This is a genomic window from Streptomyces glomeratus (assembly GCF_021462825.1).
Taxonomy (GTDB): domain Bacteria; phylum Actinomycetota; class Actinomycetes; order Streptomycetales; family Streptomycetaceae; genus Streptomyces; species Streptomyces glomeratus.
Window position 1 is genome coordinate 1 of the sequence record NZ_JAKEEB010000014.1, and the last position, 55138, is coordinate 55138.

A 55138-nucleotide genomic window follows, 5' to 3' on the forward strand; every position below is an offset into this window, starting at 1 on the left:
CTCGGCCGCCGATCACCGATCCGCTGCCGCGCCCCGCGGCGCGCGATGCCGCAGCGACCGCCTTGCCCGCGGTCACGGCCAGCTTGGCCCGCGGCGTCAGCGGGTCCGAGTTGCCTGCCATCAGTTCTCGATCCTCCTTGCATACGGCGCCGCGCCCTGTCCCGGCAACGTGTGGCCCTCAGCCTATCCAGATCCCCTCACGCCCCCGAACCGCGGCACCACCCCGGCGCCCGCGCGAACCTGACGACCGTACCCTTGCCGCCATGCGACACCGTTCCATCCCCGGCGTCAAAGGGCGCGTCCGGCCCTCGGCCGCCGATCACCGATCCGCTGCCGCGCCCCGCGGCGCGCGATGCCGCAGCGACCGCCTTGCCCGCGGTCACGGCCAGCTTGGCCCGCGGCGTCAGCGGGTCCGAGTTGCCTGCCATCAGTTCTCGATCCTCCTTGCATACGGCGCCGCGCCCTGTCCCGGCAACGTGTGGCCCTCAGCCTATCCAGATCCCCTCACGCCCCCGAACCGCGGCACCACCCCGGCGCCCGCGCGAACCTGACGACCGTACCCTTGCCGCCATGCGACACCGTTCCATCCCCGGCGTCAAAGGGCGCGTCCGGCCCATCACCGTGCTCGGCGACCGCGTGCTGCGCACCCCCGGCGCCGAGGTCACCGACTTCGGCCCCGAACTCGCCCGGCTCGTCGAGGACATGTTCGCCACCATGTACGCCGCGCAGGGCGTGGGACTGGCGGCGCACCAGATCGGTGAGGCGCTGCGGGTGTTTGTGTACGACTGCCCGGACGACGAGGAGGTGCGCCATCTGGGGCATGTGGTGAACCCACGGCTCGTCGAGGCGGACGGTGTGGTGCTGCGCGGACCGGAGGGGTGCCTGTCCCTGCCGGGTCTGGAGGCGGGCACGGAGCGGTACGACCGCGCGGTCGTCGAGGGCTTCACGGTGGACGGCGAGCCGGTGCGGGTGGAGGGCACCGGGTGGTTCGCCCGGTGCCTTCAGCACGAGTGCGACCACCTGGACGGTGGCCTGTATGTCGACCGGCTCGGCGGCCGGCGGCGGCGCCGGGTGATGCGGCAGGCCGCGCGGGCGCCGTGGAGCAGATGAGTTCGGTCGTCCGGCACCGGAACGGTCGCGGCCGGTCGCGCCCGCGCGGCGAAGCCGCGGAGCGACGGCACGGCCCCGCACCCCGGGCGGGGGTCTCAGAACCCGGGGCCTCCGATGCGATCCCCCGCCGCGGCCAGCCGGCCCCACAGCAGGTCCGCCAGACTGCGCACCAACTCGGCCCGGGAGCAAGGCCGTTCGCCCAGCCACCAGTCACCTGCCGCGTGCATCATGCCGACGATGCCGTGTCCCCATACCCGGGCGAGCTGGTGGCTGCCCGGGCCGAGGTCCAGGCGATCCTCGATGACCTGGGCCAGTTCCTCGCCCATGCGGCGCAGCACCGGGACGGAGTGCCGGCCGGTGTCGAAGCCCTGGTCGTTCTGCGAGCCGCCCTCCGCCGGATGCATCAGGAATCGGTAGACCTGCGGCCGGGCCTCGATGGCCGCGAGATAGGTGTCCAGGGTGGACTCCACGCGCTCCCGCCGGTCGGCCGGGGCGTCCAGAGCCGCCCGCAGCGAGTCGAGCAGCGCGTCCGTGTGGCGTTTGGCGAGCGCGGCGTACAGCCCGCCCTTGTCGCCGAAGTGGCGGTAGAGGATCGGCTTGGTGATGCCGGCCTCGGCGGCGATGGCGTTCATCGAGGCCCCGGGGCCGTCGCGCAGCACCACCCGGTCGGCGGCCTCCAGCAATTCGCGCCGTCGGCGGTCGGCGGACCGTTGCTGCTCGGCCCGCTGCGTGGTGTCCATGATCTCTCCCCACCCGTGCTGTTTCGGTGACGCCTGCGCAAACTAACACTGAAAGGCCGGCCGGTATCGAACGAGCTGCCGACCGACCAGGCGGACGACCATGTCGGCCCGGGAGTTGACTTCTCCTACCGGTGAGTAACACACTGCCGTTACCGCAAGTAACACGCTAGCGCAGTGCTGGAGGGGACATGGCCGAGTTCACCATGGAGCTCAACGACGAACAGAAGGAGGTGCGGGACTGGCTGCACGGCTTCGCCGCCGATGTGATCCGCCCCGCGGCCGCCGAATGGGACGAGCGTGAGGAGACTCCCTGGCCGGTCATCCAGGAGGCCGCCAAGGTCGGCATCTACTCCCTCGACTTCTACGCCCAGCAGTACTTCGACTCCACGGGCCTCGGCATCCCCATGGCGATGGAGGAGTTGTTCTGGGGCGACGCGGGCATCGCGCTGTCGATCGTCGGCACCGGACTCGCGGCCGTGGGCGTCCTCTCCAACGGCACCGAGGAGCAGATCGGCACCTGGATCCCCCAGATGTACGGCGACGCCAACGATGTCAAGGTGGCCGCCTTCTGCTCCTCGGAACCCGACGCCGGCTCCGATGTCGCCTCCATGCGTACACGTGCCGTGTACGACGAGGCCAAGGACGAGTGGGTCATCAACGGCACCAAGACCTGGGCCACCAACGGCGGTATCGCCAACGTCCATGTCGTGGTCGCGGTCGTCGACCCGGAGCTGGGCTCCAAGGGCCATGCCTCCTTCATCGTCCCGCCGGACACCCCGGGCCTGTCCCAGGGCCAGAAGTTCAAGAAGCACGGCATCCGGGCCTCGCACACCGCAGAGGTGATCTTCGACAACGTCCGCGTCCCCGGCTCCTGCCTGCTCGGCGGCAAGGAGAAGCTGGACGAGCGGCTGGCCCGGGCCCGGGAGAAGGCGACGGCGGGCGGGATGGAGAGGGTGCGGAACGCGGCCATGGCCACGTTCGAGGCGTCCCGCCCGGCCGTGGGGGCGATGGCCGTGGGCACGGCCCGTGCCGCGTACGAGGTCGCCCTCGACTACGCGCAGACGCGTGAGCAGTTCGGCCGGCCGATCATCGACAACCAGGGTGTCGCCTTCCAGCTCGCGGACATGCGGACGCAGATCGACGCCGCCCGTCTGCTGGTGTGGCGGGCCTCGTGGATGGCGGTCAACGGCAAGCCGTTCACGGCGGCCGAGGGCTCCATGTCGAAGCTGTTCGCCAGCGAGACGGCCAAGACGGTCACCGCGCAGGCGATCCAGATCCTCGGAGGCAACGGCTACACCCGGGAGTACCCGGTGGAGCGGATGCACCGGGACGCCGGCATCTACACCATCTTCGAAGGGACGAGCGAGATCCAGCGGCTGGTGATCGCACGGACCCTGTCGGGAATGCCGATCCGCTAGGGCCTGTCCTCGGGGGGCGCTCACCGGTGCTTCAGCGGCGTGAGCTGCTCGATGTCGTACCGCCTGCGCAACGCCTCGATCGCCGCCTGGTCCGGTGGGCCCCCGTCCGCGAGGATCTCCAGCAGCTCCTCGAAGTAGCGTTCGTGATCCGGCGGCGGAGATGCCTGGAAGAACATCTTCGCCGGGGTCTCCGCCGGGTTCGCGAACGCGTGGGGGCAGCCCGGCGGTACGACGACGACCGTGCCCGGCGTCGCCCGCACCACCCTGCGGCCCGACCGCGACTCCCACTTCTGCCAGTGGTCGCGGGTCCGTATCCGGGGCTCGAAGGCCAGCACGTCCAGCTCGCCCTCGAGGACGTAGAACAGCTCCTCGCTGCGGGTGTGGACATGGGCGCCGACGTCGAAGCCCGGTGGCACGATCACCTCGAACGTGGACGCCGTGCGCGAGTGCGAGCCGGTGACCTTGAACGTCACATGCTGCGCCGGCGTCCGCACGACGCGTCCATGGCCGGGCGGCACGAACAGTCCCTCGGCCGCCGCCACCCTGTCGGTCATCCTCACGTCCGGTTCCCGTCCGCGGTGACATGCCAGCGGCCCAGGGTCATTTCCGCCGTGATGCCCGGGCCGAAACCGGCCAGCAGCCCCCGTGCCGTGGGATCGGCGCCGCCCTCGTCGAAGAGCCGGCGCAGCGCGTCCAGGACGACGGCGCTCGCGATGTTGCCGTACTCGGTCAGCGTGGCCCGGCTGAACCGGAAGGCCTCCGGCGGCACCCGCAGAAACCTGCTCAGGTCGTCCAGGATTCGCGGACCGCCCGCGTGGATGACGTAGAAATCCAGATCGGAAGCGTTCCACCCGTGCTGCAGAGCCAGCTCCTGCAGGGCCGGGGCGAGCGGTTCCATGGTGGTCGGCACCCGTTTGTCCAGCAGGAAGTGGAATCCTGTGGACCGGATGTCGTAGGCGATCCACTCCTCGGTCTTGGGAATCAGATACGAGCCGTTGCGCTCCAGCTTGACGCCCGTGCCGCCCTTGCCGCGCACGACGGCCGCCGCGATGCCGTCGCCGAACAGGCCGTTGGACAGCAGCGAGCCGACCCCCAGATCGGTGGGCTGGTAGCACAGCGAGCAGAACTCGCAGGCCACGATGAGCGCGTTGCCGTCCGGGTAGGCCCGGCAGAAGTCGTGCGCCCGGTTGATGGCGGCGCCGCCCGCGGCGCAGCCCAGCTGGGCGATGGGCAGCTGCCGGGTGTCGGTGTCGAAGCCCATCGTGTTGATCAGCCACGCGGTCAGCGAGGGCATCATGAACCCCGTGCAGGACACGTAGATGATCACGTCGATGTCTGTGGCGAGCAGTTCCGCGTCGTCCAGCGCGCGCTGGACGACCGCAGGGACCCGGGCCTTCGCCTCGGCCTCGTAGAGATCGTTGCGCTCCTCGAAGCCGGGGTGCTTGAGGGTCTCCTCGATCGGCTGCACGATGTGACGGGTGCGCACCCCGGTGTTCTCGATCAGTCGCAGCGCCAGCGGGAGTTGGGGGTGATCCGCGTGCCGGGAGCGCGCCAGTTCCAGCGTCTCCTCCATCGTGAGCACGTACTCCGGAACGGAAACCGCGGGTCTGCACAGGATGGCCATGGAGGCGCCTTCTTTCGCCTTGGCGGGGGACTCCGGCCCCCCGGCAAAAGGGTTCACCCGTATGAGGGCTTCACCCACGATCGCCCGGCGGGGCTGCGATATCTCGTCGGGTTACTCCGCTTCAGTGATGCACGCACAGTGACATTCCGGGCATGCTCGGTGAGCGACACGAGTCGGAGGAGGAGCGTCGATGACGCGCACGGCCAGGCGACTGCTGGAGGAGGCCACCCGGAAGCTGGCCCCGGACCCGCACGCCAACCGGCTGCTTCCGTTGATCGCCCGGGGCGCGGCCAGGCCCGCCACCCTCGCGGCTCTCGCCCTCCAGCAGCGGGAGGTGATCGCCTCCGACCGCCGGGCGTTCGAATACCTGTCCGAGCGGTCGCGGGACGAGCCCGCGTCCGCGGCCTTCTTCGCCGCTCTCGCGCACGGTGAGGCCGTGGCCCAGGACCGTCTGCGGGCCTTCGCCTCGGTCTGCCGGGCCGACGAGGCCGCGGACACCTACGAGCCCCCTGCGGACTGCCAGGGCTATCCGGCCTACGTGGCCTGGCTCGCCCTGAACGGGGAGCCGGCCGAGGTCGCCCTGGCCCTGAGTGCAAACTTCGCGGCCTGGGGCCGTTACTGCGCCTCGATCGCGCAGGCGCTGCGCCACCACTACGGCTACGACGACGCGGCCTGCGGGTTCTTCGACTTCTTCGCCGGCCCGTCACCGGACCTGGACACCAAAGCCGAGGAGGCGGTGCAGGAGGGCCTGGACGCCGGCCGCCTGGACGAGGACCGCGCACACCGCTACGGCCGGCTGCTCCAGGGCTACGAGACGCAGTTCTGGCATGCCCTGTGGGAACTGGACGCGCGGGCCGGCCGGCTTCCCTAGCGGAGCGAACCGCTGCTGTGCGCGATGCACGCGACATCGATGCGGTCCGCCAGCTTGGCCAGCTCGATGGTCAGCGCGGCCACGGTGTCCTCGTCCAGCCCGTCCTCGCCGGCCTCGACCAGCCGCAGCCACCGGCCGCCCACCGTGCGCAGCAACTTGCTGACGTCCGCGGCCGCCACCTGCAACGTGCCGCGGTCGTCGACGATCAGAGGCAGGGTCACTTCGCGGTTCACAGCAGGGATCGTAGCCGCGGAACGCTCACGCCCCGTGCCATACGGTGGTGATGTTGCAGAACTCGCGGATTCCGTGCCCGGACAGCTCGCGGCCGTAGCCGGAGCGCTTGACCCCGCCGAACGGGAAGGCGGGGTGGGACGCCGTCATGCCGTTGATGTACACACCGCCGGCCTCCAGATCCACGACGAAACGGTCGACCTCGGTACCGTTGTGCGTCCACACGTTCGAACTCAGTGCGAACGGCGAGTCGTTCGCGATCGCCACCACCTCGTCGATGTCGGCGGCCCGGTAGAGCGTGGCGACCGGGCCGAAGGCCTCCTCGTGGTGGATGCGCATCTCGGGGGTGACCTCGGCGAGCACGGTCGGCGGGTAGTACCAGCCGGGGCGGTCCGGACGTTCGCCGCCGCACAGCACCCTCGCGCCCTTGCCGACCGCGTCCTGGACCAGTTCCTCCAGGTCGGCGCGGCCCTGTTCGCTGGAGAGCGGCCCGACCTCCGTCTCCTCGTCCATCGGGTCGCCGAGCCTGAGCTCGCTCATCCGGGCGGTGAACCGTTCGGTGAACGCGTCGAACACATCGGCGTGCACGACGAACCGCTTGGCGGCGATGCAGGACTGCCCGTTGTTCTGCACCCGGGCCGTCACCGCCACCTCGGCGGCCCGCTCCACATCCGCGGAGGGCATCACGATGAACGGGTCGCTGCCCCCGAGTTCCAGGACCGTCTTCTTGATCTCGTCCCCGGCGACCGAGGCCACGGACCGGCCCGCCGGTTCGCTGCCGGTGAGCGTCGCGGCCTTGACCCTCGGGTCGCGCAGGATCTTCTCCACCGCCCCGGAACCGATGAGCAGGGTCTGGAAACATCCCTCGGCGAAGCCCGCCCGGCGGAACAGGTCCTCCAGGTAGAGCGCGGTCTGCGGGACGTTGGAGGCGTGCTTGAGCAGGCCCACGTTGCCGGCCATCAGCGCGGGCGCGGCGAAGCGGACCACCTGCCACAGCGGGAAGTTCCACGGCATCACGGCGAGGACCGGTCCGAGCGGCCGGTAGCGCACGATCACCCAGGAGGCGCCCGAATCCTTCACGTCGTACGCGGCGGGCTCCTCGTCGGCGAGCAACTCCTCGGCGTGCTCCGCGTACCAGCGCATCGCCTTGGCGCACTTCGCGGCCTCCGCACGGGCCTGCCTGATCGGCTTGCCCATCTCGGTGGTCATCACCCGCGCGATGCGCTCCTGATCCTCCTCGAGCAGGTCGGCCGCCTTGCGCATGCGCAGGGCCCGTTCGGCGAACGTGGTCGTGCGATGGGTGCGGAACGCGGTCTCGGCGGCGGCGAGCCGGCGCTCGATCTCGTCCTCGCCCAGGGCGTCGTACGTCTCGAGCGTCTCGCCGGTCGCCGGATTGACGGTGGCGATGGGCATGGCTGACCTCCTGAGAACAGGCTCTGCTTCGACCTTCCCGCGCGGCGGCGGCCACCGCAACGCGGCTCATCCGTCAGCCGAGTGCTCCGCGAGCCGGTCGAGAAACGCCGTCTGTGCCTTCACGATCAGCTCGCGGGCCCGATCGAGGCCCAGCCACTCGACACGGTCCAGCTCGGGGAACTCCGCAAGGCGTCCCGAGCGCGGCGGCCACTCCATCGTGAAGGTGCCCGGCACGACCGTCGCCGGGTCGAGGTCCGCCTCGACCGCCCAGGCCGTGACCACCTTGCCGCCCGTCTGCCGCACCTCGCCGAGCGGTACGGCCTCCCCGTCGGGCGGCGGAACCCCCAGCTCCTCCAGGAACTCGCGACGGGCGGCCGCCCAGGAGGGCTCGTCCGGCTCGTACTCGCCCTTGGGCACGGTCCACGCCCCGGCCTCGCGGCGGACGAAGAACGGGCCGCCCATATGGCCCAGCAGGACTTCCAGACCGTGATCGGTGTGCCGGAACAACAGCAGACCGGCGCTGCGCCTCGGCCGCCCGTTCATGGCGCCACATGGGGGTGCGCGGCCAGCAGCGTCTCCACCGTGTCGGCCTCCTCGGGCCGCTTGTCCTCGCGGTAGCGCACGACCCGGGCGAAGCGCAGGGTGATCCCGGCCGGGTAGCGGCTGGACCGCTGGATTCCGTCGTAGGCGATCTCGACGACCAGTTCGGGGCGCACCTTCACCACCCAGCCGTCGTCCTCCACCGCCAGTTCCCTCAGCCGCTCGGTCTGCCAGGTGAGCATCGCGTCCGTCATGCCCTTGAACGTCTTGCCGAGCATCACGAAGGAGCCGTCCGGGGCGCGGGCGCCCAGGTGCAGGTTGGAGAGCTTGCCGGTGCGGCGGCCGTGGCCCCGCTCGGCGGCCAGCACCACGAGGTCGAGGGTGTGCACGGGCTTGACCTTGAGCCACGAGGCGCCGCGCCGGCCGGCGCTGTAGGGGGCGTCGAGGGCCTTGACCACCACGCCCTCGTGCCCTCGTGCCAGGGTCTCGGCGAGGAAGTCCTCCGCGGCGGCCACGTCCTCGGGCCCCTTCACCACCGTGCGCCGCACCCGCATCGGCTCCGGTACGAGCCGGGCCAGCTCCGCGTGGCGTTCGGTGAAGGGCAGGTCCAGCAGGTCCCGGCCGTCCACCGACAGCGCGTCGAAGAAGACGGGGGAGACGGGGACGGCCGCGGCGGCGGTCGCCACATCCAGCCGGGAGCCGACCCGCCCGGCGGTCTCCTGAAAGGACCGCGGCCGTCCGTTCTCGTCCAGCGCGATGACCTCGCCGTCCAGGATGAACCGCTCGCCCCTCAGCTCCAGCGCGGCGGCGGTGATCTCCGGCAGCCGGTCGGTGATGTCGTCGAGGGTGCGGGTGTGGATCCGTACCGCGTCGCCGTCCCGGTGGACCTGCACGCGGATGCCGTCGAGCTTCTCCTCGACGGCGCACGCGCCGAGTTTCCCGACGGCCTCGGCGACGGACGACGCGGTGTGCGCGAGCATCGGCAGGACGGGCCGGCCGACCGTGAGCCGGAAGGCGGCGAGAGCGTCCGGGCCGTCGGCGAGCAGGGCCCGCGCCACGGTCTGGAGTGATCCGGCCAGCATGACGGCCCGCCGTACGTCGGTCGGAGCTGCCCCCGTCGCCTCGGCCAGTCCCTCCACGGCCAGGGCGTCCAGTGCCCCCTGACGCACCTCACCCGTCAGCAGCCCGGTCAGGAACCGCTGTTCGTCCGCGGTGGCCGCCGCCAGCAACTCGCCCACCAGCCGCTTGCGCTCGGCCTGGGAGCCGGTGCCGGTGACGGCGCCGATCCGGCTCAGCCGGGTGTCCACGTCCCGCACGGTGAGCGTGGGCTCGGCGGCGGGCTCGATCCGCTGCCCCAGGAGCTTCCAGCCCACGCCGAGCCGTCCTTGCGGCAGCCGCCCGGCCAGATACGGGATGACGATCGGCACGTCGTCCGCGTCGGCGTCCCGGAACAGCCCGCCGAGCAGCGCGATCTTCCGGGACCGCGCCGATGTGGCGGCGACCTCCAGGGACACGCGGGCCAGCCGGGCGAGGAGCATGCAGTCATGGTGCACCGCCGGCGGCCGGTCCACACCCCTGCGGCCGCGTCCAGGCCCGCCATGAGCAGCCTCCGCGTTGATCGCGGAGGGCGGTGCGCGGGACGGGGCGGGGCGTGACGAACGGCACGGAGCGGTCGTGGAGCGTTCCGTCGGCGAGCCGGACCCCGGTGAGCCGGTCCCTCTCGGTCACCAGCCCCGCGACCTCGCCGGGCACCACTCCCGCCCCGGCCGCCGCGAGCCTGCGCAGGCCCTGCTCGGACCGCTCCTCCGCGGCGACGGTGTGCGGGAACAGGGGCACGTCCTTCGACCACTGGGAGACCATCAGCGCCCGGTGTACGCCCGGCGGGCTCGTCGCCAGCACACCGATGGGCGGTCGCGCACCTCCCACCCCTGGCCGTGGGGCGGTGCGGCACATCGCGCCCGTACCGCTCGGCGACCGCGGACACCGGGGCGGCTCGTCCCGCGGCCGGTGGCGATCACCGGGTGCCGGGCGTGCACGGGCCGCCCTTGCGCGAGCGTCACGCCCATGGCGCCGCCCGCGACGCGGACGGCGTCACGACCCGGTCACGGACCATCTCCACGCCGTAGCGCGCGATCTCCTCCCCGGCCGACCGCGAGGAACTCCGCCGGGGGCATCCCGTCCCCCGACAGCCGGCCCTGCAGGTGCGCGGCGGGCGCGTTGCGTGGCTCGCCCGCGTCGGCGACGAGCGTGCGACGCCGGGTCCGGTTGCCGGCGCATACAGCGGTGTGCCTCTCGGTGAGGGTGACCACCTTCGAGGGATTCGAGGGAACAGTGGCCCCATCACTGCGGCATTGACAAACCGGTTTGCCGAAACTGCAATGAGGCCATGGGTACGGAAGAGGTTCTCGCGGGCGTGGGCCCCCGGCTGAGGCGGCTGCGGAAAGAGCGGGAGGTGACGCTCGCGGGGCTGTCGGAGGCGACCGGCATCTCCGTCAGCACGCTCTCCCGCCTGGAGTCGGGCCTGCGCAAGCCCAGTCTGGAACTGCTGCTGCCGATCGCGCAGGCCCACGAGGTGCCGCTGGACGAACTGGTCGGCGCCCCGCCGGTGCGGGACCCGCGGGTGCGCGCCGAGCCGGTCGTCCGCCATGGCCGCACCCACTGGCCGCTCACCCGCCAGCCCGGCGGACTCCAGGCCTTCAAGGTGCTCGAACCGCGCCGGAGGCTCGAACCGGATCCGCGGACGCACGAGGGCTACGAGTGGCTGTATGTGCTCTCCGGCCGGCTCCGGCTGGTGCTGGGCGAGCACGACGTGGTGCTGGACCCCGGTGAGGCCGCCGAGTTCGACACCCGGGTGCCGCACTGGTTCGGGTCGACCGGGGAAGGGCCGGTGGAGTTCCTCAGCCTGTTCGGCCCGCAGGGTGAACGGATGCATGTACGGGCGCGGCCTCGCCGGTCGTGACGCATCCGGCTGTTCCCTGATGGGCAAGCGACCGCTTAGTATGCGACCGACCCGGTCAGGTGAAGACGACCAGCACAGCCCCCTGGAGGCCGCGTATGCAGGCATGGCAAGTGCACGAGAACGGCGAGCCGAGTGAGGTGATGCGGCTGGCGGAAGTGGAGCCGCCCACGCCCGGCGACGGTCAGGTCCTGCTGAAGGTGCGGGCCGCGAACATCAACTTCCCCGACGCGCTGCTGTGCCGCGGCCAGTACCAGATCAGGCCGCCGCTGCCGTTCACGCCGGGCGTGGAGATCTGCGGCGAGACGGAGGACGGCCGACGGGTGATCGCCAACCCGGCGCTGCCGTACGGGGGCTTCGCCGAGTACGCCGTCGCCGATGCCGCCGCTGTCCTGCCCGCGCCCGAGGCCCTCGACGACGCCGAGGCCGCGGCCCTGCACATCGGCTACCAGACGGGCTGGTTCGGTCTGCACCGCCGGGCCGCCCTCCAGGCCGGGGAGACGCTGCTCGTGCACGCCGCCGCCGGAGGGGTCGGCAGCGCGGCCGTGCAGCTCGGCAAGGCCGCCGGCGCCACCGTCATAGGCGTCGTCGGCGGCGCCGGCAAGGCCGCCGTGGCCCGCGAGCTGGGCTGCGACGTCGTGATCGACCGCCGTACCGAGGACGTCATCGCGGCAGTCAAGGAGGCCACCGGCGGCCGGGGCGCCGATGTGATCTACGACCCGGTGGGCGGGGAGGCCTACGCGCAGTCCGCGAAGACGGTCGCCTTCGAGGGACGTATCGTCGTCGTCGGCTTCGCCAGCGGGTCCATCCCCAGCCCGGCGCTCAACCACGCCCTCGTCAAGAACTACTCCATCCTCGGCCTGCACTGGGGCCTGTACAACACCAAGAACCCCAAGCTGATCCAGCACTGCCACGAGCAGCTCACGGAACTGGCCGCCCAGGGCGCCATCAAGCCCCTCGTGAGCGAGCGGGTGCCGCTGGGCGGGGCCGCGGACGCCGTGCAGCGCGTCGCCGACGGCGTCACCACCGGCCGGATCGCCGTCGTACCGGAGAACGGAGCCGCCGCATGACCGACGCAGCCGAACTGCGCGAGCGCACCCGCGCATTGCTCGCCGAGCACCCTCCGGCCTCGACCGGCCGCCTGGACTTCCTGCGGGCCCGCTTCGACGCCGGACTCGCCTGGGTGCACTACCCGGAGGGCCTCGGCGGCCTCGGCGCCCCTCGCTCGCTCCAGGCGGTCGTCGACGCCGAACTCCAGGCCGCGGGCGCACCCGACAACGACCCGCGGCGCCTCGGCATCGGCCTCGGCATGGCCGCGCCGACCATCCTCCGCTACGGCACCGAGGAACAGAAGCGGCGCTATCTCAGGCCCCTGTGGACGGGCGAGGAGGTGTGGTGCCAGCTGTTCAGCGAGCCGGGCGCGGGCTCCGACCTCGCGGCACTCGGCACCCGTGCCGTCCGGGACGGCGGGGGAGACTGGGTGGTCAACGGGCAGAAGGTGTGGACCTCCAGCGCCCATGTCGCCCGCTGGGCCATCCTCATCGCCCGCACCGACCCGGACGTGCCCAAGCACCAGGGCATCACGTACTTCATCTGCGACATGACGGACCCCGGCGTCGAGGTCCGGCCCCTGCGGCAGATCACCGGCGAGGCCGAGTTCAACGAGGTGTTCCTCACCGACGTCCGCATCCCCGACGACCGTCGCCTGGGCGGGATCGGTGACGGCTGGCGCGTCGCGCAGACCACGCTGATGAACGAGCGTGTGTCCATCGGCGGTATGCGGATACCGCGTGAGGGCGGCATGATCGGTCCGGTCGCGAGGACCTGGCGCGAGCGCCCCGAACTGCGCACCCACGACCTGCATCAGCGCCTGCTGACGCTGTGGGTCGAGGCCGAGGTCGTCCGGCTCACCGGAGAGCGGCTGCGCCAGCAGCTCTCCGCGGGCCAGCCCGGCCCGGAGGGCTCCGGCATGAAGCTCGCCTTCGCCCGCCTCAATCAGGAGATCAGCGGGCTGGAGGTCGAACTCCTCGGCGAGGAGGGCCTCCACTACGACGACTGGACCCTGCGCCGGCCCGAACTCGTCGACTTCACCGGCCGCGATGCCGGCTACCGCTATCTGCGCGCCAAGGGCAACAGCATCGAGGGCGGGACCAGCGAGGTCCTGCTGAACATCGTCTCCGAGCGCGTCCTCGGCCTGCCCGCCGAGCCGCGCACCGACAAGGACGTCGCGTGGAAGGACCTCGCCCGATGACCGACCTGCTCTACTCGGAGGAGGAAGAGGCGCTGCGCGTCGCCGTCCGTGACCTCCTCACGGACCACTGCGACCCCGCCGGCGTGATAGCCCGCACCGAGTCGGACACGCCGCACGACCTCGCCCTGTGGAAGTCGCTCGCCGACGCCATGGGCCTGGCCGGGCTGCTGGTGCCCGAGGAACTCGGCGGTCACGGGGCCTCCCACCGCGAAGCCGCCGTCGTCCTGGAGGAACTGGGCCGGGCGGTCGCGCCCGTGCCCTATCTGAGCAGCGCGGTGGTGGCCACGGAGGCCCTGCTCGCATGCGGGGACGACGAGCTGCTGCTGCGGCTCGCCTCCGGGCGGGCCATCGGCGTCCTCGCGGTCGGACTGCACATCGCCCCGGGCGGCGCGTTCACGGCCGTGCGAAGCGAAGGCGGCGCCCTGCACGGGACGTTGACCGGGATCGCGGATGCCGCTGCCGCGGACGTGCTGCTCGTGCCGGCGGACGACGGCGGTCTCCACGCCGTCGACGCGGGCGCCGTGACCGTCACCCCGCAGGTGTCCCTGGACCAGACCCGGCCGGTCGCCACCGTCACCCTCGACGGGTCTCCGGGACGCCGCATCGGGGAGGCCGAGCCCGCCGTGCGACGGGCCCTGCGGGCCGGCGCCGGGCTGCTCGCCTCCGAGCAACTCGGCCTCGCCGACTGGACGCTGACCGAGACGGTGCGCTACCTCAAGGAACGCAAGCAGTTCAACCGGCCCGTCGGCGGCTTCCAGGCACTCAAGCACCGACTCGCCCAGCTGTGGCTGGAGATCGCCGGCCTGCGCGCCGCCGCCAGGGGCGCGGCCGACGCCCTGGCCACCCTTGAGGACGCCGACGTGACGGTCGCCGTCGCCGCGGCGTACGCGGCCCCCGTCGCCGTCCACGCCGCCGAGGAGGCCCTCCAGCTGCACGGCGGGATCGGTATGACCTGGGAGCACCCGGTCCACCTGTATCTGAAGCGGGCGAAGGCGGATGCGATCGCGTACGGGACCGCAGGCCGCCACCGTGCGGCACTGGCCGAACTGGTCGATCTGCGGCCCCCGTTGTAGACGACCGGGGAAGGGGCCCGTCTGCCCTCGGGGCGGCGGGCCCCTTCCATGCCCGCCGCCCGGAGAAGTGAACCCGGAGCGGCGGTCCGGCCAAGTTCCCGCCCGGTGGGGCGCGTCGGCTCCCGGCGCGCCGCATACTCCCTGAGGTTCCGTACGGCCCTACAAGGGAGGCAGAGCATGGCCCTCACCACCCGTCGCAGAGCCCTTACCGCCCTCGGCGCCGCCCTCGCGGGCTCCCTCGCCCTGCCCGCCACGCACGCGCGGGCCGGCGAAGGCAGGTGTGGGCCGCGCCCGCTGTGGCGCGCGCACGCGCACAACGACTACGAGCATCCGCGTCCCCTCTTCGACGCCCTCGACCACCGTTTCGGCAGCGTCGAAGCCGACATCCACCTCGTCGGCGACCAGCTCCTCGTCGCCCACGACCCCGCCGCACTCGACCCCACGCGCACCCTGGAATCCCTCTACCTCGACCCGCTCGCCGCCCTGGTCAAGGCCAACCACGGCTCCGTCCACCGGGGATGGCGCAGGCCGTTGCAGCTCCTCATCGACATCAAGACCGAGGGCTCGTCGACCTACCTCGAACTCGACCGCCATCTGCGGCACCACCGCAACCTGTTCACCCTGTACGCGCACGGACGCGTCCACGCGGGACCCGTCACCGCCGTCGTCTCCGGCGACCGCGCGGCCCGCGCGCCGATGGAGGCGCAGAGCATGCGGTACGCCTTCTACGACGGCCGTCTCAGCGACCTCGACGGTCCGGCCCCCGCCGCCTTCGTGCCGCTCATCAGCGACAACTGGACGGCCGACTTCGGCTGGCTCGGCGACGGTCCGTTCCCGGACACCGAGCGGCGCAGGCTGCGCGACATCGTCGACCGGGCGCACGCGCACCGGCAGAAGGTGCGCTTCTGGGCCACGCCCGACGCCGTGGGACCGGCCCGGGACGCCGTGTGGAGCGAACTCGCGGACGCCGGCGTCGACTACCTCAACACGGACGACCTCACCGGCCTGGAGAGCTTCCTCGATTCCCACGAGCGGCCGTAGAACCACACGTTCGGGGGACACGTCAGCCGCCCGGACGAACCCTTCGCTACGCCACACTTGCGGCCGAAAGCCGCGAAGCGCGCGTGGCGAAGGAGGCTGACGATGGCCGTGTCCATCTCTGTTGTGCTGCTGCTCCTGATCATTGCGGTGATCTACATCCGCAACGGCGCACTGAAGATCTCCCATGCCCTGATCTGCATACTGCTCGGCTTCTTCCTGGCCGGCTCCAGCATGGCCCCGACGCTCCACCAGGGTCTCGCGGCGACGGCGCAGATCGTCGGTGGCCTGCGTCCCTGACCGTCAGAGGACGAGCATCGGGAGACGGCCGTCGGCAGACGGCGCGTCGACGTGACGGCCGTCGGCAGACAGTGTCGACGTGACGGCCGTCATGAGGCGGAGAAGACACCGATGCCGTTGGGTACCGGGCGTTCGGCGCCTCCGCTGGGATGGTTGCGCACCGTCACCGCGCCCGCTCCCTCCCGCCGGGCGACCAGTGTCGAGGAGCCGCCACCGTCCAGGTTGAAGCCGTCGGAGGCGCCCAGCCTCCTCAGCTCCGAGGCGAGTTCGGCGAGGGTGAGACCGCTGCGGTAGGCGGACGCGCCGTCCAGCGCGAGAAGCAGCAGACGCCGGCCCCCGTGCCCGATGCCCACCGCGGTGCGCACGGCGGACGTCGAATCGTCCAGGCCGGCCGAGGGCACGCCGTGGCGCAGCACCGGGAAGCCGCCGACGGCGAAGCGGTACGGGGTCCTGGAGGAGGCGGCCACCAGACGCCGGATCACCCGCACCCGCTCGCCCCGGTACAGCGTGCGCAGTTTCCGGGCCCCCGCCTCACGGCCGACCAGCACCGTGGTGCCGCGGGCGAGGGGACCGCCGCCGGGCCGGCCGGCGGCGGCGACGACCCGGCCGTTGCGCACCGTCACCTCGTAGGTGTCCACGCTGCACGGCGCGCCCCGGTCGGTGTCGGTCCCGCAGACCGCCCGCATCCGTGAGGTACTGCCCCAGTCCGAGGTGTAGACCCCGATCGAACCCACCGGCAGCGCGTACTGGTTGAGCCCGCCCAGCGTCAGCCGCCCGTGGGGCGTGCGCACGGAGCCGCTCAGGGACAGCCGGTCCAGGCGGGCCCTGCGGTCGGAACCCACCCCGAGCACGTCCTCGCTGTCGGCACCGGGCGGCAGACGGGGCCCGAAGCGCTGCCCGTTCGGCACGGCGGCCTTGAGCACGTGCGCGCCCGCGATCGCCGGGCCGTCGCTGGAGCCGGTCGCCTCCACTCCCGGGTGCTGGGTCTCGGAGATGTCGAAGAAGTCGCCGTTGATCCCCGCGATCGCGCCCCGGGCGCCGGCGAGCCGGGAGACGGTGGCCCGGGCGGCGACGGCGCCCGGGTACATCAGGTCCACCCGCACCCGGGGATCCCGCAGGTCGACGGTGACGAGGTGGGCGTGGGTCACCCCGTGGGCCGCGGGAATGTCGAACTGGCTGTAGAGGACACCGGGAGCGATCGTCCGGGCGTCCGGCACACCGGTGGCCGGCGCCGCCCCCACCAGGGCCGCACCGGCCAGCGCACTCCATGCCACCAGGGCCGTCAGTACCGTTCTGAGCCGTCTGTCGCGAGGCGTCACGCTTCCCCCTGATGTCTCCTCAACTACGCAGGACTCAGAGGAAAGTGCAGCAGATGGCGGTGTCTCGTACGGTGATCAGGCGCCTACGACGCGTGAACGGATGAGAAAACGCACTCCTTCGGGTGCTTCCAGGGAGAAACCGCTGCCACGGCCGGCCACGACGTCGACGATCAGCCGGGTGTGGCTCCACACCTCGTACTGGCTTCTCGACATCCAGAAACCCACCGGCTCGTCGACCCCGTCGACCTCCAGCTCCGCGAGCAGCACATCGGAACCGCCGGTGCGGAACTCGCCCTTCGGGTAGCACATCGGGGCGCTGCCGTCACAGCAGCCGCCGGACTGGTGGAACATCAACGGCCCGTGGACCTCCCGCAGCCGCCGCACCAGCTCGGCGGCCGCGGGGGTCAGCTCCACGCGCGGGACCACGTCCATCGTCACGGGTCCATTCCAGCACGAGGCACGTTGCAACGACGTTGCGCACGCGGTGGGACGCCGGGCCCCGGCCGCCGCGGCCCCGGCGCGCCCCGGCCGCGACGCCTACCGGGACACCAGATCGCCTCGAAGGGCCGCCTCCACCATGGGGCGGGTTGCGGTGATGGTCAATCCCGCCGCTGGGGCGGGCACCGTCGGAAGGAGCCAGAGGGCATGTGCGGAATCGCCGGATGGGCCGACTTCGAGCGCGATATCTCCGCCGAGCGGCCGGTCGTACGAGCCATGACGGACACCCTGGCCTGCCGTGGCCCCGACGGGGACGGCGTCTGGGTGAGCGCCCATGCGGGCTTCGGGCACACCCGCAACGCCGTGATCGACATCCCCGGCGGCGGCCAGCCCATGGTCGTGGAGGAGGACGGGCGGCTGCTCGCCGCCGTCACCTACAACGGGGAGATCTACAACTTCCGTGAGCTGCGCACCGAACTGGAGGCGCGCGGCCACCGGTTCCGCACCCGCTGCGACACCGAGGTGGTGATCCGCGGCTACCTCGAGTGGGGCGAGAAGTGCGGAGAGCACTTCAACGGCATGTTCGCCTTCGGCGTGTGGGACGCCCGGCGCGAGGAACTCGTGCTGATCCGCGACCAGATGGGCATCAAGCCGCTGCTGTACAAGCTGACGCCCACCGGCATCGTCTTCGGCTCCGAGGCCAAGGCGCTGCTCGCCCACCCCGACATCGCCACCGTCGTGGACGGCGACGGGCTGCGCGAGCTGCTCGCCCAGACCAAGTCTCCCGGCACCTCGATCTACGCCGACATCCGCGAGGTGCTCCCCGGCAGCGTGCTGCGCTTCAGCCGCAAGGGGGTGAGCGAGCACCGCTACTGGGAGCTGACCGCGCGCCCGCACACCGACGACCTGCCGACCACGGTCGCGCAGATCCGCGAGCGCCTGGAGGCCGTCGTCGCCCGGCAGCTGGTCGCCGACGTACCCCGCGGCATCCTGCTCTCCGGCGGCCTCGACTCCAGCGTGCTGACCGCGCTCGCCGCACGCTGGGTCGCCGAGCACGACGAGCCGCAGCTGCGCACGTTCTCCCTCACCCTCACCGGCGCGGACGGCTTCCGCGCCGACGAGATGCGCGGCACCTCGGACGCCCCGTACGCGACCGAGATGGCCCGGCACGTCGGCGCCCTGCACGAGGAGATCGCACTGCCCGCCGCGGAACTCGCCGCGCCCGAGGTGAGGCTGGCCACCGTCGTCACCCAGGACATGCCGACGATGTTCGGCGACATGGACGCCTCCGCCTATCTGCTGTCGAAGGCCGTGCGCGAGAAGGCGACCATGGTGCTGTCCGGCGAGACAGCCGACGAGGTCTTCGGCGGCTTCCAGTGGGTGCACAACGAGCAGGTGGTCTCGGCCGAGACCTTCCCCTGGATGGCCATCATGCACGTCTTCGACCCCACCCACCCCGGTCTCGGCCTCGGACTGCTCGACCCGGGCCTGCTGCAGAAGCTCGACCTGCGCGGCTATGTGGCCCAGCGCTACCGGGAGGCCCTCGCGGACGTCCCCGTACTGCCCGGAGAGGACGCCCATGAGCGGCGCATGCGGGAGGTCATCCACCTGCATCTGACGCGCTGGCTGGGCGTGCTCCTGGACCGCAGCGACCGGCTCGGCATGGGACCGGCCCTGGAGATGCGGGTGCCGTACTGCGATCACGAGTTCGTGGACTACGTCTTCAACACCCCCTGGGCGATGAAGAACCACGACGGCCGCGAGAAGAGCCTGCTGCGCTCCATCGCCCGGGACCTCGTCCCGGCCTCCGTCCTCGACCGGCAGAAGAGCCCCTACCCGGTCACCCAGGACCTCGGCTACCTCACCGAACTGTGCCGCCAGCTGCGCGACGTGCTCGCGGACCCGAACGCCCCCGTGCGGCCGTTCGTCAACCTGCCCGCCGCACGCGCCGTCGCCGCCGACCCCCAGCGGGTCGCGGGCCGGCCCGGGGTGTGGGCATGGATCTGCCGGCTGGACATCGAGATGCTCCTCAGCCTCAACATGTGGCTGGAGCACTACCGGGTGCAGGTGAACCTCTGATGTTCGGATACGGACACCCCGTCGTGCCCCGGCTGCCCGAACCGCCCGAAACGGCCGAGGACTTCCTGCACGCCGTCGCCCGCGACGACATCGAGTTCGTCCTCGCCATGTTCGTCAACATCGACGGCAAGCCGTGCTGCAAGCTCGTCCCCGCCGCGGCCGTCCCCGAGCTGCTCGACGAGGGCCTCGGCTTCGCGGGCCACGCCGTCGGCGCCATCGGCCAGTCCCCGGCCGACCCCGACCTGGTGGCCGTCCCGGACGTGTCCACCTACACCGTGCTGCCCTGGCGCACCGGCCTGGCCGCGGTCATGTGCGACCCGCACGTCGGCGGCGCCCCCTGGCCGTACGCCCCACGGGTGATCCTCCGGCGCCGGCTCGCCGCACTCGCGGAACGGGGCATGGACTTCAAGGTCGGTGCCGAACCGGAGTACTTCCTGGTCCGGCGCACCCCGGACGGAGGTGTCGCGGTCGCCGACGACGAGGACACCGCGGATCTGCCGTGCTACGACGCCCGCGGACTCGGCCGCTCCCTCGACCACGTGGCCACCGTCAGCAGGGCCCTGACCACACTCGGCTGGGGCAACTACTCCAACGACCACGAGGACGCGAACGGGCAGTTCGAGCACGACTTCGCGTACGCCGACGCACTCGTCACCGCCGACCGCGTGATCCTCTTCCGCTACCTGGTGCAGATGCTGGCCCGGGAGTCGGGGCTGCTCGCCACCTTCATGCCGAAGCCCTTCGGTCATCTCACCGGCAGCGGACTGCACCTGCACATGAGCCTGTGGGACCGCGCCTCGGGCACCGAACTCTTCCGCGGGGCCAACGACGCCCGCGGGCTCGGGATGTCCGACCTCGGCTACTCGTTCATCGCCGGTGTGCTCGCCCACGCGCCCGCGGTCGTCGCCTTCGGCTGCCCCACCGTCAACTCCTACAAGCGGCTCGCGGCGCGCGACGACACCGCCTCCGGCTCCAGCTGGGCGCCGACCTGGGCGACGTACGGCGGGAACAACCGCACCCAGATGCTGCGGGTGCCCGCCCCGGGCCGGGTGGAGGCGCGTTGCGTCGACTCCTCCGCCAACCCCTATCTGGCCATGACCGCGCTGCTCGCGGCCGGCCTGGACGGCATCGACCACGGGATGGACCCGGGGGCGCCCAACGAGGCCAACCTGGAGCGCGAGGGGGACTGGGACACCGCTCCCGCGCTCCCCGCCACCCTGGCCGAGGCGGCCGCCGCCGTCACCGCCGACCCCGTGCTGAGGGCGGCCTTCGGTAAGGTGTCGAACGGCGAATTCGTCGATTACTACGCCCAGTTGAAGCAGAGCGAGTTCGCCGCGTACCACCGGCGGGTCGGAGACTGGGAGATCGAGCGGTACCTCACCGCGTTCTGACGGCACACCTGCCGTCCGTACGCCCTCCAGGTCACCGGCCTGTCCTGTGCGCCCCGGTCCCGCGCCGCCCGCGCGGAACCGGGGCCACGACGCGTGAAGCCGGCCGCCCGCCCGCGCCGGCCCCTGAACGGCACCGACCACCGCAAGGAGTCACGCATGTCCGAAGGGTTCCAGCTGGACGCCGAGGGGAAGATCACCGCGGCGACGTCCTTCCTCATGATCCACCATGCGTTGCGACGCGACGCCGCCCGCTTCCCACACGCCCTGGCCGCACTGAACCCGCACGACACCGAGCAGGCGCGACGCCTGGCCGGACACTGGAAGCTCTACCACTGGGCGCTCGCCGACCACAGCGAGAACGAGGACGACAGCCTCTTCCCGCTGGTCACCTCGCGCGCCGGGGAACTCGCGCCCGCCATGGCCGAGCTGGAGGAGGACCACGCGGACCTCGACCGCGAACTGGAGGAGATCACCCGGCAGATGGAGCGGCTGCCGGAGGCCGGCGCGATCGAGGCGGCCCGCGCCGCGACCGAGCGTCTTCAGGCGCATCTGGACCGGCACCTCGCGCAGGAGGAGAAGCACATCGTGCCGGTCCTGGTGGACCGGGTCCGGCCGGAGGAGATCGCCGGCGGCCAGGGCGGCGGCGGCCGCGGGCAGGGCGGCGGCCCCGGCGGGGGACCCCAGGGTCCGGGAGGCGCGCAGGACGGTGACGGCGACGCGTACCAGCCGCCGACCTGGCTGATCTCGGCCTGGACGGACGAGGGTCTGGACCCGGCCGTGACCGACGCGGCGCTCGCCGCGCTGCCCCCGAAGTTCCGGGAACAGATGGGCCCCGCCCTGGCCGGCTGGCGCGCCGACTACCACCGGCTGGTCGGCGAGGTCTGGCGGGACGTCCCGGCGGAGCTGGCGCCGAAGGCGCCCTGACCGCAGCGGAAATGCGCGGGCCGGGCTGCCGAGGGCAGTCCGGCCCGCGCCGTGTCCGGCCGGACTCAGTACGCCAGGGAGTGGTGTACCGCGTCCAGGACCCGTTCCAGGTCCGGGAGGTAGGCGTTCTCCAGACGGGACGGCGGGTACGGCGTGTCGTACCCGGTCACCCGGAGCGTCGGTGCCTGGAGGGAGTAGAAGCAGCGCTCGCCGATCGACGCGGCCAGCTCCGCGCCCGGGCCGAGGAAGCCCGGTGCCTCGTGCACCACGACCAGCCGGCCCGTCCTCGCCACGGACCTGGCGACCGTGTCCGTGTCCAGTGGGGAGAGCGAGCGCAGATCGATCACCTCCGCGCTGTGCCCCTCCTGGGCGGCGGCCGCCGCCGCGTCCAAACAGACGCGGACGGTGGGACCGTAGCCGACGAGGGTGACGTCACGGCCCGGCCGGGCCACGCGTGCCGCGTGCAGCGCCAGCGGGGCGCCGGCACCCGGCTCGAACTCCTCGCGGTCCCAGTAGCGGCGCTTGGGCTCCAGGAAGATCACCGGGTCGTCGCAGGCGACGGACTGCTGGATCATCCAGTAGGCGTCCGCCGGGCTTGCCGGTGAGACCACCCTGAGGCCGGCGGTGTGCGCGAAGTACGCCTCGGGGGACTCGCTGTGGTGCTCCACCGCGCCGATGCCGCCGCCGTACGGGATACGGACGACGACCGGCATCGTCACCCGCCCCCGCGTCCGGGTGCGGATCTTGGCGAGCTGGGAGACGATCTGGTCGAACGCGGGGTACGCGAACCCGTCGAACTGGATCTCGCAGACCGGCCGGTAGCCCCGGAAGGCCAGGCCCACCGCGGTGCCGACGATGCCCGACTCGGCGAGCGGGGTGTCGACGACGCGGTCCTCCCCGAAGTCCTTGTGCAGCCCGTCGGTGATGCGGAAGACACCGCCGAGCCGCCCCACGTCCTCACCCATCACGAGGACCTTCCGATCGCCCTCGAGGGCCTTGCGCAGCCCAAGGTTCAGCGCTTGGGCCAGGGTCGTCGCTGCCATGCCGGTCCTCCGGTCGGTCAGGGTGCGTCCTCGAACTGGGCCTGGAAGGCGGTGAACTCCTCGCGCTGGGCGTCGAGCAGGGTATGCGGGCCGGCGTAGACATGGTCGAAGATCGCGGTCGGGGGTGGGTCCGGCATCGCCCGGCAGCCCCCGCGCACCCGTAGCGCCAGTGTCTCGGCCTCCTCGTCGACCTCCTTGAAGAAGCCGGCGTCGGCCCGCCCGGTGCGCTCCAGATACGCCCGCATCCGGGCCACAGGGTCCTTGGCCGCCCACTCCTCCGCCTCGTCGGCCGAGCGATAGCGCGTCGCGTCGTCGGACGTGGTGTGCGGGGCCATCCGGTAGGTGACCGCCTCGATCAGCACCGGTCCCGCCCCCGAGCGGGCGTGCTCCAGCGCGCCCCGGGCCACCGCCAGACACGCAAGGACGTCGTTGCCGTCGACCTGGATCCCGGGAAAGCCGAAGCCCAGCGCCCGCCGGTACAGCGGCACCCGGGTCTGCCGCTCCAGGGGTTCGGAGATCGCCCACTGGTTGTTCTGGCAGTAGAAGACGACGGGGGCGCCGTAGACCGAGGCGAAGGTGAAGGCCTCGTTGACGTCGCCCTGGCTGGTCGCGCCGTCGCCGAAGCACACCAGCACCGCGCCGTCAGCCCCGTCCCGCTGCATGCCCAAGGCGTAGCCGACCCCGTGCAGGGCGTGTCCGCCCACCACCACCTGGTAGTTGGCCATGCCCGCGTGGTACGGGTCCCAGCATCCGTGGGCGGTGCCCCGCCAGAAGCCGAGCATCCCGACCGGGTCCACGCCCCGGCACCAGGCGATGCCGTGCTCGCGGTAGCTGGAGAAGACGAAGTCCCGTAGATCCAGGGCCCGGCCCGCGCCTATCTGGGCGGCCTCCTGGCCCAGCAGGGAGGCCCACAGGCCGAGTTCGCCCTGTCGTTGCAGGGTCGTCGCCTCCGCGTCGAACCGCCGCACGAGCACCATGTCCCGGTACAGCGACCGTTCCTCCTCGGCGGAGAGGTCGAGGGCCCACCGGGGGTCCTCGACCCTGTGACCCTCGGCATCCAGGAGCCGCACCGGTGGCGCCTCCTCGGCCGGCCCGGGCAAGCCTGTCGTGATCACGTTCCGTCCCTTCGGCTGGGGAAGGGCCCCGCCGGGGCCCTCACCGGTGAATGCGGCGGGCCGCGCTGACCATGGCGGCGAGCGAGGCACGCACGAGGTTCGCGTCGATGCCCACGCCCCACACCGTGCGCCCGCCGGCCTCGCACTCCACGTACGCGGCGGCGCGCGCGTCGCCGCCGGCAGCCAGCGCGTGCTCGGCGTAGTCCAGGACCCGTAGCGGCAGCCCGGCCCCGGCCAAAGCACGGGTGAAGGCGTCGACGGGACCGGTGCCCGTGCCCGTCAGCTCCCGTACGGCACCCGCGAGCCGCACCCGGACCGTGAGCGTCACCCGGCCGTCCGGCTCGCTGAGCAGATGGTGGGCGAGCAACTCGAGGCCCGAGGCGCCCGGATCGGCCCCCGGCAGATACTCGGCGGTGAAGGCCGCCCAGATCTCGGCCGGGGTGATCTCGCCGCCCGCCACGTCGGTGTGCGACTGGATCACCCGGGAGAACTCGATCTGCAGCCGCCGCGGCAGCTTCAGCCGGTGCTCGGTGCGCAGTACATGCGCCACACCGCCCTTGCCGGACTGGCTGTTGACCCGGATGACCGCCTCGTAGCTGCGACCCACGTCCCGCGGGTCGATCGGCAGATACGGCACCGCCCACGGCAGCCGGTCCACCGGTGTGCCGGTCCCGGCGGCGGTGCGCTCCATCGCCGCGAACCCCTTGGCGATGGCGTCCTGGTGCGAGCCGGAGAACGACGTGTAGACGAGGTCGCCCGCGTACGGGTGACGCGGCGGCACCGGCAGCTGGGTGCACTCCTCGGCGATGCGGCGGATCTCGTCGATGCGGGAGAAGTCGATGCGCGGATCGATGCCGTGGCTGAAGAGGTTGAGACCGAGCGTCACCAGGTCGACGTTTCCGGTGCGTTCGCCCTGCCCGAACAGACAGCCCTCCACCCGGTCCGCGCCGGCCAGCACCGCGAGCTCCGCCGCGGCGACGGCGGTGCCGCGGTCGTTGTGCGGGTGCACCGACAGGCACACCCACTCGCGCCGGGACAGGCTTCGGCTCATCCACTCGACCTGGTCGGCGTAGACGTTCGGAGTGGCGCGCTCCACGGTCGCGGGCAGGTTGAGGATGATCTCGCGGCCGGGGCCCGGTTGCCAGACGTCCATCACCGCCTCGCACACCGCGAGCGCGAAGTCGGGTTCCGTGTCGGTGAACAGTTCCGGCGAGTACTCGAAGCCCAGCTCGGTCTCCGGGCCCAGGATCTTGTCGGCGTACGCCATCACCTGCCGGGTGCCCTCCACGGCGATCGCGGCGCAGCCTGCCCGGTCGGTGCCGAAGACGACCTGGCGGAACAGCGGGGCGGTCGCGTTGTAGAGGTGCACGGTCGCCCGGTGCGCACCGGCCACCGACTCCAGCGTGCGTGCGATCAGTTCCTCGCGGGACTGGGTGAGGACGGAGACGGTCACGTCCTCGGGTATCGCGTCGTTCTCGACGAGGGACCGGACGAAGTCGAAGTCGGCGCGGCTGGCGGCCGGGAAACCGACCTCGATCTCCTTGTAGCCCATCGCCACGAGCAGGTCGAACATCCGGCGCTTGCGGGTCGGGCCCATCGGGTCGATCAGCGCCTGGTTGCCGTCGCGCAGGTCCGTGGAGAGCCAGCGCGGCGCGGCCAGGGCCGTCCGCGACGGCCAGGTGCGGTCCGGCAGGTCCATCGTGGCGGGCGGCCGGTAGCGGTGGGCCGGCAGGGGACCGGGCCGTTGTCGGTCGGTCATGTCAGTGCTCCTTCGAGGTCACACGGCCACCCAGGCCACCGCGATCGCGTTCAGGGCCAGCCCGAGCAGCGCCAGCACCGTCCGCAGGTGGTGCCAGCCGCGCCACAGCGGCCGGGGGTCCTGCCAGCCGGCCGGGATGGTGCCGGCGTCGACGAGGGCGACCTGGCGGTTGATGGGGACGTTGCACGCGCGGGAGACGACGGAGACCCCGAGCAACAGCACCCCGGACAGCACGAAAAGCACCCGGATCCAGGCCCGGTCCACCAGCGCGGCCAGCACCAGGTCCCCGAGGATCGAGGTGATCACGATGATCGGCATCATCGGGTCGTAGTTGCGGCCGAGCAGTTTGTGCACCTCCACATAGCGGTCGACGGGCAGGTCCATGGCCATCGGGATGACACTGACGGCCACGGCGAAGAAGACCCCCGAGACGATGCCGCTGCCCAACAGCACCAGCACGCTCAGTCCATGGGTGAAGAAGGTGCTCAACGCTTTCGCCTCCTGTGTCTTTCGCCCCCTCGGTGCGGCAAGTGCCAGCCACCCTGGCAACGCCCGCTGGTGGGTCTCTAGGACCCGCCTGAACGCCCGGTGTGCCCCTTCGCCGCGCCACGTCCGCGTTCCCCGGCCGTACCTGCGCTTCCTTCAGTCGTGCTCGATGTCCCGTAGAGCCGCTCCGGAGACCATCGCCGCACCGGCCCGCGTCCGCGGGTGGACCGGACCGCGGCAGCCCCTGACCGGGGCGGCGCCGGGCGCGGCCGATGTTCCCGAGGGAGAGGAAAGAGCGTGTTGCGAGCCAGTTGCCGCCAGGAGCCACGCTTCGGCCGCATCATCGGGGTCGGGGGCTACCGACCGCAGCGGGTCGTGGACAACGGCGAGATCTGCCGGTCCATCGACTCCAGCGAGGAGTGGATCGAGACCAGGTCGGGGATACGGCGCCGCCACTTCGCCACGCGCGAGGAGACGCACGCCGTGATGGGCGCCGCGGCGGCCGAGAAGGCCATCGCCGCGGCCGGCCTCGATCCGCTGGACATCGGCTGCGTCATCGTGGCCACCACGACCAACCTGGTGTCGCTGCCCGCGGTCGCGGTGGACGTCGCCCACCGGGTGGGCGCGCGCCGGGCGGGCGCATTCGACCTGAACGCCGCCTGCGCCGGTTTCTGCTACGGGGTCGGCACCGCCTCGGCGATGATCCGCAGCGGGGAGGCGGACCACGTCCTCGTGGTCGGAGCCGAGCGGCTGACCGATCTGGTGGACCCGACGGACCGGCAGATCGCCTTCCTGCTCGCCGACGGCGCCGGCGCCGTCGTGATCGGACCCTCCGAGGAGCCCGGGATCGGGCCGGTGGTCTGGGGGGCGGACGGCGACCAGATGGAGGCCGTGGTCATGACCCGCTCCTGGGGGGACTACCGGCACGACGCCGCGGGTCCGCCGCCGGTGATGAGGATGGACGGACGGCGGGTCTTCCGCTGGGCGGTGGACGAGATGGCCCAGACCGCCCGCGAGGCGATGAGGGCGGCCGGCGTGACCGTCGACGACCTCGCCGCGTTCATCCCGCACCAGGCCAACATGCGTATCACCGAGGTCCTCGCCAAGGAACTGGGGCTGCCCGCCCATGTCGTGGTGGCCGACGACATCGTCACCACCGGCAACACCAGTTCCGCGTCCATCCCGCTGGCCATGGAGCACATGCTCACCGGCGGCCAGGCCGCGAGCGGGGACCTCGCGCTGCTCATCGGCTTCGGCGCGGGCCTCACCTATGCGGCCCAAGTGGTGCGGCTGCCATGAGCGTACGCCCGCAGGACACCCAGACCGCCGCCACCACCGACGCCGGGATCCCCGTGGACGCCGTCTACACCCCCGAGCGGCATCCGGTGCGCACGCCGGAGCCCCCGGGCGAGCCGCCGTTCACCCGGGGAGTACGCCCGCTGATGTACCGCGAGCGGCCCTGGGCCGTGCGCCAGCTGGCCGGGTTCGGCACGCCGGAGGACACCAACCGGCGGCTGCGGCTGCTCCTGGAGCACGGGGCCACGGCCGTCAACACCGTCTTCGACTTCCCCACCAACCGCGGCTATGACAGCGACGCGCCCCTGGCCCGTGCGGACGCGGGCCAGGGCGGCGTCGCCGTCGACAGCGTGGAGGACATGGTCGCGCTGTACGCCGGGATCCCGCTGGACGAGGTGAGCGTCTCGATCGTGGTCTCCCACCCGGTCGCCGCCGGGGTCGTGCTCGCCATGTACCTGGTGGCCGCCGAACGCCGCGGCTACCGGCCGGAGGACCTCGCCGGCACCCTCCAGAACGACTTCATGATGGAGACGGTGGTCCTGACCGCGCCGAGCGTGCTGGAGCCCGCCTTCGCCTTCCGGCTGTCCACCGATGTCGTCGAGTACTGCCTGCAGCACGTGCCCCGCTGGAACGCGATCAGCTACACCGGCTACAACTACCGCGAAGCCGGCGCCGACGCCGTGCAGGAGGCCGCGCTGGTGGTGGCGCACGCGGTCGCCACCGCGGAGGAGATGGTCCGCCGCGGCCACCCCGTGGACACCTTCGCGAGCCGTCTGACCGCGTTCTTCAGCGCGGACAACGATTTCTTCGAGGAGATCGCCAAGTACCGTGCGGCGCGGCGCGTCTACGCCCGGGTGTTCGCCGAGCGCCTCGGTGCCCGGGAGCCGCGCAGCCGCATGCTGCGCTACCACGTGCAGACCGCCGGATCCGCGCTCACCGCGCAGCAGCCCCTCAACAACGTGACCCGGTCGGCCTACCACGCGCTCGCGGCGGTGCTCGGCGGCGCCCAGTCACTGCACGTCAGCGCGTACGACGAGGCCCTGTCCATTCCCTCCGAGAGCGCGGCGCTGACGGCCCTGCACACCCAGCACATCCTGCGCCATGAGACCGGAGTCGACCGCACGGCCGACCCGCTGGCGGGCAGCCACTACGTGGAGAGCCTGACCGACGCGGTCGAGCAGCGGGTGTACGAACTGCTCGCGCGGATCGACGCCTTGGGCGGCCTGGTGGCCGCCGTGGAGCAGGGCTGGGTGCACAAGCACCTGCTCGCCAACGCCTACGAGCGCCAGCTCGCGATCGACGACGGCACCCGCACGGTGGTCGGGGTCAACCGCTTCCGCTCGGACGAGCCGCTGCACATCGACCCGTTCCGGGTGCCCGCGACCCTCGAGCCGCAGGAGGACAAGCTGCGGCGGCTGCGCGCCGGCCGCGACGGGGCGCGGGTGCGGGCGGCGCTGGACGCCCTGCGGGACACGGCCGCCTCCGGCCGCAACACCATGCCGCCCCTGCTGGAGGCCGTGCGGGCCGGGGCGACGCTCGGGGAGTGCTCGGAGGTCTTCCGCGACCTCCACGGCGGCTGGCGCCAGCCGCTCATCTGACCGTGCCGGGCGGCGGCCGGAGCCGCCGCCCGGAGTCCTCCCACCACCGTCGCGCGGCGACCGAAGGAGAGCAAAGTGAGTCAAGTGGACCGCATTCGCGTCGTGATGGCCAAGCCCGGCCTCGACTCCCACTACCGCGGGACCATGGTCGTGAGCCGGTATCTGGTGCAGCAGGGCATGGAGGTCGTCTACGTCGGCAACCAGACGGCCGAACAGATCGTACGGGCCGTACTGGCCGAGGACGCGGACGTGCTGGGGCTGTCCAGCCTCTCGGGAAACCATCTGGCGACCGTGCCGCCGATCCTGGCCGGACTGCGATCCTCCGGCCTGGACGACGTCCTGGTGCTCCTTGGCGGAATTGTGCCGTCCGCTGATGCGGAGGTGTTGCGCGCGGCCGGTGTGCACGAGATCTTCGGACCGGGAAGTGAGCTGGTCACGATCGCGCGGACGATCAGGGAACGGGTCGCGCGGCGCGCGGCTCCGGTGGCTCCGGCCGTTACCGAAGGTATCGCGATGGCCTGAGATGGCCTTTAGAACGCTTCCAGACAGCGGTGTTTCGATCGAGCTGCGTGGCCGGTCCAGATCGGCCGGGCGCCGGGATCGACGTGTACACCGACAGGAGGCACGGGCCAGATGAAGGACCTCGGGGGACGAGCGAAGCGTGGCACCGGCGCGGTGGAGCCCTCGGGCACCACCGAGCCACGGCTGTTCATCTGGTCGGCGCCTGACGAGACAGGAGAAACGGTCCTCCGGGAGGAGCTCGCGACCTGGCTCCGGAAGACGCCGCCCGAGAAGTTCGGCGACACCGCGGACGCGACGGTCCGCCGCTTCGGAGGGGCCCGGACCTCGCACCACACCGTGCGCGGTGCGGTGGTGGCGCGGGACGCCGAAAGTGCGGTCGCCCTGCTGCGCTCGGGCCGCCCGGCGGTCCGCGCCCGCCGGAGCTCCGCGCCGCGCCCGGTCGCCCTCCTCTTCCCGGGTCACGGATCCCAGCGGCCGCGCATGGGCGCCGGGTTGTACCGCCGGGACCCCGCCTTCACGGCGGCGATGGACGAGTTCTTCGCCGGCTACGAGGCCGCCGGGGGCAAGCCGCTGACCGAGGAGTGGCTCGCCGAGGAACCGAGCGCCTCCATCGACGCCGGGGAACTCGGCCAGCCCCTGCTGTACGCGGTCGGGCTCGCGCTGGCCCGGATGGTGGAGAGCTGGGGGCCGAGGCCGACGGCCGTGCTCGGGCACAGCGTCGGTGAACTGGTGGCGGCGACCGTCTCCGGTGTACTCCGCCCGGCCGACGGGGCGCGGCTGATGGCCGCGCGGTCCCACACCTACGCGCCCGTCCCGGCGGGCGGTCTGCTCGCCGTCGCCGCCTCCGTCGAGGAACTCGCCCCCTACGCGGTCGAGGGGGTGAGCGTGGCCGTGGTCAACGGCCCCCGGCAGACGGTGCTGGGCGCCCCCGAGAGCCAACTGGCCGCGGTGGAGCGGAGGCTGCGCGCGGACGGCTACCTCGCGAGGCGCGCCCGCATTCCCCAGCCCTTCCACACACCGCACGCCCTGGTCGCGGCCGAGCTGTTCGAACCGGCCTTCGCCGAGGTCCGGTTGACGCCGCCCGTCGTTCCGCTGTACTCGTCGGCCACCGGGGCCCGGGTGAGCGAGGAGGAGGCGACCCGGCCGCGGTTCTGGGCGCGCCAGATGTCCGACCCGGTGCTCTTCGGGCCGGCGCTCGACACCCTGCTCGCCGACGAGGAGCTTCTGCTGGTCGAGGCGGGTCCCGGCCGGGCCCTGACAACCCTGGCCCTGCGCCATTCCGCGGTCGCCCAGGGCCGCAGCGACGCGGTGGCCCTGCTGCCGGCGAGAGCGGACGCGACCGGGAGCGCGGACCGCGAGGAGGCGCTCTGGGCCGCGGCGCGGCTGTGGATCGAGGGACACTCCCTCGACTGGAGCGCGGTTAATGCCATGGCAAAATCCCGACGTCCCGTTTGAAAGACTTCCTCCCTTTACTTAGGCCCTCTTGAGCTGTTGTTTTCCGTACGGATAGCCTGCGGAGTCAAATAACCGTAGTTACTCGACGGTAGCGCTCATCTGTGCCGGCCTTTTCGTCAGGAAATATTGTTCAACGTTCATGAATCCCGTTACCGCTGCTGTGAACACGGCACAGTCCACGGATGTCGAGTGCGGCTCAGTGTCGGAAATGGATCATCCAATCCGGATGGGGGAAACATGGAGTTCGCGGTGTTGGGCACGTTGATGGCCAGAGAAGGGAACGTCGATTGTACTCCCAGCGCACCCAAACTGCGCAGAGTGCTGGCGACTCTGCTGCTGCGCGCCAACAAGCTGGTCCTCACGGAGACGCTGGCCGAGGAGCTGTGGCAGCACAACCCCCCGCCCACCGCGATGGCGACCCTCCAGACGTATGTCTATCAGTTGCGCAAATCCCTGGGGGCCGACGGTCGCGATCGGGAAGGAATGATTCGTACCCGAACGGACCCCTCCGGTTACGTACTGAACGTCGACCCCGAAAAAGTCGACCTGGTCCGCTTCCGCAGCCTGCTCGGCGAAGGCAGGCGCGCCCTGGAAGAGCATCGTCCGGAAAGGGCTTCCGATCTTCTCCACCGGGCTCTGTCCCTGTGGCAGGGGCCGGTTTTCGGAGGCGTGCGCAGCGGGCCGGTACTCGAAGGTCACGCCGCGTACCTGGAGGAGGAGCGGATGAACGCCCTGGAGCTGCGCATCGACGCCGACCTGCGGATCGGCCGGCACCGGGAACTCGTCTCCGAGCTGAAATCGCTCACCGTCACCCATCCCCTCCACGAGTGGTTCCAGAGCCGATTAATGATCGCTCTGCATCTGTCGTCCCGGCGGGGCGAGGCCCTGGAGACCTTCCACCGCTACCGTCACGTCCTCCAGGAGGAGCTGGGCCTTGAGCCCAACCACGAGATACAGCAGGTGCAAAGGGACATACTCAACTGCGAGCCGACGAGCTGGTACGGCATAGACCGCGTGTACCCCTCCGTACGCTGATCCGCAGCACACCCGCTCACCCACGGTCCGCCGCAGCACGGCAACGTCCCCACGCCGCTCGTGCCTCGCACGACTAAGCCCACCCAAGACGCGAAGGCCCGCCGCCGCCGAGGCGCGGGCCTTCTGGCGTCCACGGCACCCGGTCAGAACCGTTCCACCAGACGCTCCCAGGCCCTGCGTTCGGCCTCGGTCAGCAGGGTGTCGGGCGGCGCAGCCCACGTCGGTGCGGGCGCCGGGCGGGGCGGAGTGCGGCGGTCGCGTCGCAGGCGGGCACCCTTGCCGATCAGCGCCGCGAGATGCGCCGGCGGCACCGCGCCGTGGTACGCCCCGAGCATGATCAGCCCGTCGACGGCGGTCCGCCACACGCTCCGCAGGGCGCGCAGCAGCCGGAGTGTGCCGGGGGTCGGGGGCATGGCAGGTCCTCCGATGGACGTGCGGAAACCGGGGCGGAGTGATGGTTCATCACCTCCGCCCCGGAAGGGGGTGAGTTCTCAGTACGACGCGCGGACCGCGTACATGTCCCAGGGGCGGCGCGTACGGTCCTGATAGGGCCGCAGACCCGCCGTCTGGTCCTTGTGGTCGGGCCCCTCGTCCCAGGCGTGGAAGGCCTCGAGGCTCTCCCACTCGCTCATCACCGCGAACGCGTCGTCCTCGATCAGCGAGTGCAGCAGCTCGTTGCCGAGCAGCCCCGGTGTGTCCGCCAGTGTCTTGCTGATCTCGTGGTACGCCCGCTCGATGACCTCCGGCCCTTCGGCGGGTGCCCGGCAGAACAGCAGGATGCGGATCCGGTCGCTCACCCGGCCACCGCCCGCGGCTTGTCCAGCGCGTGCACCACGGTCATGGTCCACATGGCACCGCCCGAACGGTACGGGTGCAGCTTGGTGCGGTGCTCCAGGTGCTGGTCGCTCTGCTCGAACTCGCGGAAGCTCGGCTCGTCCACCCACTCGCTGAGGATGTAGTAGACGTGCTCGTCCTCGTCGCTCCTCATCAGCCACTGGCCCAGATTGGCGGGGTGCCCGGTGACCCCGGTCCCCACCTCCAGCCAGGTGTGCTCGAAATCCTTCTCCATGCCGGGCTTGATCTCGGCCCGCAGCAGGACGCGGAAGCTGCCGGACGCCATGGTCAGATCCCCCCGTCGACGTGGAGCGTCTCGCCGGTGACGTACGCCGACAGGTCGCTCGCCAGGAACAGCACGGCACCGGCGACCTCGTCGGGGCGGCCGAGCCGGCCCATGCCGGTCAGGCCCCGGTAGCGGGTCTGGACGCGCTCCAGCTCCTCCGGGGAGGCCTTCTCGAACTCCTCGGTCTCGATGACGCCGGGCGCCACCAGATTGACCCGGATGCCCTTCGGGCCCAGCTCCTTCATCAGCGACCGGGTCAGCCCGATCAGACCCGCCTTGGCCGCCGTGTAGTGGGCGCGCAGCGGGATGCCGACGACCGCGGCGCGCGAACCGACGGTGATGATCGAGGAGCCTTCCCTCAGCAGCGGCAGCGCCTTCTGGATCACCAGGAAGGGCGCGGTCAGGTTGGTGTCGATCACCCGCCGCCACTCGTCCAGCGGCAGCTCCGCGAAGGGGACATGGCTGATCACACCGGCGTTGTTGACCAACACGTCCAGGGCGCCGAGGCGCGCCTCCGTCTCGTCGACGAGCCGCGCCACGGCCTCCGGGTCGCTGACGTCGGCCTTGAGGACATGGTGGTCGCCGCCGATGGCCGCGAGTTCCTTGACCAGGCCCTCGACCGCCTCGCTGTCGCTGCGGTAGCAGGTGACGACCTTGGCGCCGGCCCGGGCCAGCGCCAGGACGATGCCGCGGCCGATCCCGCGGGTGCCGCCGGTGACGAGCACCCTCTTTCCGGTCAGATCGACGTCCATGGTGATGCCTTTCTCGTGATGGTCGGTGCGGGTCGGTGCGGGGTCGTCGGACGCCGTGCGGCGCCCGGTCACGGGACGGGACGGCACTCCAGGACCGTCCACCGGCCCTGGACGGGCTCGTTGACCAGGTCGAAGCCGGAGGCGGCGAGCAGCTCCCGCCACTCGGGCAGGGTCCGCTCGCGCCCGCCGAAGCGGAGCATCATGTCGAGGTCGAGGAATTTCCCCTGGTCCCACTGGTTCGGCGGCGCCAGCACATGGTCGAGGACGATCAGCCGTGCCTCCGGCCGGTCGCCGATCGCGGCACGGACGCCCCGCAGGATGCGTACGGCGTCCTCGGCACCCCAGTCGTGCAGGACCTGCTTGAGCAGATACGCGTCGCAGCCGGCCGGGAGCGGCCCGAAGAAGTCGCCGGCCACCACCTCGACCCGGTCGGCGACCCCCGCCTCGGCGAGGTGCTCGTGCGCCCCGGCGACGACGGAGGGCTGGTCGAACAGCAGACCGCGGGCCCCCGGCACGTTCTGCAGGACGGCACCCAGGAAGTAGCCCCGGCCGCCGCCGATGTCCGCGATGCTGGCGAAGCGTGTGAAGTCGTACTGCGACAGGAAGAGATGCGTGGTCGAGCGGCTCATCTGGGTCATCGCCCGGTCGAACAGGCCGCCCGCCTCGGGGTGCCCGGCGAGGTACTCGAAGAAGCCCTGCCCGAAGACGTGCTCGAACGACGGTTCCCCGGTGCGGACCGTGTGCAGGATGTCGCCGTACGGCAGGCGCACCGACTCGGCGCTGTTGTAGAGCACCAGATCCCGCACGCTGAACGGGATGTCGCTGCGCAGGCCGACCGTGAGGTCCGTCTCGGCGAAGCGCCGGCCGGGCTCCTCGGAGACCACCCCGAACGCCGACGCACAGCGCAGCACCCGGTACAGGGAGTCGGCATGGGTGCCGGTCTTCTCGGCGAGCCGCTCCACCTCCAGCGGCCCGTCGGCCAGATGGTCGGCTATACGCAGTTCCGCCAGCACGTACAGCACCTCGGAGACCCGCCGCCCATTGGTCAGCAGGACGAGCCGTACCGGTGCGGGCAGCGTCTCCGGGTCGGGAGGGCCGCCGGTCATGGGTGCCACGCTCATGGTGGATCAGCCCTTTCTGAAAGGCCGTTGGCGGACCCCGGGAGGTCCTTCGGGAGGGAATCAGAGGAGGGTGCCGGTGACGACGACGAGGACCGCGAGGGAGCACACCACCAGCGCGGTCCGCACCCGGTTCCAGTTGCTCCACCGCACCCGCGGGTCGAGCTGCTCCCAGTTCGCGGGCAGCCGGCCGGGATCGACCGTGGCGATCCACCGGTTGATCGGCACGTTCTTCGTCAGCGAGACGACGATCGCGCCGACCAGCAGCAACGCCGAGACCGTGAACAGGGCGCTCGCGCGCGCCGTCGGCGCGACGATGGTCAGCACCACGTCGCACAGCAGCGCGGTGAGCATGCACGCCGGCATGAACGGATCGAACCGGGTCACCATGAACTGGTGCGTGGGCACATACCGTTCCGTCGGCAGGGACAGCAGCAGCGGCGCCCCGCCCAGCACCGCGATCATCAGGCCGCCCGCCGCGAGGCCGTTGCCCATCAGCGCGAAGGGGAGCAGCACGCGTACGACGTCCACGGTCAGTCCCGGCGCCAGGTGTAGAACGGCTGCGCCATCGCGTCCTTGGGCTCCGCCCAGGCCGGGTCGTAGGGGCGCATGTACTGGGCCAGCTTCTCGTGGATGTCCTGGTAGAGCGGGTGACTGCGGGCCTTGTACAGGTCCGGCTGGATGTCCTGGTCCGACTCCACGAGGTGGAAGTACAGATCGTGGAACCGGAACAGGGTGCGCCGCTTGGCGCCTATGAGGTGCGGCAGCTCCGACGCGTCCGACTCGGCGAATATCTTCGCCACCGCCGGGGCGTCGGCCGGGTCCATACGAGCGACGATGAGCGTCCGGTCGGTGTGTTCCATGGGCGATCTCCCTTTCCAGGCCCGCGGCGTAGGGCGGCTACCGGTCCTCGGGGCGCCGTGGCGCGCGGGCCGTACGGTCAAGGCGCGAGGCCCGGCTGCGGTCGGGCGCCATCGTGGCAACGGGAAGTCCAAGGGTTCTCAAGAGCGTCTGAAGCGATTTCGCCCTTCAGCCGTTTCCGATCGGGCGTGGACCGGGTGACTGCACGATCCGTCACAGACAAGCCCACCGGCGGACAGGGAGCGTCATGGCTTTCATCGCGATCAGCTACAGGGTCCGGACGGGCCACGAGGAGGAGATCGCCGACATCTTCTCCGAGCGGAACTTCAAGCGGGTCGACTCCGCCCAGTACCGCGACGAACAGGGCCGGGCGGCCGGCCGGAACGTCTCCACCGGACTGTTCATCCGGGGCGAGTTCATGACCCGTGTGGTGCAGTTCGAGGGCGACCTGCGGCAGATCGGCCCGCACATGGGCGCCCAGGAGGGCGTGAAGGAGGCGGAGCGCCGGCTCTCGCCGTACCTCCAGGTGCCGCGCGACACACAGACCGTGGAAGGCTTCCGGGAGTACTTCCAGAACGCCCTGATGCAGTGCGTCTTCCAGGAGTCCCGCGCCGAGCGCTCGGCACAGCTGGCCGCCTGGGCCTACCGCGTCACCCCCGGGCACGACGACGCACTCGGCGAGGTCTTCGAGAAGGCCCAGGGCACGCTCTTCGACGGGCCCGCCGGCCCGCTGCTGGCCTCGACCGCGTTCGTCAAGGACGACTATCTGGTGTGGGCCGTGCAGTACGACGGCGAACTCGACGCTGTGGTAAGCCAGTTGACCGGAAGCGGCGTGGCCGCGCAGACGGAGGAGGGCCTGCTGCCGTACCTCGCCGACCGGCGGGAGGCGACGGGGCCCGCGGGGTTCGGCGCCGCAACCATGCGGCGCCTGCAGATGCTCTCCGCCGACGTCTCATAAGGACCCGCGGACCGAGCGTCCCGACCGCCCGTCGCACATACCCGTGCGACGGGCGGCCGGCCGTGCGCGGCCCACCGGCCGCCGGAGTCACAGAGCGAGGCGGACGCCGTACTCGGTCAGCCACAGATGCAGCTGCAGGACCATCTCGATGTTCGTGCGGGTCAGCCAGTGCGCCCCACCCCGCGCCTCGGCGCCCGCCGCGCGGGCCGCCACCGGGTCGAGCAGCGGCGCCACCGGCGAGTCCGGATCGTCCAGCACCCGCATCAGCTCGCGGCGCAGCACATGGGTGTACGCGGGATCCTGGTTGACCGGGAACGGGCTCTTGCGGCGCTCCACCACCGACCTGGGCAGCAGATCGCCCACCGCCGACCGCAGCAGGCTCTTCTCCCGCCCGCCACGGGTCTTCAGCTCCCACGGCACATTGAAGAGGTACTCCACCAGCCGGTGGTCGCAGAACGGCATCCGCACCTGGAGGCCTGCGGCCCGGCTGAGGCGGTCGTCGCGGTCCAGGAGCCGTGGCAGCCAGTGCACGAGGTGCAGATGGCACACCTCACGCAGTCGCCGGTCGCGGTCGCTCTCACCGTCCAGCCGGGGCACCTCGGCGACGGCCTGCCGATAGCGGTCGGCCCCGTACGCGGCCAGGTCCAGCTTGCCCAGCAGCCCCCGGTCGAACAGTCCGAGGCCCAGACCGTGCCGGGACGCCTCGTGGGAGCGCTCGTACGCCACCCACGGGAACTGCTCGGGGCCCGCCGCGTCCGGCTCGTACATCCCGGTGAAGCCGCCGAAGATCTCGTCGGCACCCTCGCCGGAGAGCGCGACGGGCGAGTGCTCGCGGGCCGCCCGGAAGATGAGCAGTCCGGCCACGTCCATCTCCGCGAACGGGGTCGGCCGGTCCTGGGCCCGCAGCACCGCCCTGCGCAGCCGCGGCTCCAGCAGGTCCGCCGTGCCGAGCACGACATCGGTGTGGTCGGAGCCGATATGGCGGGCCACCTCGGCCGCGTACGGGGCGTCCGGGGTGGTGCGGACGTTGTCCGGGCGGAAGTTCTCCGCGTAGCCGATGAACGTCGCGGTCGCGGTGCGCAGCCGGCCCCGGTCCTTCAGCGCGAGGGCGGCGAGCGCGGTGATCGCTCCGGAGTCCAGGCCGCCGGAGAGCAGCGAGCACGGGACGGCGTCGCCCTCGACGGCCCGGCCGACGCTGTCGGCGAGCAGCGAGTGGACCGTGGCGACGGTGGTCTCCGGGTCGTCGGTGTGGGGACGGGCCTCGAGCGTCCAGTACGGCCGCTCGGCCACGCCGCCCTCCCCGGCGTCGAGCAGATGACCGGGCCGCACCTCGGCGATGCCGCGGAACACGCTCGCGCCCGGCGTCTTGGCCTGGGTGAACAACTCGCGCAGCCCGTCGGCGTCGAGGACCGGTTCCAGCAGGGAGCCGGCCAGGAGAGCCTTGGGCTCCGACGCGAAGTACACGGTGTCGTTCAGCCGGGCGTAGTGCAGCGGGCGTACGCCGAGCCGGTCACGGACCAGCAGCAGGCGGCCCCGCCGGGAGTCGAACACGGCGAACGCGAATGCCCCGTCGAGGTGCTCGGCACAGTCGGCGCCCCAGGCCAGATAGGCGTGCAGCGCGGCCTCCGCGTCGGTGCCGTGGCGGGCGCGGTGGCCGTGGGCGGAGAGCGCGGCGCGCAGCGGTGCGGTGTCATGGAGCACCCCGTCGAAGACGACGGCCACGCCCTGCCCGTCCTCCGCCCGCTCCTCGGCGATGCCGCCCGGGGCGGCCGCGAGCGCCACGCGCGCCCCGCGCCAGGCGTACACCTCGGCGGGGGCGTCCCGGCTCGTGGTGGCGGCCATCGCATCCAGCACCGACCGTGTGTGTCCGGGTCCGGAGCCGAAGCCGATCCAGCCGGCGATACCGCTCATACGGAACTCCTTGTCGCGAAACGCCTGGTGGGATGCCCGGCACGGGGAGGCCCCGGCACACGGCCGGCCCTGCGACCCGAGGCGGGGCGATACCCGCACAGTGTGGATTCGGCCCCTGGGAGGAGAGTCGAGCACGTCTGAACGAGACGGCGCAGCCGGTCCGTCGCACGGGCCGCGCCCGAGCCGCGGCACCTGTGTGGGGCCGCGCCGATGCGGATCCGCCCGCTCTCAGACGTTCTCGATTCCTGCACCACCGGCCCCGGCCACGCTGTGGGCACATCGGTCCGTACGGAGAGGTGTCCGTCCATGGTGTCGACTTCCGCTCATGCGCCGAACCGCCCCGCGCCGCACGGCGTCCCGCACCACCGGGTCGCCGCGATCGGCGCGGGCCCGGCCAACCTGAGCCTCGCGGCCCTGGCCGAGGACGTCCTGCCCCAGGACGTGGTGCTCTTCGACCGGCGCCCGGCCCATGCCTGGCACCCCGGCCTGATGCACCCAGGGGTCCGTCTCCAGACCTCATGGATCAAGGACCTGGCCAGCCTGGTCGACCCCCGCAACCGGCTGTCGTTCCTCAACTACCTCGTCACCACGGGCCGCGTCTACGCCTTCCTGAACGCGCAGTTCGACGCCATCCCGCGCCTGGAGTACGACCGCTATCTGGCCTGGGCCGCCGAGCAGCTGACCAGCATCCGCTACGGCGTGGACATCCGGGACGTCCGGTTCGCCGGGCCGGGTGAAGGGTTCGTGCTCCACGACGCCGACGGCCCGGTCGCCACCAGTGACCACCTGGTCATCGGCACCGGCACCCGCCCCCACGTCCCCGACTGCTTCCGGGACCGCGACATCCCCGGCGTGCTGCTCGCGGAGGAGATCGGCGAGCACTTCGAGACCTGCCGCTGCGCCCCGTACGAGCCCGCGGTCGTCGTCGGCGGCGGCCAGACCGGTGCCGAGGCGGTCCTCGCGCTGCTCAGCTACGGACTGCGGGAGATCCGCTGGATCGGCCGCCGCCCCTGGTTCGCGCCGCTGGACGACTCGCCGCCCGCCAACGACTTCTTCCGCCCGGCCTATCTGCGGCACTTCCAGACCCTGCCGGGCCAGGTCCGTGAGCGGTACGTCGCCGAGCAGATCCTGACCAGCGACGGCGTGTCGATGTCGACGTTGCAGGAGCTGTACCAGGCCAACTACGAGACCTGGCTGTCCGAGGGCCGGGCCCCGGTGATGATGCTCCCCGGCCGGGACGTCGTCGAGGCCGGGCACCAGGACGACCTGGTGGTACTGCGCTGCCGCCGGGCGGCCGGGGGACACGAGCGGCACACCGCCCGCCATGTCGTACTCGCCACCGGGCGCCGCCCCGCACCGCTGCCCCTCGCACCGGAGGTCCTCGACCTGGAGCCGGGCGAGGAACCGTACGTGGAAGCCGACTACTCGCTGCGCTGGAAGCACGCCGACCGCCACAAGGTCTTCGTGCAGAACCGCGCCCAGCCGAGTCACGGAGTGGCCGACCCGAACCTCAGCCTGCTGTCGGTGCGCAGCGCGGCGATCCTCAACTCCCTGCTGGAGCGCGAGGTGTTCCCCATCCGCGACGAGCAGGTACAGACGCTCTGGGCGTGAGGACCGCGCCCCGACGCCGGCGCACAAGACCTCCCGAACCCTCGACACCTTGGAGGAACAGCAGATGCAGGACGAACGGACCCAGGTCCTCGTCGTCGGCGGAGGCATGGTCGGCCTGTCGGCCGCCGTGTTCCTGGCCTGGCACGGTGTGCGGCCGCTGCTCGTGGAGCGCCATGCCGAGACCCTGATCCACCCCCGGGCCCGCGGCATCAACGCACGCTCCGTCGAGCTGTTCCGGCAAGTCGGCCTGGAGGAAGCCCTCTTCGCCCAGCGCGGCGAGGGCATCGTCGCCTCCGACGAGGACTCCTCCCGGATGCTCGTCGCCGAGTCCCTCGCCAGCCACGACCACGACTTCGTGGATCTGGCGACCGGTGAGGCGGAGGGCGCGAGTCCCTGCGAGTGGTGCCCCATCGACCAGGACCGGCTGGAGATCGCGCTGCGCGGCCGGGCCCTCGAACTGGGCGCCGACATCCGCTTCAGCACCGAGTGCGAGGAGCTGACCCAGGACGCCGACGGCGTCACGGCCGTACTGCGCGACCGCGGCACCGGCGAACGCCGTACCGTACGCGCCTCCTACGCGATCGCCGCGGACGGACAGCGCAGCCCGCTGCGTCATGCGCTCGGTATCCCCGTGGAAGGCCCGGGCATTCTGCTCCACACCCTGTCCATGGTCGTCGAGGCCGACATCGACACCGTCCTGGGCGGCCGCCGCTTCGGCTTCGCCTACCTCGACAAGCCCGAGAAGGGCTCGGTCATCTTCCCGCACGACGGCGCCAAGCGCTGGTGCTTCGGCGTCCCCTACCACCCCGACCGGGGGGAGGCCGTCGAGGACTACCCCGAGGAGCGCTGCCTGGAGCTGTTCCGCCAGGCCGTGGGCGTGCCCGACCTCACCGGCCGCCTCATCCCCCAACTGCCCAGCGACGGAACCACGGTGCTGCCCTTCGTCATCGGCGCGCACTGTGCCGAACGCTTCGCCGAGGGCCGGGTCTTCCTGGCCGGCGACGCCGCCCGGATCGTGCCCCCGACCGGCGCGTTCGGTGGCAGCACCGGCATCCAGGACGCCCACAACCTCGCCTGGAAGCTGGCCGCCGTGCTGCGCGGCGACGCGGGTGAGGACCTCCTCGCCACCTACGACGCCGAGCGCCGCCCCGTCTCGGAGTTCACCATGGAGCAGGCCATGGCGCAGATGGTGGGGCGCACCGGCAACGAGGCGGCCGACGTCGGCGGTGTGTACGTCCACGACTGGTGGTCGGTGATCCTCGGCTACCGGTACCGCTCGGCGGCCGTCCTGTCCGAGGACGACGACGACCGCCCCGCCTACCCGCCGCACCTGCTCACCGGTCTGCCGGGCACCCGCGCCCCCCATCTGCCGCTGGAGCGCGGGGGCGAGAGCGTCTCCACCCTCGATCTGTACGGCCGGCGCTTCACCCTGGTCGCCGGAGCGGCCGGCGAGGCCTGGGCGACCGCCGCGTCCCGAGCCCGCGAGGCCCTCGGTGCCGGTCTCGACGTGTACCGGGTGGGCACGGACGTCCAGGACCCCTCGGGACACTGGGCCGACCGGCACGGCGTCAAGGACGACGGCGCCGTACTGGTGCGCCCCGACGGATTCGTCGCCTGGCGCGGCACGGACGCCACGGGCGCGGACGACCGGCTCACCGACGCGCTCGCCCGGGTGCTGGCCGTCAAGCGCTAGGTCCCGTTGTCACCGCGCCGAACAGCGCCCTTCTCACCCCTTCACCCACCTCACAAGGAGATTCGCCATGTCCGATCTCGCCACGCGGTTCGCGGAACTCGTCGCGTTCGTCGACGCCACCCCCAAGGAGGACCTGGAGAAGCTGCTCGCCGAGCGCCCCGGCGGCGTCGACGCGGTCCTGGACACCGTCTACGAGAAGCTGGCCTCCACCTTCAACCCGGCCAAGGCGGGTGGCGAGAAGGGCACCTTCCAGTACGAGGTGACCACCGCCGAGGGCACCAAGGAGTACTACCTGCACGTCGAGAACGACACCTGCGTCGTCGGACACGGCACCCGGGAGGGCGCCGACGTCGTCATCGGCATCAAGCTGGTCGACATGCTGCACCTGGCCACCGGGAAGCTCAGCGGCCAGAAGGCGTTCATCACCGGCAAGCTGAAGCTGCGCGGCAACGCGTTCTTCGGCATGAAGCAGGGCGAGTGGTTCGACTGATGCTGCGCACCCAACTCGAGTCCGCCGCCGCGCCCCTGCTGGAGAAGATCAAGGACCACCCCTTCTTCGCCGGGCTCCGGGACGGCACGCTGGACGGGGCCGCGCTGCTCCACTTCGCGCGCCAGGACGCCGACTTCCTGCTGCCCGCCTACGGCCGAGCGCTCGCCCGTACCACCGCGCTCGCCCACGACAACGCGCACGCGATGGTGCTGGCCCGGATGGCGGTCGGCACCCTCGAGGCCCGACAGGCCATGGCGATGGGCTACGACATCATGGCGGCACAGCTCGGCGACGGGGACGACTCCTGGCGTTCCGCGCCGGCCGACCCGGTCACCCACGCGTACACCTCGTTCTTCTCGTCGGCCGCCGCCGGTTCGCTCGCCGAGGCGATCGGGGCTCTGCTGCCCTGCTCCTGGTTCTATCTGAGCATCGCCGACGACCTCAAGGAGCGGTACGACCCCACCGCGCGCTACGCGGACTGGGTCAAGGCCCTGCACCCCGGCGACGACTACCGCGACGTGCTGGAGGAGTTCCTGACCGTCGTCGACGAGGTCGGCGAGCGGGCCTCGGCGGACGACCGGGACCGGCTGACGCACAACTTCCTGACGGCCGCGCGCTACGAGTGGTCCTTCCTGGACGCGGCCCTGAACCGACTCGACTGGCCCGTCTGACCGTCCGGCTCCCGAACCGACTCGACTGGCCGTCTGACCGTCCGGCTCCCGAGCCGCCCTACTCGCCCATCGGAGGGGCGCATGCGCCTAGGACTCAATCTCACCCGCTTCAGCTGGCCCGGTTCGCCGGAGAACCTCGGACCGGTGCTCGGGCGGATCGCCCGCACCGCCGAGGAGGTCGGGTTCGACAGCTTCTGGGTGATGGACCACTTCTTCCAGACCCCGCTCAACCGCGGGCCCGAGGGCGCCTGTCCCGAGGCGTACGCGACGCTCGGCTTCGTGGCCGGGCAGACCTCCCGCATCCGCCTCGGCACCCTGGTGACGGGCGTCGTCAACCGGCACCCCGGGGTGCTCGTGAAGACCGTCAGCACGCTCGACGCACTCTCCGGCGGCCGGATGTACTTCGGCATCGGGGCCGCCTGGTTCGAGGAGGAGCAGCGCGGCCTCGGCATCCCCGTCGTACCGAAGGCGGAGCGCTTCGAACGCCTGGAGGAGGCCGTCCGGATCGCCAAGCACATGTGGGCGGGCAGCACCGAGCCGTACGAGGGCCGGCACTACCGCCTGGAGCGGCCGCTCAACGAGCCGAACACCCCGCAGCGCCCCCACCCACCGATCCTGATCGGCGGGCAGGGCCCGAAGAAGACCTTCGGGCTGGTGGCACGCTACGCCGACGCCTGCAACGTCTACGAGCTTCCCGACCCGGACATGATCCGGGACAAGCTGGCCAAGCTGCCGCCGCAGCACCCGATGCGCCGCAACGCCCACATCAAGCCGACCGAGGTGATCCGCGGGCAGTTCGCGGTGCTGCGCGAACGGTGCGAGGAGGCGGGCCGGCCCTACGGCGAGATCGAGAAGACCACGCTGGGCACGGGCGCCCTGACCAAGGACGGCGCCGACGGCTCGTACACTGTCAAGGGCGCGATCGAACGGTTCCACCAGCTCGCGGAGCTGGGTGTCGACCACGCGATCGTGGAACCGCCGAACCCGGCGGAGGAGGGCGCGCTCGACCTGTGGGCCGAGGTGGCGCCCGAGGTCGCGAAGATCGTCCCGGCGGGGCGGTAGCGGCATCCGACGACGACCGGGGCCGGAGCGTGCGCCGCACGCTCCGGCCCCGGTCGTGTCGGGACTCCGGGCATCCCCCTCGGCGTCAGGACTCGGGAACCTCGCCCTCGGCGTCGGGACGGCGCCGGCCGACCCTGCGGCGGACCGCCGCACTCCACCGGTCGATCCGCTCCCGGCCCACACCCAGATAACGCAGCACTCCCAGCAGCAGTAGCAGCAGAGCGAGTGTCACGGCACACACCTCCCTGGAAGTCGCCGTCGTCAGAACTCGCCGCTGACCGTCGAGGCCAGATAACCCGCCAGGTCCGGCGCCTCGGGCCGCACCACATGCCGCACCCAGGCGTCCCGTTCGTGCGCCATCGCGACCATCTCCCAGATGCACGCGGTGGCGCCGTTCGGCGCCGGCTGCCAGTCGGCCGGGTCCTCCCAGGTCGACAGCCAGGTCCGGGTGTGCAGGATGACCCTGTTGCGGCTCCACCAGCCGACGACCGCGTAGCAGCCGTCCGGATCCTCGTGCAGCACGCTGTAGCCGTACGCGAGCGCTTCGCCGTACGCGTCGGGCAGCGTCCGCTCCACCGCGGCGCGCGCCGCCTGAACCACCTCCTCGGGCGGGGCCGGCCGGGTGGCCGAGATCCCGTAACGCTTGACCGTCCAGCCCCGTACGCGATCGGGCGCGTAGGCCACCATGCGGCGGGGCGCGTACACCAGCGGAACTTCTCCCACAGCCATGGCCCGGAGGGTAGGCCGCGCTTCTGAGGGACCGCTGGTGACGGTCACAAGACCGGTCGCGCCGACCATGAGCGGCCTTCGAGATGCCCACCAGCACGCCGGGCCACGATGAGCGCGTCCACCGACAACGGGACGGCGCGTCCACCGACAAAGGGATGGTGCGAGGTGCGCAGGCTGAGCAGCGAATCCGCGGTTCTCACCGACGAGTACGCGATACGGATCGGACGGTGGAGCCAGTACCAGGGCAGCGACGCGCTGCCCTTCGAGGCGATGTGGTGCGTCGTCCCGCCCGGCGGCACCAGCGCCCTGGACTGCCATCCGGAGGTCGAACTCGCCGTCGTGGTCGGCGGGAAGGCGGCCTTCGCCGTCGAGGGCGGGGACCCGGAGCCCACACCGGTGGGCACCGCCGTCCTGCTCGACCCCGAGGAGCGGCACGTCATCCACAACCTGTCCGACACGGAGCCGGTGACGCTGCTGAGCATCTACTGGCTCCCCGAGAGCGCCCCAGCCGGTACCGCCGGGGATGCCGAGGTGACCCGTGGCGGCCGCTGACGGAACGCAGGGGCCGGTCGTCGTCCTGAGCCCGCCGCCGACCCCGAACGGGCCGCTGCACCTCGGCCACCTCTCCGGGCCCTACCTCGCCGCCGACATCGCCACCCGGGCGGCCCGCGCCCGGGGTGAGCGGGTGCTGGCCGTGTGCGGGACCGACGACCACCAGAACTACGTCGTGACCAAGGCCGAGCAGCTGGGCCGCAAGCCCGACGAAGTGGCCGACGAATACCGCGAGCTGATCCAGCAGGCGTTCTCCCTGGCCGGCATCGGCCACGACGTGTTCACCGCGCCGCGCACGGACGCCGGGTACCGCTCGGCGGTCCTGCGGTTCCTCGAGGAGATGCGCGAGGGCGGTCTCGTCCGGGACGGCTCGTGGACGATGGCGGTGTGCGAGACCTGCCGGCGCACCCTGCACCACGCCTATGCGACCGGCGGCTGCCCGGCCTGCGGCGCGTCGATGGGCGGCGGCACCTGCGAGGGCTGCGGCGGCTTCACGTCCGCCGCCGGACTCACCGGCCTGCGCTGCGCCGGCTGCGGGGGAGCCCCGCGCCGGGTGCGGTACCGCGGACCCGTCTTCGCCCTGGGCCGCCACCGGGAGGCGCTGACCGAGATCTGGTCCCGGGCGCACATCCCGCCCAGGGTGCGCGCCCTGCTGGCACGCCTCCTCGAGCAGGGGCTGCCGGACGTCCCGGTCGCCTACCCCACGGACTGGGGCATCGAGACCTCCGACGGCACCGAGCGGATCGACGTCTGGTTCGAAATGGGTCTGGCGTACCTGTATGTGATAGGGCGTCACCTCGACCCGAAGGCCCGCACCCTGGCGGAGCACGCCCGCGCCTTCGCCGGGGCCGGCGCCCTGTGGCCCTTCCTGGGCCTCGACAACGCCTTCTACTACGCCGTGCTGTTCCCGGCGCTGGCCGTGGCCGTCGGCGTGCCCGGCGACAAGGCGCTGACGGGGCTCGTGGTCAACGAGTTCTACCGGCTGGACGGACGGAAGTTCTCCACCAGCCGGGGCCACGCCCTGTGGGCGCACGAGACGCTCGCCGAACGGGATCCGCGTGCCGTCCGCCTCTTCCTGTCCTGGGACCGCCCGGCCCCCTATGCCAGCAACTTCACCGCCGAAGCCTTCGAGGCGAACGTACGGCGCTGGCCGCTGAGCACGACCGGGGCCGGCACCGGCGGTCCCCGACAGGACCTCGCGCTCGTGCACGCCGAACTGGACCGGGCCGAACACGCCCTGTCCTGGGAATCCTTCGATCCGGCCCTGGCCGCCCGCTGTCTGCTGCCCGCGGCCCTGGACACCGGGCACGCACGGGCTCAGGAGCTGCTGGGTCTTCTCACCGGCCGCTCCGGCGGCCCCGGGCGCTGAAGGAGGGCCGATGCGGATCTGCGTCGTCGGCACAGGCATCGCCGGCACCCTGCTGGCCTGGCACCTGCTGCGAGCCGACCCCAAGACCGAGGTGGAGCTGCTGGCCGCACCCGGCGAGCTGCCCGGCGAGGCCACGGCGGCCTCCGGCGGCCTGGTGCGCGGCTACGAACCCGACCCCGCCGCCTGCCGGCTCGCCTGCGAGAGCCTGGCCGAACTGCGCTCCGACGCCCGGCTCGCCCGGTGGGCGGAGTACCGCGAGGGCGCCTCGGTGTACGCGCACGACGGACGGGAGACCCCTCAGCCCGTCGAGCAACTGGCCCTGATCGACAAGCATCTGACGGGCTCCGCGGACCTCGCCGACGCCGCGGCGCTCGGCCGGGACCACGGGATCACGGTTCCCGGGTACGCCTACGCGGTCGTCGAGAGGGCCGCCGGGCACATCCGGCCCGCCCGGCTGCGGGAGGCGGTCACCCGCGATGTGCTCGACCGGGGCGGCAGCCTCGTCACCGGGCTCGCCCACCGCGTCCTCGCGTCCCCCGACGGTGGGGTGGCCGTCGACTGCCCCGACGCCGAACGCCGCTACGACCTGGTCGTCCTGGCGACGGGCTGGCGCACCGGGGCCCTGCTGCGCCGCAGCGGACTGCCCGCCGACGCGCCACGGGTCAAGCTCATCCAGTACGACCTGTACACCGTCTCAGGCCGTCGGCCACCGGGCTTCGTGGACGAGACGAGCGGCCTGTACGGGCGGCCGGAGGGCACCGACGGCATGCTGCTCGGCGTGCCGAGCGACAGCTGGGGAGAGACGGCGGAACGGCTGCGGGTCTCGCCCGAGCAGCGCGCCCGGGCCGAGGGACACGCCGCCACCCGGCTGCCGGGCCTCGGGCTGGTCGCCCACCGGCGCACCGTCGTGGCCGCCGACGCCTACTCCGCCTCCGGGCTGCTGCGGCTGCGGCCCACCGGCCTGTCGTCGCTGTTCACCTTCACCGGCGGCAGCGGCGGCGCCGCCAAGTCCGCGCTCGCCGCCGGCAGACGGGCGGCCGGCCTGCTGCTCGGCGGCCCGTCCCACGACTGACCGCCCGTCCCGTCAGGACGCCAACCCCTGTAAGGAGTCGCCATGGCCCGCGCCGCGCGCCGCACCCTGGCCGGCATCTGCCCGGACCGGGTGATCACCCCGGACCATCCCCGCTACGACGCCACCCGTCTGCTCTTCAACGGCATGTACGACCACCATCCCGCGCTGATCGTGCTGCCCCGCACCCCCGGCGAGCTCCAGGACGTGGTGCGCGCCGCACGCGACACGGGGCTGCCTGTGGCGGTGCGCGGCGCCGGCCACAACATCGCCGGGTCCGGCGGGGTGGAGGACGGCCTGGTGATCGACCTGAGGCTGCTGGACCGGGTCGAACTCGACCCCGGCACCCGGACCGCGAGGGTCCAGGGCGGCGCCACCTGGGCGCAGTTCGACGCCACGGCGGCCCGGCACGGCCTCGCGGTCACCGGAGGCACCTTCGACACCACCGGCGTGGGCGGGCTCACCCTCGGCGGCGGGATCGGCCATCTGATGGGCAAGTACGGGTTGTCCTGCGACAACGTGCTGTCGTACTCCCTGACGACGGCCGAGGGCGGACGGCTGGCCGTGGACACCGAGTCCGACCCGGAACTGGACTGGGCGCTGCGCGGCGCCGGCCACAACTTCGGCGTCGTGGACGAGTTCACCTTCCGGCTGCACCCCCTGGAGCGGGTGCACGGCGGTACCGTCGCCTACCCGCAGCACGAGATGGCCGCCGCGGTGCGGCTGTTCCGGGAGCTGATGACCGAGGCGCCCGACGAACTGGTCTGCATCCTGCTGCTGGAACGGTACGGCCACGCGCAGATCCCGGCCGCGGTGATGAGCGTCAGCTACTGCGGCACGGACGCCGAGTACATCGCCTCGCTGGAGAAGAAGCTGCGCGGCCCGGAGGTCCTCGACTGGCAGATCCAGGAACGGCCGTACATCGCGATGCAGCAGATCCTGGGCCGGCTGCGGTACGGGCTGCGGCACTACTGGAGCGCGCGCTGCACCGCCGAGCTGCCGGACGAGCTGGTGGAGACGCTGGTCCAGCGGTTCAAGGCGGGCAAGTGGCGCGGAGACTTCAACGACACCGTCTACCTGGAGGCTTTCAACGGTGCCGTGCGCCGGGAGCCCGAGCGGCCCTCGGCGGTCCCGTTCCGCGACGCGCGCTTCAATGTGACCGGCATGGCGATCTGGGAGCCGGCCTGGGCCGACGAGGAGCAGATCGCCTGGGCGAAGTCGGTGTCGGCCGCGGCGGAACCGTGGGCGGTGTCGGGCGACGGCTACATCAACTATGTGACGGACGGCGGCGCGGGCGGCACCGGCACCGACGCCGCTCAGCGGGCGGTGCGGACGTACGGCGTCGAAGGCCACCGGCGGCTGACGGCGCTGAAGAGGCGCCTGGACCCGGACAACTTCTTCCGGTCCAACTACAACATCGAGCCCGCCCGATGACTCCGCCGGCCGGGGGAGCCCCGGACTACAACAACCGGTTCTTCGTCTCCAGCGCGGCCGAGACGGCCGGCCCCGACCACGAGGTGCCGGTGGGCCACTACCACCAGGCCGGGCCGATCGTGTGGGCCGAGTTCCGCGGCGGGAAGGTGCTCATCGGCCGGCTCGTCGGCACCTGTGACCCGGACGGCACGCTCCATCTGGCGTATTGCCAGGCACTGGACGGCGGCACGGTGGTGGCGGGGGAGTGCACCAGCACACCCGAGTTCCTTCCCGACGGCCGGATCCGGCTGCGGGAGGAGTGGCGGCGCCTCGATGCGGCGGGTTCGTCGGGCGTCTCGTACATCGAGGAAGTGGCCGCCGCACGGAGGGCCGTCCTGGCGGAGACGGTCCTCTCCCCGGAGGGCGCCTAGGCGGGGCGCGCCGGGCAGTAGGACGCGCCGCCGGGGATCTTTCATCCCGGCGGCGCGTTCGTACGTCCGGCCGGATCAGTTCCCGGTGTCCGTGCCCCCGGCGTCCTCGCTCGGGTCGTACGCGTACTGGCTGCGGACGGGAACACCCGCGAACTTGCTCAGCAGCCGGGCGAAGTCCTTGCGGTCCTTGGCGGACCAGTCCTGCATGATCTCGCCGAAGTACTCCTGGCGCACCCGGTGCGCCAGGGAGGCCAGGTTCCGCCCCGCATCGGTCAGCTGCAGACAGGCGCGCCGGCTGTCCGCCTGGGACGGCACCCTCCGCACATAGCCCGCCTCGACGCTCGCCGCCACCAGCCGGCTCGCCCGGGAGGGGTCGACGGCGAGCCGCTCGGCGACCAGACCCACCGTCACCTCCTGGCCCGGCTCCTCGGGTTCCTCCTCGACGGCGTCGACCACGACCGTGTGCGTCAGGTCGATCGAGCGGTCGAGGCGGCTCGTCACGAAGCGGCCCAGGGTCCGCTTGGTCTGGTTGCGCCGGATGCGCACCATGGCGCGCTCGACGGCGACCAGCGCCGGGTCCGGGTCGGTTTCGGCGGTGAGAGGGGCCGTGGGTGCGGCCTCGGAGGCGTCGGAGGAGGAGGTCGTATCCACGGGTTTGGTCATGTCTCCATGGTAGCCGTTGACGTGTGACTTTGGCAGTCCTATGCTGAAGGCATCTAATTGACTTTGGCACGGATGTGCAATTGTCAAATAATCCTCGCTCATTCGTTTCAGGGGGCTGACCGTGTCCACCGCCCACGAGGCGCGCGACGGTGCCGTGACACCGCAGGCGACGCCGGCCATGAGTCACCAGCAGGTGATGCTCGTCTACTTCGGTCTGTTGTTCGCGATGCTGATGGCCACCCTCGACTCCTCCATCGTGGCCACCGCGGTGCCGACGATCGTCGGCGACCTGGGCGGCCTCGACCGCATCGGCTGGGTCGGCGCGGCGTACATCCTCGCCACCAGCGCGGTGATGCCGCTCGCCGGCAAGCTGGGCGACCTCCTCGGCCGCAAGCCGGTATTCCTCGTCTCCACCGTCGTCTTCCTCGCCGGGTCCGCGGCCTGCGGAGCGGCCCAGACGATGACCCAGCTCATCGTCTTCCGGGTGCTGCAGGGCATCGGCGGCGGCGGGGTGATGGCCGCGATGTTCGCCCTCACCGGCGATCTGTTCAGCCCCCGCGAACGCGCCAAGTACCAGGGGTACTCGGCGGGCGTCTTCGCCCTGTCCGCGATCGGCGGCCCCCTCGCGGGCGGCTTCTTCTCCGACCATCTCACCTGGCGCTGGGTCTTCTACATCAACCTGCCCATCGGCGCGGTGGCCCTCGCGCTCGTCGCCGTCTTCCTCAAGGGCCGTACGCGAGTGGAGCGTCCGCGCATCGACTACCTCGGCATGCTGCTGCTCTCCGGCGGACTCGTCGCCCTCGTCCTGGCCGCCAACTGGGCGGGCACCAAGTACGCCTGGAGCTCCCCGGTGGTCATCGGGCTCTTCGCCGGCGCCGTCGTACTGCTGGCCGCATGGGTTTTCGCCGAACGCCGTGCCGCCGAACCCGTCGTCCCGCTGCACCTGTTCCGGGACTCGACCTTCGACATCTGCAACCTCGTGTCCCTGATCGCGGGCCTGACCGGCTTCGGACTCGTCTTCTTCCTCCCGCTGTACCTGCAGATCTCCTCGGGCGCCACGGCCACCAACTCGGGCCTGCTGCTGCTCCCGATGATGTTCGGCCTGATGATCGCCTCCTTCGGGGTCGGCGGCGCCGTCGCCAAGAGCGGCCGCTACAAGTGGTTCCCGGTCGCCAGCATGGCCGTGTCCGGCATCTCCGCCTACCTGCTCTCCACCATGGACGCCGACACCGGCAGGCTCACCTCCGGCTTCTACATGTTCCTGCTCGGCGTGGGCGCCGGCCTGTCCCAGCAGGTGGTCGTCGTCGCCGTGCAGAACGCCGCACCGCCCCGCGACATGGGCGCCGCGACCTCCACGGTCACCTTCAGCCGCATGCTCGGCACCTCCTTCGGCGTCTCCGTGTTCGCCACCATCCTCAACCACCGGCTGGCCCACGAGATCCCCGCGTACCTCACGCCGGACGAGGCGAGTCGCCTGCCCGCGGGCGGCTCCTTCGGCCCCGAGTGGCTCAAGCACCAGCCGCAGGGCCTGCGTGACGGACTGGCCCAGGTGTACGCCCACGCCCTCAGCCCGGTCTTCATGACGGCCGCCATGATCCTCGCCGTGGGCTTCGTCGCCTCCCTGTTCCTCAAGGACGTCGTGCTGGAACAGCGCGGCTGGGGCGGCGCCGACACCGAGACCCCCGCCGAAGCCGCCGGCTGACCGGCGGGGGCTTCCCCCGTCGTCCCTTCCCCGCCGTCCCCCGGGCGGGGAGGGGACGACCCTCCCCGGACGCATCTCCCGTCCCTGCCCCGCACCTTCGTACCTCCACAACCCCGCCTCACCGGGCGGGTCGGGAAAGGAAACACCATGCCGGTCTGGAAGCGGCTCGCGGTCTGGCCCGCGGGCTCCCGCACCAAGTGGGCGGTCCTGCTCCTGTGGCTCTTACTCGCCTTCGTGGCGGGGCCGCTGGGGTCCAAGCTCACCTCGGCCCAGAGCAACGACGCCACCGCGTGGCTGCCCAAGAGCGCCGAGTCGACCCTCGCCTTCGAGGCGGGCAAGCGCCACTTCGACGTCGGCAACACCCTGCCGGCGGTGGTGGTCTACTCCCGCGACGGTGCCGTCACCCCCCAGGACCGGGCGAAGGCCGATGCCGACCGCGCGCTCTTCGCCCGCTACAGCGACAGCGCCCTCGCACCGGTCGCCACCTCCCAGGACCACAGGGCGCTGCTGCTCATGGTCCCGCTGACCATGCGCGGCGACGACGGCTTCAACAAACTCGTCGACCACGTCAAGGACATCCGCCACCAGGCCCGTGCGGGCGCCCCCGGCGGACTCGAGGTCAGCGTCACCGGACCCGGCGGATCGGCCGCCGACCTCGCCGGTGTCTTCGGCGGCGTCGACGGACCGCTGCTGCTGGCCACCGTCGCCGTCGTCGCCCTCGTCCTGCTGCTGACCTACCGCAGCCCCGTCCTCTGGCTCGTCCCGCTCCTCGCCGTCGGCCTGAGCGCGGCCCTGGCCAACGCGGTCGTCTATCTACTGGCCACCCACGCCGGACTCGTCGTCAACGGGCAGAGCGCCAGCGTGCTGACCGTCCTGGTCTTCGGCGCCGGCACCGACTACGCCCTGCTGCTCATCGCCCGCTACCGCGAGGAACTGCGGCGCCACGCCGACCGGCACGAGGCGATGGCCCTCGCCCTGCGCCGGTCGCTGCCCGCGGTCCTCGCCTCCGCCACCACCGTCACGCTCGGGCTGCTCTGCCTGCTCGCCGCGCGCATGAACTCCACCCGCGGTCTCGGCCCGGTGGCGGCCGTCGGCATCGTCGTGGCCTACCTCGCCATGACCACCCTGCTGCCCGCTCTGCTGGTGATCCTCGGCCGCTGGCTGTTCTGGCCGTTCGTGCCGCGCGCGGGGGCCGACACCACACAGGACGCGGAACACGGCACCTGGGGACGCATCGCCCGCTGGGTCGCCCGCCGTCCGCGCACCGTCTGGGTCGTCGGCGCCGTCGCTCTGGCCGCCTGCGCCCTCGGTGGCCTCGGCCTGCGCACCGGACTGACCCAGGCGGACTCGTTCACCACCACCCAGGAGTCCGTCGTCGGCCAGAGCACGGTGGCCCGTCACTTCCCGGCCGGCTCGGCCGCCCCCTTCGACGTCTACGCGGCCGCCGGCCACACGAGTGAGGTCACCGCGGCCCTGGAGCACACCCGGGGCGTCGCCCGCGTCCTGGAACCGCAGCGCTCCGGCGACTGGGTGCACCTCAAGGCCGTGCTCGCCGACCCGCCCGACACCAAGGCAGCCGAGCGCACCGTCGAGCGGGTCAGGGACGCGGTGCACGCCGTGCCCGGCGCCTCGGCCCTCGTGGGCGGCGACACCGCGACCCGTCTCGACACCGCCCGCGCCTACACGCACGACGAACGAACCGTCATCCCGCTCGTCCTCGCCGTCGTCTTCCTGGTGCTCGTCGCGCTGCTGCGGGCACTGGTCGCGCCGGTGCTGCTGCTCGCCAGCGTGGCGCTGTCCTTCCTCGCCGCCCTCGGCGTGTCCGTGCTGCTCTTCCGCGGTCTCGGGCATCCCCGTTCGGACGAGTCGCTCATCCTGATGGGCTTTCTGTTCCTCGTCGCCCTCGGCGTCGACTACACCATCTTCATGGTGACCCGGGCCCGGGAGGAGGCCGCCGTACGAGGCCATGCGCCCGGTGTGGTGCGCGCGGTCGCGGTGACCGGCGGTGTCATCACCAGTGCCGGGCTGGTGCTGGCCGCCACGTTCTCCGTGCTCGGCGTGCTGCCCGCGGTGAGCATGCTGCAGATGGGACTGCTCGTCGCCGTCGGCGTCCTGTTCGACACGCTGCTGGTGCGCACCCTGCTGGTCCCCGCGCTCTCCCTGGACGTCGGTCCCCGGCTGTGGTGGCCGAGCGCGCTCGCCCGCCAGGCGGCGGCGCGGGCGGAGGCCCCGCCCACGATCCCGGCACCGGGAGCGGCGCGGTACGGGGAGGCCGGGGAGCCCGGCTCATCCGAGTCCGCCGCCGTGCACCCCCGCCGCTGACCCGCCCCCGATCCCGCCGCCGACCACCACCCGACTCCCGTACGACGTCGGGGACGACCGCCGAGGAGGCACGATCACCATGGCCGCATCCCACCACCGCATCGGCGACCAGGAGCGGGAGGCCGCCGCACGGCAACTGGGCGAGCACTTCGCAAGCGGCCGTCTGACCAAGGGCCAGCTGGACGAACGGCTCGCGGTGGCCCTCACCGCCGAGACCGCGCCGGCCCTTGACGAGGTGCTGCGGGACCTGCCGGAGCCCTCCGACCCGTCGTCGGGCCGGCAGCGCAGGGGCCGATGGGCCGCTGTCACCGCCCGTCTGAAGGCGCGGCGGGGCCGCCGGGCCCTGGCCCTCACCCTCGCGGCCTGGGCGGCCGGCGGTGCCCTCTTCGGAGCGGACTGGCTGTTGTCCTGGCCGGGCCGCCTGCTGCTCGTGGGCGGTATCGCGGTGGCGCTGCTGGGCGGCCGCCCCCACCGCACCGGCCACGACGGCCGTCCGGGCCGCGTACGGGGCGGCCCGGGCGGCCATATCCCGGGCGGAGGCGGTTCGATGGGCCACGGCGGACCCTTCGGCCACGGCGGCGCAGGCCTCGGCCGGGGCGGCGGACGGGGCCGCGGC

The 55138-nt window shown here is 72.0% G+C and carries 56 protein-coding genes and 1 pseudogene (1 of these 57 cut by a window edge); 31 read left to right on the forward strand and 26 right to left on the reverse strand.

The window, feature by feature from the left end; all coding sequences use genetic code 11:
• Positions 1-197: 197 nt before the first annotated feature.
• Positions 198-428 carry a hypothetical protein gene (locus LZ604_RS18220; protein WP_234516587.1) on the reverse strand — a complete coding sequence of 77 codons (231 nt, stop codon included), beginning with the start codon at positions 426-428 and terminating at the stop codon, positions 198-200.
• A gap of 142 nt (positions 429-570) precedes the next feature.
• Between LZ604_RS18220 and def the strand changes: the two genes are divergently transcribed.
• Positions 571-1110 carry a peptide deformylase gene (def, locus tag LZ604_RS18225; RefSeq protein WP_234516363.1) on the forward strand — a complete coding sequence of 180 codons (540 nt, stop codon included), beginning with the start codon at positions 571-573 and terminating at the stop codon, positions 1108-1110.
• A gap of 95 nt (positions 1111-1205) precedes the next feature.
• On the opposite strand, the gene LZ604_RS18230 is transcribed toward def, so the two are convergent.
• A complete protein-coding gene (locus LZ604_RS18230; RefSeq protein WP_234516364.1) occupies positions 1206-1850 on the reverse strand; it encodes a TetR/AcrR family transcriptional regulator in 645 nt (214 codons plus the stop codon).
• A 188-nt stretch (positions 1851-2038) separates the two neighbouring features.
• Here LZ604_RS18230 and LZ604_RS18235 point away from each other — a divergent pair, with 188 nt between their 5' ends.
• Positions 2039-3268 carry an acyl-CoA dehydrogenase family protein gene (locus LZ604_RS18235; protein ID WP_234516367.1) on the forward strand — a complete coding sequence of 410 codons (1230 nt, stop codon included), beginning with the start codon at positions 2039-2041 and terminating at the stop codon, positions 3266-3268.
• A 20-nt stretch (positions 3269-3288) separates the two neighbouring features.
• Here LZ604_RS18235 and LZ604_RS18240 read toward each other — a convergent pair whose 3' ends face one another.
• A complete protein-coding gene (locus LZ604_RS18240) occupies positions 3289-3822 on the reverse strand; it encodes a cupin domain-containing protein (protein ID WP_234516369.1) in 534 nt (177 codons plus the stop codon).
• Between the two features lie 2 nt (positions 3823-3824).
• Positions 3825-4892: a type III polyketide synthase gene (locus tag LZ604_RS18245; protein WP_234516371.1), complete on the reverse strand. Its 1068-nt coding sequence runs from the start codon at positions 4890-4892 to the stop codon at positions 3825-3827.
• Positions 4893-5082: 190 nt separating this feature from the next.
• Here LZ604_RS18245 and LZ604_RS18250 point away from each other — a divergent pair, with 190 nt between their 5' ends.
• The gene (locus tag LZ604_RS18250) at positions 5083-5763 is read left to right on the forward strand and encodes a transcriptional regulator (protein WP_234516372.1); all 681 of its coding nucleotides are present in this window, start codon (positions 5083-5085) and stop codon (positions 5761-5763) included.
• On the opposite strand, the gene LZ604_RS18255 is transcribed toward LZ604_RS18250, so the two are convergent.
• From LZ604_RS18255 to LZ604_RS18275, 5 genes and pseudogenes are all read right to left on the reverse strand, one after another.
• Positions 5760-5996, reverse strand: coding sequence for a DUF6213 family protein (locus LZ604_RS18255; protein ID WP_234516374.1), 237 nt, complete (start codon positions 5994-5996; stop codon positions 5760-5762). The two genes, LZ604_RS18250 and LZ604_RS18255, sit on opposite strands and share 4 nt — an antisense overlap.
• 25 nt (positions 5997-6021) lie before the next feature.
• Positions 6022-7407, reverse strand: coding sequence for an NADP-dependent succinic semialdehyde dehydrogenase (locus tag LZ604_RS18260; RefSeq protein ID WP_234516376.1), 1386 nt, complete (start codon positions 7405-7407; stop codon positions 6022-6024).
• A 66-nt stretch (positions 7408-7473) separates the two neighbouring features.
• Positions 7474-7950: an NUDIX hydrolase gene (locus tag LZ604_RS18265; RefSeq protein WP_234516377.1), complete on the reverse strand. Its 477-nt coding sequence runs from the start codon at positions 7948-7950 to the stop codon at positions 7474-7476.
• Positions 7947-9485 carry an ATP-dependent DNA ligase gene (locus LZ604_RS18270; RefSeq protein WP_234516378.1) on the reverse strand — a complete coding sequence of 513 codons (1539 nt, stop codon included), beginning with the start codon at positions 9483-9485 and terminating at the stop codon, positions 7947-7949. The genes LZ604_RS18265 and LZ604_RS18270 overlap by 4 nt, the downstream gene beginning before the upstream one ends.
• Positions 9486-9555: 70 nt before the next feature.
• A pseudogene (locus tag LZ604_RS18275) lies at positions 9556-10256 on the reverse strand (NAD(P)/FAD-dependent oxidoreductase); the annotation flags it as partial.
• Positions 10257-10333: 77 nt separating this feature from the next.
• Between LZ604_RS18275 and LZ604_RS18280 the strand changes: the two are divergent.
• The 6 genes from LZ604_RS18280 (at position 10334) to LZ604_RS18305 (ending at position 15565) form a co-directional block, all read left to right on the forward strand.
• Positions 10334-10906 carry a helix-turn-helix domain-containing protein gene (locus tag LZ604_RS18280; protein WP_234516380.1) on the forward strand — a complete coding sequence of 191 codons (573 nt, stop codon included), beginning with the start codon at positions 10334-10336 and terminating at the stop codon, positions 10904-10906.
• A gap of 95 nt (positions 10907-11001) precedes the next feature.
• Positions 11002-11973, forward strand: a complete 972-nt coding sequence (locus LZ604_RS18285; RefSeq protein WP_234516382.1) for an NADPH:quinone oxidoreductase family protein — start codon at positions 11002-11004, stop codon at positions 11971-11973.
• Complete coding sequence (locus tag LZ604_RS18290; RefSeq protein WP_234516384.1) at positions 11970-13154, forward strand: acyl-CoA dehydrogenase family protein; 1185 nt, start codon at positions 11970-11972, stop codon at positions 13152-13154. Before LZ604_RS18285 ends, LZ604_RS18290 begins: the two co-directional genes overlap by 4 nt.
• Entirely contained in the window at positions 13151-14227 is a 1077-nt protein-coding gene (locus LZ604_RS18295; protein ID WP_234516385.1) for an acyl-CoA dehydrogenase family protein, read from the forward strand. The genes LZ604_RS18290 and LZ604_RS18295 overlap by 4 nt, the downstream gene beginning before the upstream one ends.
• 177 nt (positions 14228-14404) lie before the next feature.
• Positions 14405-15268, forward strand: a complete 864-nt coding sequence (locus LZ604_RS18300) for a phosphatidylinositol-specific phospholipase C/glycerophosphodiester phosphodiesterase family protein (RefSeq protein ID WP_234516387.1) — start codon at positions 14405-14407, stop codon at positions 15266-15268.
• A 102-nt stretch (positions 15269-15370) separates the two neighbouring features.
• Entirely contained in the window at positions 15371-15565 is a 195-nt protein-coding gene (locus LZ604_RS18305; protein WP_234516388.1) for a hypothetical protein, read from the forward strand.
• Positions 15566-15654: 89 nt separating this feature from the next.
• Here LZ604_RS18305 and LZ604_RS18310 read toward each other — a convergent pair whose 3' ends face one another.
• Positions 15655-16884 (reverse strand): phosphodiester glycosidase family protein, encoded by a 1230-nt coding sequence (locus LZ604_RS18310; RefSeq protein ID WP_234516390.1) that lies wholly within the window; start codon positions 16882-16884, stop codon positions 15655-15657.
• 75 nt (positions 16885-16959) lie between these two features.
• Entirely contained in the window at positions 16960-17316 is a 357-nt protein-coding gene (locus LZ604_RS18315; RefSeq protein ID WP_234516578.1) for a DUF779 domain-containing protein, read from the reverse strand.
• A gap of 213 nt (positions 17317-17529) precedes the next feature.
• Here LZ604_RS18315 and asnB (LZ604_RS18320) point away from each other — a divergent pair, with 213 nt between their 5' ends.
• From asnB (LZ604_RS18320) to LZ604_RS18330, 3 genes are all read left to right on the forward strand, one after another.
• Entirely contained in the window at positions 17530-19401 is a 1872-nt protein-coding gene (asnB, locus tag LZ604_RS18320; RefSeq protein ID WP_234516392.1) for an asparagine synthase (glutamine-hydrolyzing), read from the forward strand.
• Positions 19401-20792 carry a type III glutamate--ammonia ligase gene (gene glnT / locus LZ604_RS18325; RefSeq protein WP_234516394.1) on the forward strand — a complete coding sequence of 464 codons (1392 nt, stop codon included), beginning with the start codon at positions 19401-19403 and terminating at the stop codon, positions 20790-20792. The genes asnB (LZ604_RS18320) and glnT overlap by 1 nt, the downstream gene beginning before the upstream one ends.
• Before the next feature lie 156 nt (positions 20793-20948).
• Entirely contained in the window at positions 20949-21716 is a 768-nt protein-coding gene (locus LZ604_RS18330) for a hemerythrin domain-containing protein (RefSeq protein ID WP_234516395.1), read from the forward strand.
• Between the two features lie 65 nt (positions 21717-21781).
• Here LZ604_RS18330 and LZ604_RS18335 read toward each other — a convergent pair whose 3' ends face one another.
• The 4 genes from LZ604_RS18335 to LZ604_RS18350 are packed head-to-tail and all read right to left on the reverse strand — an operon-like array spanning position 21782 to position 26122.
• The gene (locus LZ604_RS18335) at positions 21782-22759 is read right to left on the reverse strand and encodes an alpha-ketoacid dehydrogenase subunit beta (RefSeq protein ID WP_234516397.1); all 978 of its coding nucleotides are present in this window, start codon (positions 22757-22759) and stop codon (positions 21782-21784) included.
• A gap of 17 nt (positions 22760-22776) precedes the next feature.
• Positions 22777-23874, reverse strand: a complete 1098-nt coding sequence (gene pdhA / locus LZ604_RS18340) for a pyruvate dehydrogenase (acetyl-transferring) E1 component subunit alpha (RefSeq protein WP_234516399.1) — start codon at positions 23872-23874, stop codon at positions 22777-22779.
• A 40-nt stretch (positions 23875-23914) separates the two neighbouring features.
• On the reverse strand, positions 23915-25633 hold the full coding sequence (gene leuA, locus LZ604_RS18345; RefSeq protein ID WP_234516401.1) for a 2-isopropylmalate synthase: 1719 nt from the start codon (positions 25631-25633) through the stop codon (positions 23915-23917).
• 18 nt (positions 25634-25651) lie between these two features.
• Entirely contained in the window at positions 25652-26122 is a 471-nt protein-coding gene (locus LZ604_RS18350; RefSeq protein WP_234516403.1) for an anthrone oxygenase family protein, read from the reverse strand.
• 294 nt (positions 26123-26416) lie between these two features.
• On the opposite strand from LZ604_RS18350, the gene LZ604_RS18355 reads away from it, so the two are divergent.
• The 5 genes from LZ604_RS18355 to LZ604_RS18375 all read left to right on the forward strand — a co-directional run bounded on the left by LZ604_RS18355 (position 26417) and on the right by LZ604_RS18375 (position 32025).
• Entirely contained in the window at positions 26417-27418 is a 1002-nt protein-coding gene (locus LZ604_RS18355) for a beta-ketoacyl-ACP synthase III (RefSeq protein ID WP_234516405.1), read from the forward strand.
• Positions 27415-29013: an acyl-CoA mutase large subunit family protein gene (locus LZ604_RS18360; RefSeq protein WP_234516407.1), complete on the forward strand. Its 1599-nt coding sequence runs from the start codon at positions 27415-27417 to the stop codon at positions 29011-29013. Before LZ604_RS18355 ends, LZ604_RS18360 begins: the two co-directional genes overlap by 4 nt.
• A gap of 84 nt (positions 29014-29097) precedes the next feature.
• The gene (locus LZ604_RS18365) at positions 29098-29535 is read left to right on the forward strand and encodes a cobalamin B12-binding domain-containing protein (RefSeq protein ID WP_308283606.1); all 438 of its coding nucleotides are present in this window, start codon (positions 29098-29100) and stop codon (positions 29533-29535) included.
• A gap of 111 nt (positions 29536-29646) precedes the next feature.
• Positions 29647-30990 (forward strand): acyltransferase domain-containing protein, encoded by a 1344-nt coding sequence (locus LZ604_RS18370; protein WP_234516409.1) that lies wholly within the window; start codon positions 29647-29649, stop codon positions 30988-30990.
• Between the two features lie 264 nt (positions 30991-31254).
• Entirely contained in the window at positions 31255-32025 is a 771-nt protein-coding gene (locus LZ604_RS18375; RefSeq protein ID WP_267971538.1) for an AfsR/SARP family transcriptional regulator, read from the forward strand.
• Positions 32026-32168: 143 nt separating this feature from the next.
• Here LZ604_RS18375 and LZ604_RS18380 read toward each other — a convergent pair whose 3' ends face one another.
• The 7 genes from LZ604_RS18380 to LZ604_RS18410 form a co-directional block, all read right to left on the reverse strand.
• Positions 32169-32438, reverse strand: coding sequence for a hypothetical protein (locus LZ604_RS18380; RefSeq protein WP_234516412.1), 270 nt, complete (start codon positions 32436-32438; stop codon positions 32169-32171).
• A gap of 78 nt (positions 32439-32516) precedes the next feature.
• Entirely contained in the window at positions 32517-32822 is a 306-nt protein-coding gene (locus tag LZ604_RS18385) for an antibiotic biosynthesis monooxygenase family protein (RefSeq protein WP_234516413.1), read from the reverse strand.
• Complete coding sequence (locus LZ604_RS18390; RefSeq protein WP_234516415.1) at positions 32819-33145, reverse strand: antibiotic biosynthesis monooxygenase family protein; 327 nt, start codon at positions 33143-33145, stop codon at positions 32819-32821. Before LZ604_RS18390 ends, LZ604_RS18385 begins: the two co-directional genes overlap by 4 nt.
• A gap of 2 nt (positions 33146-33147) precedes the next feature.
• Positions 33148-33897, reverse strand: coding sequence for an SDR family NAD(P)-dependent oxidoreductase (locus tag LZ604_RS18395; RefSeq protein ID WP_234516580.1), 750 nt, complete (start codon positions 33895-33897; stop codon positions 33148-33150).
• A gap of 68 nt (positions 33898-33965) precedes the next feature.
• Positions 33966-35018, reverse strand: a complete 1053-nt coding sequence (locus LZ604_RS18400) for a methyltransferase (RefSeq protein ID WP_234516417.1) — start codon at positions 35016-35018, stop codon at positions 33966-33968.
• Between the two features lie 60 nt (positions 35019-35078).
• Positions 35079-35546, reverse strand: a complete 468-nt coding sequence (locus tag LZ604_RS18405) for an anthrone oxygenase family protein (RefSeq protein ID WP_234516419.1) — start codon at positions 35544-35546, stop codon at positions 35079-35081.
• A gap of 2 nt (positions 35547-35548) precedes the next feature.
• Positions 35549-35878, reverse strand: coding sequence for a TcmI family type II polyketide cyclase (locus LZ604_RS18410; protein WP_234516421.1), 330 nt, complete (start codon positions 35876-35878; stop codon positions 35549-35551).
• A 245-nt stretch (positions 35879-36123) separates the two neighbouring features.
• Between LZ604_RS18410 and LZ604_RS18415 the strand changes: the two genes are divergently transcribed.
• On the forward strand, positions 36124-36834 hold the full coding sequence (locus LZ604_RS18415) for a SchA/CurD-like domain-containing protein (RefSeq protein WP_234516423.1): 711 nt from the start codon (positions 36124-36126) through the stop codon (positions 36832-36834).
• Positions 36835-36921: 87 nt separating this feature from the next.
• On the opposite strand, the gene asnB (LZ604_RS18420) is transcribed toward LZ604_RS18415, so the two are convergent.
• Entirely contained in the window at positions 36922-38745 is a 1824-nt protein-coding gene (gene asnB / locus LZ604_RS18420) for an asparagine synthase (glutamine-hydrolyzing) (RefSeq protein WP_234516425.1), read from the reverse strand.
• A 306-nt stretch (positions 38746-39051) separates the two neighbouring features.
• Here asnB (LZ604_RS18420) and LZ604_RS18425 point away from each other — a divergent pair, with 306 nt between their 5' ends.
• The 5 genes from LZ604_RS18425 (at position 39052) to LZ604_RS18445 (ending at position 44272) form a co-directional block, all read left to right on the forward strand.
• Positions 39052-40356, forward strand: a complete 1305-nt coding sequence (locus LZ604_RS18425) for a lysine N(6)-hydroxylase/L-ornithine N(5)-oxygenase family protein (protein WP_234516427.1) — start codon at positions 39052-39054, stop codon at positions 40354-40356.
• A gap of 64 nt (positions 40357-40420) precedes the next feature.
• Positions 40421-42049 (forward strand): FAD-dependent oxidoreductase, encoded by a 1629-nt coding sequence (locus LZ604_RS18430; protein WP_234516429.1) that lies wholly within the window; start codon positions 40421-40423, stop codon positions 42047-42049.
• Positions 42050-42116: 67 nt separating this feature from the next.
• Positions 42117-42539 carry an SCP2 sterol-binding domain-containing protein gene (locus LZ604_RS18435; RefSeq protein ID WP_234516431.1) on the forward strand — a complete coding sequence of 141 codons (423 nt, stop codon included), beginning with the start codon at positions 42117-42119 and terminating at the stop codon, positions 42537-42539.
• Positions 42527-43210, forward strand: a complete 684-nt coding sequence (locus tag LZ604_RS18440; RefSeq protein ID WP_234516433.1) for a TenA family protein — start codon at positions 42527-42529, stop codon at positions 43208-43210. The genes LZ604_RS18435 and LZ604_RS18440 overlap by 13 nt, the downstream gene beginning before the upstream one ends.
• Before the next feature lie 81 nt (positions 43211-43291).
• Entirely contained in the window at positions 43292-44272 is a 981-nt protein-coding gene (locus LZ604_RS18445) for an LLM class F420-dependent oxidoreductase (protein ID WP_234516434.1), read from the forward strand.
• Between the two features lie 85 nt (positions 44273-44357).
• On the opposite strand, the gene LZ604_RS18450 is transcribed toward LZ604_RS18445, so the two are convergent.
• Positions 44358-44504 (reverse strand): hypothetical protein, encoded by a 147-nt coding sequence (locus tag LZ604_RS18450; RefSeq protein WP_234516436.1) that lies wholly within the window; start codon positions 44502-44504, stop codon positions 44358-44360.
• Positions 44505-44533: 29 nt separating this feature from the next.
• Positions 44534-45001 (reverse strand): hypothetical protein, encoded by a 468-nt coding sequence (locus LZ604_RS18455; protein WP_234516439.1) that lies wholly within the window; start codon positions 44999-45001, stop codon positions 44534-44536.
• A 165-nt stretch (positions 45002-45166) separates the two neighbouring features.
• Here LZ604_RS18455 and LZ604_RS18460 point away from each other — a divergent pair, with 165 nt between their 5' ends.
• The 5 genes from LZ604_RS18460 to LZ604_RS18480 are packed head-to-tail and all read left to right on the forward strand — an operon-like array spanning position 45167 to position 49835.
• Positions 45167-45553 (forward strand): cupin domain-containing protein, encoded by a 387-nt coding sequence (locus tag LZ604_RS18460; RefSeq protein WP_234516441.1) that lies wholly within the window; start codon positions 45167-45169, stop codon positions 45551-45553.
• On the forward strand, positions 45540-46922 hold the full coding sequence (locus LZ604_RS18465; RefSeq protein ID WP_234516443.1) for a class I tRNA ligase family protein: 1383 nt from the start codon (positions 45540-45542) through the stop codon (positions 46920-46922). Before LZ604_RS18460 ends, LZ604_RS18465 begins: the two co-directional genes overlap by 14 nt.
• 10 nt (positions 46923-46932) lie before the next feature.
• On the forward strand, positions 46933-47994 hold the full coding sequence (locus LZ604_RS18470; RefSeq protein WP_234516445.1) for an NAD(P)/FAD-dependent oxidoreductase: 1062 nt from the start codon (positions 46933-46935) through the stop codon (positions 47992-47994).
• A 42-nt stretch (positions 47995-48036) separates the two neighbouring features.
• Positions 48037-49425 carry an FAD-binding oxidoreductase gene (locus LZ604_RS18475; RefSeq protein ID WP_234516447.1) on the forward strand — a complete coding sequence of 463 codons (1389 nt, stop codon included), beginning with the start codon at positions 48037-48039 and terminating at the stop codon, positions 49423-49425.
• Complete coding sequence (locus LZ604_RS18480; protein WP_234516448.1) at positions 49422-49835, forward strand: avidin-fold protein; 414 nt, start codon at positions 49422-49424, stop codon at positions 49833-49835. The genes LZ604_RS18475 and LZ604_RS18480 overlap by 4 nt, the downstream gene beginning before the upstream one ends.
• 75 nt (positions 49836-49910) lie before the next feature.
• Here LZ604_RS18480 and LZ604_RS18485 read toward each other — a convergent pair whose 3' ends face one another.
• On the reverse strand, positions 49911-50498 hold the full coding sequence (locus LZ604_RS18485) for a MarR family winged helix-turn-helix transcriptional regulator (RefSeq protein ID WP_234516450.1): 588 nt from the start codon (positions 50496-50498) through the stop codon (positions 49911-49913).
• A 121-nt stretch (positions 50499-50619) separates the two neighbouring features.
• On the opposite strand from LZ604_RS18485, the gene LZ604_RS18490 reads away from it, so the two are divergent.
• From LZ604_RS18490 to LZ604_RS18500, 3 genes are all read left to right on the forward strand, one after another.
• Positions 50620-52200: an MDR family MFS transporter gene (locus LZ604_RS18490; RefSeq protein ID WP_234516452.1), complete on the forward strand. Its 1581-nt coding sequence runs from the start codon at positions 50620-50622 to the stop codon at positions 52198-52200.
• 147 nt (positions 52201-52347) lie between these two features.
• The gene (locus LZ604_RS18495; protein ID WP_234516454.1) at positions 52348-54522 is read left to right on the forward strand and encodes an MMPL family transporter; all 2175 of its coding nucleotides are present in this window, start codon (positions 52348-52350) and stop codon (positions 54520-54522) included.
• A 79-nt stretch (positions 54523-54601) separates the two neighbouring features.
• Positions 54602-55138, forward strand: the 5' portion of a protein-coding gene (locus tag LZ604_RS18500; RefSeq protein ID WP_234516456.1) for a DUF1707 SHOCT-like domain-containing protein. It continues 42 nt past the right edge of the window; the window shows 537 of its 579 coding nt (coding positions 1-537); the start codon lies at positions 54602-54604; its stop codon lies off the right edge, out of view.

Coding starts and splice junctions, on each gene's coding strand:
- LZ604_RS18270 (WP_234516378.1), bottom strand. CDS start 9,485: ATGCTCCTCGCCCGGCTGGCCCGCGTGTCCCTGGAGGTCGCCGCCACA.
- LZ604_RS18395 (WP_234516580.1), bottom strand. CDS start 33,897: ATGGACGTCGATCTGACCGGAAAGAGGGTGCTCGTCACCGGCGGCACC.
- LZ604_RS18425 (WP_234516427.1), top strand. CDS start 39,052: ATGGTGTCGACTTCCGCTCATGCGCCGAACCGCCCCGCGCCGCACGGC.
- LZ604_RS18280 (WP_234516380.1), top strand. CDS start 10,334: ATGGGTACGGAAGAGGTTCTCGCGGGCGTGGGCCCCCGGCTGAGGCGG.
- LZ604_RS18285 (WP_234516382.1), top strand. CDS start 11,002: ATGCAGGCATGGCAAGTGCACGAGAACGGCGAGCCGAGTGAGGTGATG.
- LZ604_RS18315 (WP_234516578.1), bottom strand. CDS start 17,316: ATGGACGTGGTCCCGCGCGTGGAGCTGACCCCCGCGGCCGCCGAGCTG.
- asnB (WP_234516425.1), bottom strand. CDS start 38,745: ATGAGCGGTATCGCCGGCTGGATCGGCTTCGGCTCCGGACCCGGACAC.
- def (WP_234516363.1), top strand. CDS start 571: ATGCGACACCGTTCCATCCCCGGCGTCAAAGGGCGCGTCCGGCCCATC.
- LZ604_RS18330 (WP_234516395.1), top strand. CDS start 20,949: ATGTCCGAAGGGTTCCAGCTGGACGCCGAGGGGAAGATCACCGCGGCG.
- asnB (WP_234516392.1), top strand. CDS start 17,530: ATGTGCGGAATCGCCGGATGGGCCGACTTCGAGCGCGATATCTCCGCC.
- LZ604_RS18415 (WP_234516423.1), top strand. CDS start 36,124: ATGGCTTTCATCGCGATCAGCTACAGGGTCCGGACGGGCCACGAGGAG.
- LZ604_RS18240 (WP_234516369.1), bottom strand. CDS start 3,822: ATGACCGACAGGGTGGCGGCGGCCGAGGGACTGTTCGTGCCGCCCGGC.
- LZ604_RS18220 (WP_234516587.1), bottom strand. CDS start 428: ATGGCAGGCAACTCGGACCCGCTGACGCCGCGGGCCAAGCTGGCCGTG.
- leuA (WP_234516401.1), bottom strand. CDS start 25,633: ATGACCGACCGACAACGGCCCGGTCCCCTGCCGGCCCACCGCTACCGG.
- LZ604_RS18265 (WP_234516377.1), bottom strand. CDS start 7,950: ATGAACGGGCGGCCGAGGCGCAGCGCCGGTCTGCTGTTGTTCCGGCAC.
- LZ604_RS18445 (WP_234516434.1), top strand. CDS start 43,292: ATGCGCCTAGGACTCAATCTCACCCGCTTCAGCTGGCCCGGTTCGCCG.
- LZ604_RS18410 (WP_234516421.1), bottom strand. CDS start 35,878: ATGGAACACACCGACCGGACGCTCATCGTCGCTCGTATGGACCCGGCC.
- LZ604_RS18360 (WP_234516407.1), top strand. CDS start 27,415: ATGAGCGTACGCCCGCAGGACACCCAGACCGCCGCCACCACCGACGCC.
- LZ604_RS18295 (WP_234516385.1), top strand. CDS start 13,151: ATGACCGACCTGCTCTACTCGGAGGAGGAAGAGGCGCTGCGCGTCGCC.
- LZ604_RS18235 (WP_234516367.1), top strand. CDS start 2,039: ATGGCCGAGTTCACCATGGAGCTCAACGACGAACAGAAGGAGGTGCGG.
- LZ604_RS18370 (WP_234516409.1), top strand. CDS start 29,647: ATGAAGGACCTCGGGGGACGAGCGAAGCGTGGCACCGGCGCGGTGGAG.
- LZ604_RS18250 (WP_234516372.1), top strand. CDS start 5,083: ATGACGCGCACGGCCAGGCGACTGCTGGAGGAGGCCACCCGGAAGCTG.
- LZ604_RS18495 (WP_234516454.1), top strand. CDS start 52,348: ATGCCGGTCTGGAAGCGGCTCGCGGTCTGGCCCGCGGGCTCCCGCACC.
- glnT (WP_234516394.1), top strand. CDS start 19,401: ATGTTCGGATACGGACACCCCGTCGTGCCCCGGCTGCCCGAACCGCCC.
- LZ604_RS18485 (WP_234516450.1), bottom strand. CDS start 50,498: ATGACCAAACCCGTGGATACGACCTCCTCCTCCGACGCCTCCGAGGCC.
- LZ604_RS18260 (WP_234516376.1), bottom strand. CDS start 7,407: ATGCCCATCGCCACCGTCAATCCGGCGACCGGCGAGACGCTCGAGACG.
- LZ604_RS18390 (WP_234516415.1), bottom strand. CDS start 33,145: ATGGCGTCCGGCAGCTTCCGCGTCCTGCTGCGGGCCGAGATCAAGCCC.
- LZ604_RS18335 (WP_234516397.1), bottom strand. CDS start 22,759: ATGGCAGCGACGACCCTGGCCCAAGCGCTGAACCTTGGGCTGCGCAAG.
- LZ604_RS18430 (WP_234516429.1), top strand. CDS start 40,421: ATGCAGGACGAACGGACCCAGGTCCTCGTCGTCGGCGGAGGCATGGTC.
- LZ604_RS18290 (WP_234516384.1), top strand. CDS start 11,970: ATGACCGACGCAGCCGAACTGCGCGAGCGCACCCGCGCATTGCTCGCC.
- LZ604_RS18230 (WP_234516364.1), bottom strand. CDS start 1,850: ATGGACACCACGCAGCGGGCCGAGCAGCAACGGTCCGCCGACCGCCGA.
- LZ604_RS18480 (WP_234516448.1), top strand. CDS start 49,422: ATGACTCCGCCGGCCGGGGGAGCCCCGGACTACAACAACCGGTTCTTC.
- LZ604_RS18455 (WP_234516439.1), bottom strand. CDS start 45,001: ATGGCTGTGGGAGAAGTTCCGCTGGTGTACGCGCCCCGCCGCATGGTG.
- LZ604_RS18375 (WP_267971538.1), top strand. CDS start 31,255: ATGGCCAGAGAAGGGAACGTCGATTGTACTCCCAGCGCACCCAAACTG.
- LZ604_RS18400 (WP_234516417.1), bottom strand. CDS start 35,018: ATGAGCGTGGCACCCATGACCGGCGGCCCTCCCGACCCGGAGACGCTG.
- LZ604_RS18435 (WP_234516431.1), top strand. CDS start 42,117: ATGTCCGATCTCGCCACGCGGTTCGCGGAACTCGTCGCGTTCGTCGAC.
- LZ604_RS18475 (WP_234516447.1), top strand. CDS start 48,037: ATGGCCCGCGCCGCGCGCCGCACCCTGGCCGGCATCTGCCCGGACCGG.
- LZ604_RS18300 (WP_234516387.1), top strand. CDS start 14,405: ATGGCCCTCACCACCCGTCGCAGAGCCCTTACCGCCCTCGGCGCCGCC.
- LZ604_RS18380 (WP_234516412.1), bottom strand. CDS start 32,438: ATGCCCCCGACCCCCGGCACACTCCGGCTGCTGCGCGCCCTGCGGAGC.
- LZ604_RS18245 (WP_234516371.1), bottom strand. CDS start 4,892: ATGGCCATCCTGTGCAGACCCGCGGTTTCCGTTCCGGAGTACGTGCTC.
- LZ604_RS18305 (WP_234516388.1), top strand. CDS start 15,371: ATGGCCGTGTCCATCTCTGTTGTGCTGCTGCTCCTGATCATTGCGGTG.
- LZ604_RS18470 (WP_234516445.1), top strand. CDS start 46,933: ATGCGGATCTGCGTCGTCGGCACAGGCATCGCCGGCACCCTGCTGGCC.